Source organism: Tenacibaculum dicentrarchi (assembly GCF_964036635.1).
GTDB lineage: Bacteria > Bacteroidota > Bacteroidia > Flavobacteriales > Flavobacteriaceae > Polaribacter > Polaribacter dicentrarchi.
The window spans coordinates 765,858-823,528 of record NZ_OZ038524.1 but is presented as its reverse complement, the minus strand read 5'-3'; the positions used below and the strand labels follow the sequence as shown (position 1 = coordinate 823,528).

Annotated in this window: 52 protein-coding genes and 1 riboswitch (2 of these 53 cut by a window edge); of the genes, 20 read left to right on the top strand and 32 right to left on the bottom strand. The window is 29.9% G+C overall.

What is annotated here, in order from left to right; translation table 11 throughout:
- Window positions 1–776: the beginning of an ABC-F family ATP-binding cassette domain-containing protein gene (locus ABNT14_RS03705; protein WP_101903587.1), read on the bottom strand. 856 nt of this gene lie to the left of the window's left edge; 776 of the gene's 1,632 nt are visible here — the first part of the coding sequence; the start codon lies at window positions 774–776; its stop codon lies beyond the left edge, outside the window.
- Between the two features lie 80 nt (window positions 777–856).
- Entirely contained in the window at window positions 857–1,858 is a 1,002-nt protein-coding gene (gene holA, locus ABNT14_RS03700) for a DNA polymerase III subunit delta (protein ID WP_101903588.1), read from the bottom strand.
- Between the two features lie 17 nt (window positions 1,859–1,875).
- On the opposite strand from holA, the gene ABNT14_RS03695 reads away from it, so the two are divergent.
- The gene (locus ABNT14_RS03695; RefSeq protein WP_101903589.1) at window positions 1,876–2,319 is read left to right on the top strand and encodes a type I restriction enzyme HsdR N-terminal domain-containing protein; all 444 of its coding nucleotides are present in this window, start codon (window positions 1,876–1,878) and stop codon (window positions 2,317–2,319) included.
- 24 nt (window positions 2,320–2,343) lie between these two features.
- A complete protein-coding gene (locus tag ABNT14_RS03690) occupies window positions 2,344–3,342 on the top strand; it encodes a glycosyltransferase family 2 protein (RefSeq protein WP_101903590.1) in 999 nt (332 codons plus the stop codon).
- Between the two features lie 8 nt (window positions 3,343–3,350).
- Here the strand turns inward: ABNT14_RS03690 and ABNT14_RS03685 are convergent, their stop codons facing one another.
- Complete coding sequence (locus tag ABNT14_RS03685; RefSeq protein WP_101903591.1) at window positions 3,351–3,971, bottom strand: L-threonylcarbamoyladenylate synthase; 621 nt, start codon at window positions 3,969–3,971, stop codon at window positions 3,351–3,353.
- A gap of 155 nt (window positions 3,972–4,126) precedes the next feature.
- Window positions 4,127–4,639, bottom strand: coding sequence for an IS1096 element passenger TnpR family protein (locus tag ABNT14_RS03680; RefSeq protein ID WP_101903675.1), 513 nt, complete (start codon window positions 4,637–4,639; stop codon window positions 4,127–4,129).
- Window positions 4,640–4,696: 57 nt separating this feature from the next.
- Here ABNT14_RS03680 and ABNT14_RS03675 point away from each other — a divergent pair, with 57 nt between their 5' ends.
- Both ABNT14_RS03675 and ABNT14_RS03670 read left to right on the top strand, forming a co-directional pair.
- Window positions 4,697–5,113, top strand: a complete 417-nt coding sequence (locus ABNT14_RS03675; protein WP_101903592.1) for a PaaI family thioesterase — start codon at window positions 4,697–4,699, stop codon at window positions 5,111–5,113.
- A gap of 32 nt (window positions 5,114–5,145) precedes the next feature.
- Complete coding sequence (locus tag ABNT14_RS03670; RefSeq protein ID WP_101903593.1) at window positions 5,146–6,207, top strand: isochorismate synthase; 1,062 nt, start codon at window positions 5,146–5,148, stop codon at window positions 6,205–6,207.
- 107 nt (window positions 6,208–6,314) lie between these two features.
- Here the strand turns inward: ABNT14_RS03670 and ABNT14_RS03665 are convergent, their stop codons facing one another.
- Both ABNT14_RS03665 and ABNT14_RS03660 read right to left on the bottom strand, forming a co-directional pair.
- Window positions 6,315–6,689 (bottom strand): PUR family DNA/RNA-binding protein, encoded by a 375-nt coding sequence (locus ABNT14_RS03665; RefSeq protein WP_101903594.1) that lies wholly within the window; start codon window positions 6,687–6,689, stop codon window positions 6,315–6,317.
- Between the two features lie 81 nt (window positions 6,690–6,770).
- Window positions 6,771–8,525 (bottom strand): ABC transporter ATP-binding protein, encoded by a 1,755-nt coding sequence (locus tag ABNT14_RS03660; protein WP_101903595.1) that lies wholly within the window; start codon window positions 8,523–8,525, stop codon window positions 6,771–6,773.
- A 163-nt stretch (window positions 8,526–8,688) separates the two neighbouring features.
- Between ABNT14_RS03660 and ABNT14_RS03655 the strand changes: the two genes are divergently transcribed.
- The 8 genes from ABNT14_RS03655 (at window position 8,689) to ABNT14_RS03620 (ending at window position 15,629) form a co-directional block, all read left to right on the top strand.
- Window positions 8,689–9,789 (top strand): Glu/Leu/Phe/Val family dehydrogenase, encoded by a 1,101-nt coding sequence (locus ABNT14_RS03655; RefSeq protein WP_101903596.1) that lies wholly within the window; start codon window positions 8,689–8,691, stop codon window positions 9,787–9,789.
- An 88-nt stretch (window positions 9,790–9,877) separates the two neighbouring features.
- Window positions 9,878–10,816 carry a transcription antitermination protein NusB gene (locus ABNT14_RS03650; RefSeq protein ID WP_101903597.1) on the top strand — a complete coding sequence of 313 codons (939 nt, stop codon included), beginning with the start codon at window positions 9,878–9,880 and terminating at the stop codon, window positions 10,814–10,816.
- Window positions 10,817–10,856: 40 nt separating this feature from the next.
- A complete protein-coding gene (locus ABNT14_RS03645) occupies window positions 10,857–11,324 on the top strand; it encodes a DUF1573 domain-containing protein (protein ID WP_101903676.1) in 468 nt (155 codons plus the stop codon).
- A complete protein-coding gene (gene yajC, locus ABNT14_RS03640; protein ID WP_101903598.1) occupies window positions 11,324–11,641 on the top strand; it encodes a preprotein translocase subunit YajC in 318 nt (105 codons plus the stop codon). Before ABNT14_RS03645 ends, yajC begins: the two co-directional genes overlap by 1 nt.
- An 82-nt stretch (window positions 11,642–11,723) precedes the next feature.
- Window positions 11,724–12,659, top strand: coding sequence for a hypothetical protein (locus ABNT14_RS03635; protein WP_101903599.1), 936 nt, complete (start codon window positions 11,724–11,726; stop codon window positions 12,657–12,659).
- Window positions 12,659–13,252 carry a dephospho-CoA kinase gene (gene coaE, locus ABNT14_RS03630; RefSeq protein ID WP_251007414.1) on the top strand — a complete coding sequence of 198 codons (594 nt, stop codon included), beginning with the start codon at window positions 12,659–12,661 and terminating at the stop codon, window positions 13,250–13,252. Before ABNT14_RS03635 ends, coaE begins: the two co-directional genes overlap by 1 nt.
- A gap of 105 nt (window positions 13,253–13,357) precedes the next feature.
- Window positions 13,358–14,920, top strand: a complete 1,563-nt coding sequence (locus ABNT14_RS03625; RefSeq protein ID WP_101903601.1) for a sensor histidine kinase — start codon at window positions 13,358–13,360, stop codon at window positions 14,918–14,920.
- Window positions 14,921–14,930: 10 nt separating this feature from the next.
- Entirely contained in the window at window positions 14,931–15,629 is a 699-nt protein-coding gene (locus ABNT14_RS03620; RefSeq protein ID WP_101903602.1) for a response regulator transcription factor, read from the top strand.
- A 100-nt stretch (window positions 15,630–15,729) separates the two neighbouring features.
- Here the strand turns inward: ABNT14_RS03620 and ABNT14_RS03615 are convergent, their stop codons facing one another.
- From ABNT14_RS03615 to nadC, 8 genes are all read right to left on the bottom strand, one after another.
- Complete coding sequence (locus ABNT14_RS03615) at window positions 15,730–16,890, bottom strand: alkaline phosphatase family protein (RefSeq protein WP_101903677.1); 1,161 nt, start codon at window positions 16,888–16,890, stop codon at window positions 15,730–15,732.
- 105 nt (window positions 16,891–16,995) lie between these two features.
- A complete protein-coding gene (locus tag ABNT14_RS03610) occupies window positions 16,996–18,381 on the bottom strand; it encodes a SusD/RagB family nutrient-binding outer membrane lipoprotein (protein ID WP_101903603.1) in 1,386 nt (461 codons plus the stop codon).
- Between the two features lie 28 nt (window positions 18,382–18,409).
- Window positions 18,410–21,679, bottom strand: a complete 3,270-nt coding sequence (locus tag ABNT14_RS03605) for a SusC/RagA family TonB-linked outer membrane protein (protein WP_101903604.1) — start codon at window positions 21,677–21,679, stop codon at window positions 18,410–18,412.
- Window positions 21,680–21,985: 306 nt separating this feature from the next.
- On the bottom strand, window positions 21,986–22,678 hold the full coding sequence (gene folE, locus ABNT14_RS03600) for a GTP cyclohydrolase I FolE (protein WP_101903605.1): 693 nt from the start codon (window positions 22,676–22,678) through the stop codon (window positions 21,986–21,988).
- A 44-nt stretch (window positions 22,679–22,722) separates the two neighbouring features.
- Entirely contained in the window at window positions 22,723–24,087 is a 1,365-nt protein-coding gene (hisS, locus tag ABNT14_RS03595) for a histidine--tRNA ligase (protein ID WP_101903606.1), read from the bottom strand.
- A 75-nt stretch (window positions 24,088–24,162) separates the two neighbouring features.
- Complete coding sequence (locus tag ABNT14_RS03590; RefSeq protein WP_101903607.1) at window positions 24,163–25,092, bottom strand: YihY/virulence factor BrkB family protein; 930 nt, start codon at window positions 25,090–25,092, stop codon at window positions 24,163–24,165.
- Window positions 25,093–25,312: 220 nt separating this feature from the next.
- Complete coding sequence (locus ABNT14_RS03585) at window positions 25,313–27,457, bottom strand: M3 family metallopeptidase (RefSeq protein ID WP_101903608.1); 2,145 nt, start codon at window positions 27,455–27,457, stop codon at window positions 25,313–25,315.
- A 76-nt stretch (window positions 27,458–27,533) separates the two neighbouring features.
- Window positions 27,534–28,394, bottom strand: coding sequence for a carboxylating nicotinate-nucleotide diphosphorylase (gene nadC, locus ABNT14_RS03580; RefSeq protein ID WP_101903609.1), 861 nt, complete (start codon window positions 28,392–28,394; stop codon window positions 27,534–27,536).
- 156 nt (window positions 28,395–28,550) lie between these two features.
- Here nadC and rlmH point away from each other — a divergent pair, with 156 nt between their 5' ends.
- The 8 genes from rlmH to ABNT14_RS03540 all read left to right on the top strand — a co-directional run bounded on the left by rlmH (window position 28,551) and on the right by ABNT14_RS03540 (window position 35,590).
- Window positions 28,551–29,024 carry a 23S rRNA (pseudouridine(1915)-N(3))-methyltransferase RlmH gene (gene rlmH, locus ABNT14_RS03575; RefSeq protein WP_058884700.1) on the top strand — a complete coding sequence of 158 codons (474 nt, stop codon included), beginning with the start codon at window positions 28,551–28,553 and terminating at the stop codon, window positions 29,022–29,024.
- A gap of 129 nt (window positions 29,025–29,153) precedes the next feature.
- The gene (locus ABNT14_RS03570; protein ID WP_101903610.1) at window positions 29,154–30,020 is read left to right on the top strand and encodes a hypothetical protein; all 867 of its coding nucleotides are present in this window, start codon (window positions 29,154–29,156) and stop codon (window positions 30,018–30,020) included.
- 105 nt (window positions 30,021–30,125) lie between these two features.
- A complete protein-coding gene (locus ABNT14_RS03565) occupies window positions 30,126–30,704 on the top strand; it encodes a non-canonical purine NTP diphosphatase (RefSeq protein ID WP_101903611.1) in 579 nt (192 codons plus the stop codon).
- A 19-nt stretch (window positions 30,705–30,723) separates the two neighbouring features.
- Complete coding sequence (locus tag ABNT14_RS03560) at window positions 30,724–31,755, top strand: FecCD family ABC transporter permease (protein WP_101903612.1); 1,032 nt, start codon at window positions 30,724–30,726, stop codon at window positions 31,753–31,755.
- Between the two features lie 2 nt (window positions 31,756–31,757).
- A complete protein-coding gene (locus ABNT14_RS03555; protein WP_101903613.1) occupies window positions 31,758–32,555 on the top strand; it encodes an ABC transporter ATP-binding protein in 798 nt (265 codons plus the stop codon).
- Between the two features lie 63 nt (window positions 32,556–32,618).
- Window positions 32,619–33,659: a M28 family metallopeptidase gene (locus ABNT14_RS03550; RefSeq protein ID WP_200809389.1), complete on the top strand. Its 1,041-nt coding sequence runs from the start codon at window positions 32,619–32,621 to the stop codon at window positions 33,657–33,659.
- Between the two features lie 155 nt (window positions 33,660–33,814).
- Entirely contained in the window at window positions 33,815–34,726 is a 912-nt protein-coding gene (locus ABNT14_RS03545) for an EamA family transporter (RefSeq protein WP_101903615.1), read from the top strand.
- A gap of 147 nt (window positions 34,727–34,873) precedes the next feature.
- On the top strand, window positions 34,874–35,590 hold the full coding sequence (locus ABNT14_RS03540) for a 3-ketoacyl-ACP reductase (protein ID WP_101903616.1): 717 nt from the start codon (window positions 34,874–34,876) through the stop codon (window positions 35,588–35,590).
- 273 nt (window positions 35,591–35,863) lie between these two features.
- Here the strand turns inward: ABNT14_RS03540 and ABNT14_RS03535 are convergent, their stop codons facing one another.
- The 18 genes from ABNT14_RS03535 to rpsD all read right to left on the bottom strand — a co-directional run.
- Entirely contained in the window at window positions 35,864–37,315 is a 1,452-nt protein-coding gene (locus ABNT14_RS03535) for a reverse transcriptase family protein (protein WP_101903617.1), read from the bottom strand.
- A gap of 247 nt (window positions 37,316–37,562) precedes the next feature.
- Window positions 37,563–39,194: an SWIM zinc finger family protein gene (locus ABNT14_RS03530; RefSeq protein WP_101903618.1), complete on the bottom strand. Its 1,632-nt coding sequence runs from the start codon at window positions 39,192–39,194 to the stop codon at window positions 37,563–37,565.
- Between the two features lie 14 nt (window positions 39,195–39,208).
- Window positions 39,209–42,247, bottom strand: coding sequence for a WGR domain-containing protein (locus ABNT14_RS03525; protein ID WP_101903619.1), 3,039 nt, complete (start codon window positions 42,245–42,247; stop codon window positions 39,209–39,211).
- A 113-nt stretch (window positions 42,248–42,360) separates the two neighbouring features.
- Window positions 42,361–43,416 (bottom strand): molybdopterin-synthase adenylyltransferase MoeB, encoded by a 1,056-nt coding sequence (gene moeB, locus ABNT14_RS03520; protein ID WP_101903678.1) that lies wholly within the window; start codon window positions 43,414–43,416, stop codon window positions 42,361–42,363.
- 4 nt (window positions 43,417–43,420) lie between these two features.
- The gene (gene thiH, locus ABNT14_RS03515; RefSeq protein ID WP_101903620.1) at window positions 43,421–44,536 is read right to left on the bottom strand and encodes a 2-iminoacetate synthase ThiH; all 1,116 of its coding nucleotides are present in this window, start codon (window positions 44,534–44,536) and stop codon (window positions 43,421–43,423) included.
- Window positions 44,537–44,539: 3 nt separating this feature from the next.
- On the bottom strand, window positions 44,540–45,310 hold the full coding sequence (locus tag ABNT14_RS03510) for a thiazole synthase (protein ID WP_101903621.1): 771 nt from the start codon (window positions 45,308–45,310) through the stop codon (window positions 44,540–44,542).
- 16 nt (window positions 45,311–45,326) lie between these two features.
- Window positions 45,327–45,974 carry a thiamine phosphate synthase gene (gene thiE / locus ABNT14_RS03505; protein WP_101903622.1) on the bottom strand — a complete coding sequence of 216 codons (648 nt, stop codon included), beginning with the start codon at window positions 45,972–45,974 and terminating at the stop codon, window positions 45,327–45,329.
- A 1-nt stretch (window position 45,975) separates the two neighbouring features.
- Window positions 45,976–46,731, bottom strand: coding sequence for a bifunctional hydroxymethylpyrimidine kinase/phosphomethylpyrimidine kinase (locus tag ABNT14_RS03500; protein WP_101903679.1), 756 nt, complete (start codon window positions 46,729–46,731; stop codon window positions 45,976–45,978).
- Between the two features lie 10 nt (window positions 46,732–46,741).
- Complete coding sequence (locus ABNT14_RS03495) at window positions 46,742–47,338, bottom strand: thiamine phosphate synthase (protein WP_101903623.1); 597 nt, start codon at window positions 47,336–47,338, stop codon at window positions 46,742–46,744.
- A gap of 222 nt (window positions 47,339–47,560) precedes the next feature.
- A complete protein-coding gene (thiC, locus tag ABNT14_RS03490) occupies window positions 47,561–49,423 on the bottom strand; it encodes a phosphomethylpyrimidine synthase ThiC (protein ID WP_101903624.1) in 1,863 nt (620 codons plus the stop codon).
- 50 nt (window positions 49,424–49,473) lie between these two features.
- On the bottom strand, window positions 49,474–49,677 hold the full coding sequence (gene thiS / locus ABNT14_RS03485; protein ID WP_101903625.1) for a sulfur carrier protein ThiS: 204 nt from the start codon (window positions 49,675–49,677) through the stop codon (window positions 49,474–49,476).
- A gap of 47 nt (window positions 49,678–49,724) precedes the next feature.
- A riboswitch (TPP riboswitch) is annotated at window positions 49,725–49,819 on the bottom strand.
- 131 nt (window positions 49,820–49,950) lie between these two features.
- Window positions 49,951–50,904, bottom strand: a complete 954-nt coding sequence (locus tag ABNT14_RS03480) for an arginase (protein WP_101903626.1) — start codon at window positions 50,902–50,904, stop codon at window positions 49,951–49,953.
- Between the two features lie 110 nt (window positions 50,905–51,014).
- Entirely contained in the window at window positions 51,015–52,301 is a 1,287-nt protein-coding gene (locus ABNT14_RS03475; protein ID WP_101903627.1) for a citrate synthase, read from the bottom strand.
- Between the two features lie 918 nt (window positions 52,302–53,219).
- Window positions 53,220–54,509, bottom strand: a complete 1,290-nt coding sequence (gene eno, locus ABNT14_RS03470; RefSeq protein ID WP_101903680.1) for a phosphopyruvate hydratase — start codon at window positions 54,507–54,509, stop codon at window positions 53,220–53,222.
- 121 nt (window positions 54,510–54,630) lie between these two features.
- On the bottom strand, window positions 54,631–55,746 hold the full coding sequence (gene carA, locus ABNT14_RS03465) for a glutamine-hydrolyzing carbamoyl-phosphate synthase small subunit (protein ID WP_101903628.1): 1,116 nt from the start codon (window positions 55,744–55,746) through the stop codon (window positions 54,631–54,633).
- A gap of 101 nt (window positions 55,747–55,847) precedes the next feature.
- Window positions 55,848–56,315, bottom strand: coding sequence for a 50S ribosomal protein L17 (rplQ, locus tag ABNT14_RS03460; RefSeq protein WP_101903629.1), 468 nt, complete (start codon window positions 56,313–56,315; stop codon window positions 55,848–55,850).
- 60 nt (window positions 56,316–56,375) lie between these two features.
- On the bottom strand, window positions 56,376–57,368 hold the full coding sequence (locus tag ABNT14_RS03455; RefSeq protein ID WP_058884674.1) for a DNA-directed RNA polymerase subunit alpha: 993 nt from the start codon (window positions 57,366–57,368) through the stop codon (window positions 56,376–56,378).
- Window positions 57,369–57,462: 94 nt separating this feature from the next.
- Window positions 57,463–57,671, bottom strand: partial view of a 30S ribosomal protein S4 gene (gene rpsD / locus ABNT14_RS03450; protein ID WP_058884673.1) — the end only. The gene runs 397 nt beyond the window's last position; the window shows 209 of its 606 coding nt (coding positions 398–606); the start codon falls outside the window, past its right edge; its stop codon occupies window positions 57,463–57,465.

Sequence of the window (57,671 nt, the reverse complement as noted above, 5' to 3'; positions counted from 1 at the left end):
TGATGCGAACGACGCTCTTTTCGTAATTCTAAATAATGAGAATACTTAGCTTTATAATCGTGAATTGTTCCCATAGTAACCTCAATAGTTCTATTGGTTATGTTATCGATAAAAGCTTTATCATGCGATATTACCACTACCGCCTTGGCTTTGTTTAGCAAGAAATTTTCTAACCAAATTACCGATTCTATATCTACGTGATTTGTTGGCTCATCTAATAAAATTAAATCGGGTTTTTGCAGTAAAATTTTAGCCAATTCGATACGCATACGCCAACCACCACTAAATTCTGATGTCAATCTATCAAAATCTTCTTGTTTAAAACCTAAACCTTTTAAGGCTTTTTCTACTTCTGCTTGGTAATTTATATCTTCTAAAGCATAAAAAGTTTCTCCTAAATCGGTGACACGTTCAATAATTTTCATGTACGCTTCCGACTCATAATCTGTACGAGTTTCTAACTCTTTATTTAAGTGTTCCATTTCGGATTTCATCTTAAAAACAGCGTCGAATGCTTTGGATGCTTCTTCTCTTACCGTACAATTATCCTCCATTAATAAATGCTGTGGTAAATAAGCAATTACAGTATCTTTCGGACTTCTAACACCTCCTTTAGTAGCTTTTGAAACTCCTGCCATAATTTTCATCATGGTCGATTTTCCTGCGCCATTTTTACCCATTAAGGCTATTTTATCGTTTTCATTTATTACAAACGATACGTCTTTAAACAACGTTTTTCCACTAAATTCAACCGTTAATTGATCTACAGTAATCATGTATATATATTTTGAATTGCGAAAATACTAATTTTGTTAATTACAGATTTTCTTTTTGATACAAATCAAAATCAATTTAATTAATGAAGTATTTTAAACAACAATTCTTTTAAGATATCTGAAGATGATTGATTTGCTCCTACTCCTTTACTTTTGATATCTGCTTCTCGTAAAAAACCGATTACTTGCGATACTTTTCGCATCGGATATTTTTTTCCAGCTGAACTATAATCATCCACAAAATAAGGATTTACACCCAAAACTTTAGCTACATTACCTTTCGATTTATCTTTTAAACCGTGATACATTAATAATTGTGTAAAAAAACTATTTAATAATGAAATAGTCATTACTAACGGATTATTTTTAGGATTTTGAGTAAAATAATTGATTATCCTATTCGCTTTTACAATATCTTTTTGACCGATTGCTTTTCGCAATTCAAAATTGTTAAAATCTTTTGAAATACCAATATTTTCTTCAATATGTTTATCTGTAATAATGATATTTTTAGGTAAAACAGACATCAACTTTTCTAATTCATTGGATATTTTACTCAAATCTGTTCCTAAAAACTCTACTAGCATTTGAGATGCTTTTGGCTCAATATTATATTTTCTTCCGCCTAAAACTTTACGAATCCAATCGGCAACCTGATTCTCATATAATTTTTTACTCTCGTAAATTAAGCCATTTTTAGCAATCGCTTTATAGGTTTTTTTACGCTTATCTAACTTCTTATATTTATAATTAAAAACTAATACGGTACTTAATTGCGGATTTTCAGCATAAGCTTCAATTCTATCTATTGTACGAACTAAATCTTGCGCTTCTTTTACAATAATTACCTGCTTTTCTGCCATCATAGGATAGCGTTTTGCTGATGCTATAATTTCGTCAATAGTAACATCTCTTCCGTACATTACCACTTGATTAAAGCCTTTTTCAGATTCGTCAAGTACGTTTTTTTCAATATATTCAGAGATTTTATCAATATAATAAGGTTCATCACCCATTAAAAAATATATAGGTTTTATATTGCCCTTTTTTATATCGGATACGATAGTTTTAATTTCGTTCATTTTCTTATTTTTGAAGCATGCAAAAATTGAATCTTCCTACCTACAAATTCAGGCTCAAAAGTAACGAAAATAAGACGCTTATTTTTGATAATTTAAGAAAAAAATACTTAGTATTAACTCCTGAAGAATGGGTTCGTCAACATTTTGTGCAGTTTTTAATTGAAGAAAAAAAATATCCTGTTACTTTAATTGCTCTTGAAAAACAATTGACTATAAACAACCTAAAAAAACGAACAGATATTGTTATTTTTTCTTCAGATGGAACGCCGAATATTATAGTAGAATGTAAAGCTCCAAAAATTAAAATTGCTCAAGATACTTTTGACCAAATTGCACGTTATAACTTAAAATTAAATGCTAATTATCTAATTGTTACCAACGGATTAGAGCATTATTTTTGTCAGCTTGATAAAGAAAATGAAACCTATGTTTTTTTAAAAGATATTCCTGATTATAAATAATAAATAATTGATAAATTCGCAATTATGAAAACAGCAGTCGTTATATTAAATTGGAATGGTAAACAATTATTAGAACAATTTTTACCAAGTATTGTAAATTTTAGTGTAAATCAGGCTGAAATTTATGTTGCTGATAATGCTTCTTCTGATGATTCTATCGCTTTTATCAAACAAAATTTTCCGACCGTTAAAATAGTAGAAAATAGTACTAATGGTGGATATGCGAAAGGATATAATGATGCTTTACAACATATTAATGCTGATGTTTATTGTTTAGTAAATTCTGATATTGAGGTTACTAAAAACTGGCTTACTCCTATTTTAGACACTTTTAAAAAAGAAAAAAATACAGCTATTATTCAGCCAAAAATTTTAGACTTTAAAGATAAAACAAAATTTGAATATGCAGGTGCTGGCGGTGGATTTGTCGATTTATATGGTTATCCGTATTGCCGTGGACGAATTTTCAATCATTTAGAAATCGACAACGGACAGTTTAACGATACTACTGAAATTTTTTGGGCTTCTGGAGCTTGTTTTTTTATTCGCTCAAAAGTGTATCATAAGCTAAATGGTTTTGATGAAGATTATTTTGCACATCAAGAAGAAATAGATTTATGTTGGCGAGCAAAAAACGAAAATTTCACAATTAAATATGTAGGAAATTCAACTGTTTATCATGTTGGCGGTGCAACTTTACAAGCAATAAATCCGCAGAAAACCTTTTTAAACTTCAGAAATAGCTTATTAAATATCGTTAAAAATGTACCTACCAAATTGGTCTTCTTTGTGATTTTTTCTCGCTTAGTCTTAGATGGAATTGCAGGACTTAAATTCTTAGCTGAACTTAAACCCAAGCATACTATTGCTATTTTAAAAGCTCATTTTAGTTTTTACGCTAACTTTATTAAGTTTTTAGGAAAAAGAAAAAAACTTAATAAAGAAAATAACTATAATAAACATAGTTCTATCGTTTGGCAATATTATGCTTTAGGTAGAAAAAATTTTAATCAATTAAAATAATTACTTTATTACAAAATATCTAAACTTCCTTTACCTTCTCTTATTACTTCTGGAGAATCGGTAGTTAAATCTATTACTGTTGATGCATAGTTATCACCATAACCACCATCAATAACAATATCAACAATATTTTGCCATTTTTCAAAAATTAATTCAGGGTCTGTGGTGTATTCTATTACCTCATCTTCATCATGAATAGAAGTAGAAACTATTGGATTTCCTAAAGCCTCTACAATAGTTTGTGCTATTATATTGTCAGGAATACGAATACCTATTGTTTTACGCTTTTTAAATACTTTTGGTAATGAATTACTTCCTGGTAAAATAAAAGTATAAGGACCTGGTAAAGCTCTTTTTAATATTTTAAAAGTTGCAGAATCTATCTGTTTAACGTAATCTGATAAATGACTTAAATTATTACAGATAAATGAAAAATTCGATTTTTCTAGCTTCACTCCTTTTATTTTAGCAATTTTTTCTAATGCTTTTGTATTGGTAATATCACAACCTAATCCGTAAACAGTATCTGTTGGATAAATTATTAACCCGCCATTTTGTAAAACTTTTACAATTTTAGCAATTTCTTTCGGATTCGGATTATCGTTATATAGTTTTATAAATTGTGCCATATCTTAAAGATAGTATTTTATCTTCAAAATTAACTATTTTCTTTTAAATAATACGTTATTGATTATCATCAATAAAAAGAAATATTATTATTAAATTTAATATAGAAGAAATAAAAAAGGCAATTTATTTAAAAATAAATTGCCTTTTTTTGATATTAAAAATTATCAAAGTCAAAATCATCAATATTTTCAAAACTTGTAAATCCATCGTTAAATTCATCATCAAAATCATCTTCTAAATCATTTGGTATTTTTGATGTTTTAAATTCTTTTTCTGGTGCTTCATCAGGAATTTCTCCAACAGTTAAAATTATTTTAGTATCAGTAACAACTTCATCTGATTGTTCTACAACCTCAACATAAAATGTCCACATTTGTAAAAAATCATATACATAAATCAATTTATCATTTATATTCGGTAAAGTTTCTTTTATAACACAGGTTGCCATTGATGGTGCTTCGCCATCTTCCGACATATCAAATAAAGGGATTTCTTCTCCTTGATTCCAATCTTCATCTGTTCGGTAAAAAGAAGCCATTTCTTGTCCATTAAAACCAAATGATTTAGCAATATCTGAATGCAAATCTTCTAGTGATTTTGCCTGATTAACAACCAAGGTTCTTATTACATCTTTTTTTGTATCTAAAATTACACGTACTTTATACATTCTATCATTTTTTGTCGCTACAAAAATACGTATTTTTGAATGATAATTTTTAACAAAATGGATAGACAACAATCACTCGAAATACTTAATAGTTATAATAAAAACACCTTAATGGAAACACTTCAAATTGAGTTTGTTGACGTTGGTAAAGATTTTATTACCGCCAAAATGCCTGTAAATTCAAAAGTACATCAGCCTCACGGAATTTTACACGGTGGCGCTACAGCTGCTTTAGCAGAAACGGTTGGTAGCTGTGCTTCGGGATTTTTTTTAAATGATAACAGCAAAATTGTAAAAGGAATTGAGCTTAGTATTAATCATGTAAAAAGTAAAAAAGACGGTACTGTTTTCGCTACTGCAAAAGCCGTTCACCAAGGAAGAACAACGCATTTATGGGAGGTTAAAATTGTTGATGAACAAAAAAAATTAATTTCTTTATGTAAAATAACCAATATTGTTTTAGATAAAAAATAAGCTTATTAGCATAATTATAAAATAAATTTAGTTTGAAAATATTTTCAAAAATAGAAGAATCGCTCAAAAACAAACTACCTTTTGTTGTTTATAGAAAACCAAACTCAACTTTGTTAACTGGTTTTTTTCAAAATAACGACTGCTTATACACCTCTACAAGCTATGCTGAAAGTGGATTTATATTTGCTCCTTTCGATGATAAAAACCCTGCTGTTTTAATTCCTAAAAATAACGCATGTTTTTTAAAAGAAAATTTCTTAGAAGATATTAATTCTGATGATACTTACCTAAAGAGTCAAGAGAAAAACAATACGAAAAACTTCCAAGAAAAAGCACATATCAAGCTAGTTCAAAAAGGAATTGATGCTATTAATTCAGGACTTTTTAAAAAAGTTATTTTATCGAGAAAAGAACTTATAAAACTTACCGATTTTAATATAGTTACTATTTTCAAAAAACTACTTGTAAATTACAACACCGCATTTACCTATGTTTGGTATCATCCGAAGGTAGGAATGTGGCTTGGTGCTACACCTGAAACTTTAGTGAAAATTAAAAAACAGCATTTTGAAACAATGTCTTTGGCAGGAACTCAAGTTTTTAACAATACAACAAACGTTATTTGGCAACCTAAAGAAATCGAAGAACAGCAATTTGTTACCGATTATATAACAGATAAACTTTCTGAAATTTGTAATTCGCTAAAAAAAGGCGGAGTAAAAACAGCGAAAGCAGGAAATTTACTACATTTAAAAACACTTATTTCTGGAGAAATAAACACTAAAAATGCTGTTTTAATAAAAAAACTACACCCAACTCCTGCCGTTTGTGGCTTACCTTTAGAGGCATCTAAAGCATTTATCTTAAAAAACGAAAACTATAATAGAGCATATTATACAGGTTTTTTAGGCGAATTAAACTTAAACGAAACAAGTGAAAACACTTCGGAACTTTTTGTAAATTTACGATGTATGGAAATTAGAAATAATTCGGCAGTTCTTTTTATTGGTGGCGGAATTACCAAAGAAAGTAACCCTGAAAGTGAATGGCTAGAAACGGTTTCAAAATCAGAAACTATGAAAAAAGTATTGTAAATTACATCTTATTAAGTAAAAAGCACCAACTGTTAAAAGTTAGGTGCTTTTAATGTAAATTGAATTTAAAATACTATTTTTTTATCAAAAAATTATTAATTTTCTACTTAAATATCATCAAAAGAAACATTGGTAAAACTTTCTGTCGATGCAGTTATAACCTCATTACTTTCTTCTTCTTCTTTTTTGTAATCTTTTTGATGACGCTCACTAATTACTTCTGAACCTTTTTCATTAACAATAAAATCTGTTGCCTTGTTTAGCATTTCTTTAAAGTCTAAAAAATCTTCTTTATATAAATAAATTTTATGTTTTTGATAATGAAAAGAGCCATCATCGTGCGTAAATTTTTTACTTTCAGTGACTGTTAAATAGTAGTCATCTGCTTTTGTAGACCTTACATCAAAAAAGTAGGTTCTTCTTCCTGCTCTTAAAACTTGTGAAAAAATCTCTTCTTGTTCTACTCTCTCTCGCTCACTCATAGTTCGTTTCTTAAATAATAATTATTTACTTAAAATTGCTCAACAAATCTAATAAAATAATTGATTTGGCAATACGAAACATTACATTTCTTTTTCTAAAAGTTGTTGTTCATATAACTCTTTATAATAACCCGTCACTTTTATTAATTGATTATGAACACCTTGCTGAATAACTTTACCTGCATCTAAAACTATTATTTTATCAGCATTTTTAACAGACGAAATACTGTGACTAATTATGATACTTGTTTTATCTTTAGAAATACGGCCTAAATTTGAGAGAATTTGTTGCTCTGTTTCAGTATCAACTGCCGATAAACAATCATCAAAAATTAATACCTTCGGATTCTTAATAATAGCTCTAGCAATAGCGGTTCGTTGTTTTTGTCCGCCCGATAAAGTAACGCCTCTTTCACCTAAAACAGTTTGATATCCATTTTTAAAATTGATAATATTATCATGAATTACCGCATTTTTAGCAGCTTCAATAATTTGTTGTTTCGTAGCATTTTCTTTCCCAAATTTAATATTATTCTCAAGACTATCAGAAAACAAGAATGGATCTTGCGGTACAAAACCAATTTGATTTCTAACATCATATAAATTACAGTCTTTTATATTTTTTCCATCTATTAAAACTTCACCTTCAGTAGCATCATATAATCGAGAAATTAAATTTATAATAGTTGATTTACCACTTCCTGTAGTTCCTAAAATTGCCAAGGTTTCACCCTTTTCAATAATTAAATTAACTTTCTTTAATGCAGTTATATTAGTATCATCATAAGTTAAAGAAACATCTTTAAATTCAATTTTACCTTGTATTTTAGTATGTGTATTTGTATTGTTTCTAATTTCTGGAATTTGCTCTAAAAACTCATTAATTCGTTCTTGCGATGCTGCTGCCTGTTGTACCGTTGAAGTTACCCACCCAACTACTGCAACTGGCCAAGTAAGTATATTTACATACATAACAAACGAAGCAATAGCACCTAATTGAATTTCGCCAGCAATATATTGTTGCCCTCCAATATATAAAACGATAATATTACTAACTCCTATTAATAAAATCATCAATGGAAAAAATAACGCTTGTACTTTATGTAATTCAATATTTTTCTCTTTGCTTTTATCGGCAATTTCATCAAAAGAAGCAATTACAGCTGGTTCTATTGCATACGATTTAACTACGTTAATTCCTGAAAAAAACTCTTGATTAAATGTTGTTAATTTTGATAAATATTCTTGAACAATTGTACTGCGTTTATTAATTTGTTTACTTAATATAAAAATAGATACCGACAAAATAGGAAACGGAATCATAGTGTATAAAGTTAATTTTGGCGAAATTGCATACATTTGACTAAAACCAATAATTAATGATATTATCATATTTAAAGTATACATAATTGCTGGACCAAAATACATACGCACTTTAGAAACGTCTTCACTTATACGATTCATTAAATCACCTGTTCTATTTTTTTTATAAAAATTAGTAGATAATCGTTGATATTGCTGATAAATTTCATTTTTTAAATCAAACTCAATCATTCTAGACATTACAATAATGGTTTGTCTCATAAAAAAAGTAAAAAAACCTCCCAATAAAGTAACCCCTATAATCAGCATTATATTATCAAACAAAACAGCTTTTACTTCGGATAAATCTGTTATTTTTCCTAATTGATAATCCTCAACAACATTTAATGAATTACCTACAAAATCAGGAATTTTAAGAGTTAAAATTTTCGCTAAAACCGTAATTACAGTTCCTAATAATAAACGCCATTTATATTTAAAAAAATATTTATTAAGATATTTTAATGATTTCAAGATAAAAAATGTTTTTAAGTTAAAAAAACAACTCGACAAAGTGACACTGTTAAAGATACTGTAATTAAGACTTCTTTTTTTGCTTATGTTTTAACGATTTCTTATTTTTGTCTTCAAATTTTTTTAGATTACTAAATCAATCTCTAAATTAAAACCAAAACAAATGAAATCAGAAATCGTTGATATTAAAGACCTTAAGAATGACCCAGTATTTGGTCAATTATCTTTTGACAATCACGAACAAATCGTTTTTTGTAATGACGAAGATACAGGTTTAAAAGCAATAATTGGTATTCATAATACAACATTAGGTCCTGCCTTAGGAGGTACTAGAATGTGGCAATATAATAGTGAATGGGAAGCTCTTAATGATGTATTACGTTTATCACGTGGAATGACTTATAAATCAGCAATTACAGGATTAAATCTTGGTGGTGGTAAAGCTGTTATTATAGGTGATGCTAAAACTCAAAAAAACGATGCTTTAATGCGTAAGTTTGGAGAATATGTAAATTCATTAAGTGGAAAATACCTTACCGCAGAAGATATTGGTATGGAAACTCGTGATATGGATATTATTCGTGAAGTAACTCCACATGTAACAGGTGTATCTGAAGCAATTGGTGGGTCAGGAAATCCATCACCTGTAACTGCTTATGGAGTTTATATGGGTATGAAAGCTGCTTCTAAATATCGTTTTGGCTCAGATAACTTAGCTGGTAAAAAAGTATTAGTTCAAGGAGTTGGGCATGTTGGTGAAACTCTAGTTAAGCATATTACCGATGAAGGTGCACAAGTAATTTTAAACGATATTAACGAAGCTCGTTTAGAGGAATTAAGTAAAAAATACGGAGCTAATGTTGTTTTAGGAAATGACATTTACGGCTTAGATATCGATATTTATGCGCCATGTGCATTAGGTGCTACCTTAAATGACAAAAGTATTGCTCAATTAAATGCTAAAGTTGTTGCTGGAGCTGCTAATAATCAATTAGCAAATGAGTTAAAGCACGGACAATTATTAAGAGAAAAAGGAATTGCATATGCTCCTGATTTTTTAATTAATGCTGGTGGAATTATTAACGTATATGCTGAAGTTGCAGGTTACGACAAAGCGGAAAGCCTTAAAAGAACTGAAAATATTTACAATACAACATTAGATATTTTTAACTTAGCAGATAAAGAAAACATTACAACACACCAAGCGGCTTTTAATATTGCACAAGCTAGAATTGATGCTCGTAAAAAAGAACAAAATAGCTAGCTAAAAAATAAAAAAGTTTTACTTTTGCAGAGCGTTAGAAATACTTTCTATCGCTCTTTTTTTTTTAAAGTTTTAAAAGTTCTTTCAAATGATTAACAGAAGACATATTCGAGTTAAAGTAATGCAGTCGGTTTACGCAATGCAACAATCGCACAGTGATGACATCCTAAAAGAAGAAAAGTTCTTAAAAGACAGCATTGATAAAATGTATGACTTATATGTTCTAAACCTTCAATTATTAATTCAAGTTCAAAAATTAGCAAATAAGAGAATAGCCCTTTCTAAAAAGAAAATACTTGCTACTAAAGAAGAATTAAATCCTAACACTAAATTTATTGACAATCGAGTAATCAATAAATTAAATGAAAGCACAAGCTTAAGTGCTTATGTTGAACTTCATGAGCTTAACTATTGGGAACTTGATAGTGAATATGTACGAATTATTTTAGATGAATTATTAAACAGTGAGCTATATGAAAACTACATAAACAATCCTAATGATTCATATCATATTGATAGTGCTTTTGTAGTTGCTTTTTTCAAAGAAATTATAGCGCCTAACGAAAAATTAGCCGATTATTTTGAAGATAAAATGATTTCTTGGGTTGATGATATTCCTTTTATAAACACTTGGGTTGTTAAATCATTAAACAAACAAAAAGCTCAGAATCCTTTTATCCTTGGAAACCTTTATAAAGATAGTGAAGACAAGCAATTTGTATCTAAATTATTTCAAAAAACAGTATTAAATCAACATACCTACGAAGACGATATTATTGAAAAAACACCTAACTGGGAAGCTGATAGAATCGCCGATATTGACATGATTATTATCAAAATGTCGATTACTGAATTTTTACATTTCCCATCAATTCCTAGTAGCGTAAGTATTAATGAATATATTGAGGTAGCAAAAGATTATTCAACTAATAAAAGTAGCTATTTTATTAATGGTGTTTTAGATAAATTGTCAAAAGATTATTTAGCATCTAATAAGATGGTTAAAATTGGTAGAGGTTTATTATAAAAAATTATTATTTTTACAAAAACAAATTAAAATATTTAACATGAAGAAAATAGCAGTAGCAATTGCAGTTATTCTATCAACAGGATTTTTTATTTCTTGTGGAAAAAGCGATGCCTCATCTAAAGTAAAAAAAGAGAATGTAGAAAACGCTGAAAAAAGAGATGTTTCTATTAGTAAAGGAACAGCTTCTATTTCTTTTGATAAAGAAGAGCATAATTTTGGAACTGTAAACGAAGGTGAAGTTGTTAAAACTACCTTTACGGTAACAAACAGCGGTAAAACCGACTTGGTAATTACAAATGCACAAGCAAGTTGTGGATGTACAGTGCCTGTATGGCCTAAAGGCGCTATTGCACCTGGAGAAACTGGAGAAATTCAAGTAAGTTTTAATACTAGTGGGAAACCAAATAAGCAATCTAAATCTATTACATTAACAACCAATACCGTAAAAGGTAAAGAAGTTATTAAGATTACTGGTATGGTAACTCCTAAAAAGAAAACAGTATAATGTTTATAACTATTTTTTTACAAGCAAGTACCCAAGAAAGTATTATGAATATGCTTCCTTTTTTAGCAATGATAGGTGTTTTTTATTTTTTAATTATTCGTCCACAGATGAAACGTCAAAAAGATGAAAAAAAATTTCAAGCTACTGTTGTCAAAGGAATTAAAGTAATTACCTCTAGTGGTATTCATGGTAAAATTGTTGAAATTAACGATACCGACAATACTGTTACTATTGAAACAGGTGCTGGTAAAATTAAATTTGAACGCTCTGCTATTTCAATGGAATTAAGCAAGAAATACACAGCCGTTAAAAAATAACAACAGCTACTTTTTTATAAAAAAGAGCGCTAATTAGCGCTCTTTTTTTGTTTTTTATGTAGATTGCAGTATATTCTAAACTTTGAAAAAAAACTTTAACATACCTAAAACCTTTTTTGGATTTTTATCAGCTTCCGTTCTTTTTTGGTTGCTCATAAATTTATCAAAAAAATATACTACCGAAATAGAAATAGCGGTAACTTATAGCAATATTACTATACAAAAAACAATTATTAATACACCAATCAAAAAAATATCGCTTATAGTAAAAGGAAGTGGGTTTAAATTAATTTCTCAAAATTTTACAAATTCTACTGTAAAACTAGATTTAGAAAAAGCTCATAAGAAAAAAAATAATAACTATTATTTTTTAACTAAAAACAGCTACTCAGAAGTACAACGGCAGCTAAATTCAGGAATTGAATTAATTAAATTTCAAAGAGATAGTATTCCTTTAGAAATGGGGAATTTAGCTTCAAAAAAAGTACCCTTAAAAACAAACTTAGAACTCAATTTTCAACTAGGATATGATTTAGCTAGCCCTATAAAAATAACACCTAGCCATGTGTTAATTTCAGGAGAAACTTCTTTAATCGATAAAATTAACTTTTTAAATTTATCAAAAGAAACATTAAAAAATATTTCTGAAAGTACTACTCTTAAAAGTACTATTGAAACTCCAAAACAAGTGAAAAAGGAGGTTAGTTTTGCTAAAATAAGTATCATTGTCGATAAATTTACAGAGGGAGATATAGAAGTTCCTATCACCATTAAAAACGCCCCAAAAAACATCAATATATTCCCTAAAAAAGTAAAGGTAATTTACAAGGTAGGTTTAAAAAATTTTAATAAAATAAATGCTAATCTGTTTAAAGTATCCTGTGATTATAAGCAGATAACAAGTAACGAAACGTCTTATTTAACGCCTAAATTAATACAGTTTCCTGATTCTATTACAATACAGCGAATAGTTCCTAAAAAAATAGATTTTTTAATACATAAAAAAACAAAAAAATAATGGTTATAGGTTTAACAGGTGGCATTGGTAGCGGAAAATCTACAGTAGTAAAAATGTTTGCTGAATATAAAAATAGCGCTATTTATATTGCAGATAATGAAGCTAAAAAATTAATGAATTCTTCAGATGAAATTAAAACCAAATTAATCGCTGAATTTGGTGAAAATGTTTACAAAAACAAGCTATTAAACAAGCCTTTTTTAGCCGATATTGTTTTTAATGATAAAGATAAATTAGCTACTTTAAACTCTATTGTACATCCTGTGGTAAACAATCATTTTCAAGTTTTTATCCGTAAAAATGCCGATAAAAACTATATTTTATATGAAAATGCCATTCTTTTTGAAAACGGTAGTAATATTTTTTGTGATAAAATAATTACCGTAACAGCTCCTGAAAACATCAGGATTGAACGTGTTTTAAAAAGAGATAACACTACAACTGATGCTATTAAAAACCGTATTAATAATCAATGGAGTCAAATAAAAAAAACACTGCAATCTCATTATATTATTGAAAATATTACTCGTAAAAACACACAGTATCAGGTTGATATAATTCATGCTATTTTAACTAAAAAAGTGATAAATTAACGTTTTACAATACTTTTTTGTTAATTTTTTCTTAATTTAATAAAAACTTAGTTAATATACGTTAAAAGCAATGTGCTGTTCATTTTATTAATTTATTTTTGGATAATGGGTAAAAAAATATTTATTCTTATTGTTGTTTTAATGAGTATTTCCTTAATTGGAATTATCTCAGTTCAAGTGTATTGGATTAAAGACGCTGTAAAAAACAAGCAACAACAATTTGACAACAACATCAAAATTGCATTAGCTAGAACTTCTGAAAGGATTAAAGAAAGAGAGTACGCTGATTTTTTCCAAAACAATCAAGAATTTCTTAAAGATAAAAAATTTGTTTCTAAAGCAAAAATAACTACCTATTTATTTCAACAAATAGACACTACTAATAAAAGAAAATTCACCTTCGGAACAACTGTTTTAGGAGAAAGCATTAAAATGCCTGCTGATTTTATTGATAATGATTCTATTGTTATTAAACGGTATTCAGGGAAACAAGATTTTTATTTTTCGCAAATAATGAAATCAAATAATGATTTTACACCCTTTGTTAAAGAAAGTCGAGTTTCACAATTTAAAACATATCCTAAATTCAATAAACAATTAATTGAAGATATGTTGCAGGAAAGAAAAAAAATATTCCCTATAAATCAACGAATTAGCAATAAAGAACTGAATTTAACTATCAAAGAAGAATTGGCTAAAATGAATATCACCCAAAAATTTAAATACGGGGTATATGAAGACGGATTAGCCACACAATTAAAATCGGGTTATTTTAATATACAACCAAACGATGCAAATTATCCTTTATTAGCCGATGATAATGGCATTAGTAAATATAAATTATATATAAAATTCCCTAATGAACGCAAAAAATTATTATCAGAAATATTTAACATTTTAGGGCTTTCTTTATTATTTATAATTATCATTATTGTTGCTTTTACTACATCACTATATCAATTAATTCGTCAAAAGAAAATATCAGCAATAAAAACAGATTTTATCAATAATATGACCCATGAGTTTAAAACACCTATTGCAACTATAAATTTAGCTTTAGATGCCATTAAAAACCCAAAAATAATATCAGAACCTGAAAAAATAAAACGCTATGTAAAAATGATTCGTGAAGAAAATAAACGAATGCACGGACAGGTTGAAAATGTTTTACGAATTTCTAGGTTAGAAAAAAATCAGATTGAAATTACTAAAGATGCCACCGATATGCACGATACTATTGAAGAGGCTATTGAGCATATTCAATTATTAGTCGATGATAAAAAAGGAACAGTAACCCCACATTATCAGGCAATATCTACCGAGGTTCTTGGTAATCAATTTCACCTAACAAATATAATTGTAAATATCTTAGAAAATGCTTTAAAATATTCAGAAGGCGCTCCTAAAATTGATATTTATACAGAAAACACCAATAAATACTTTATTTTTAAAGTAAAAGACCAAGGAATTGGAATGAGTCGAAATGCTCAAAAATATATTTTTGATAAATTTTACAGAGAACACAACGGAAATATACACAATGTAAAAGGGCACGGTTTAGGATTGGCTTATGTAAAAGAAATTATTGACAGCCATCAAGGGTCTGTTTACGTTGAAAGTGAAAAAGGTAAAGGAAGCTTATTTACAGTGAAATTACCATTAATATAAAATTAAATACATGGGAAGTAAAAAAATATTATTAGTAGAAGACGATCCTAATTTCGGAACAGTTCTTAAAGATTATTTAGCCTTAAACGATTATAACATTACACTTGCTAAAGATGGTATTGACGGACTAATCATGTTTAAGAATGGTGAATATGATTTATGTATTTTAGATGTAATGATGCCTCGTAAAGATGGATTTTCATTAGCCCAAGATATCCGAGCAACAAACAAAGAAGTACCTATTATATTTTTAACTGCTAAAACATTAAAAGAAGATGTTTTAAGAGGATATCAGGTTGGTGCAGATGATTATTTAAATAAACCTTTTGATTCTGAAGTTTTATTACACAAAATCAAAGCGATTTTACAACGTAAAGAAAACGAAAAATCGAGCGATTCTGATGAATTTGAATTTAAAATTGGTAACTTCGAATTTAACTCAAAATTACGTCACCTTTCACTAAATGGCACGGAGCCTCAAAAACTTTCGCCAAAAGAAAGTAAATTATTAAGAATGTTAGCAGTGCATAAAAATGATTTAATGCCACGTGAATTAGCCTTAACAAAAATTTGGAGAGATGATAATTATTTCACTTCTAGAAGTATGGATGTATATATAGCCAAACTTCGAAAATATTTAAAAGGTGATGAAAATGTTGAAATCATCAATATTCATGGGGAAGGTTTTCGATTGTTAGAAAAAGTATAAAACACTAGTTTATCAATCATTTTTTATCAAAAAACACACAATAAAAAGACTTCCTTTTCCCAGGAAGTCTTTTTATTTTTGTATCAGGGTATAAAATAATTTAATCAATAAATGGTAGCTTTTCTTTGCTTGCTTTACCTATTAAAACATCGACTTTTAAAATTTTTTCAATCGTCGTAGCAATCTGATTTGTATATAATTGGCTTGATGTTTTTACCTCTCCTTGCTTAGTAACACCTTTTCCAAAAGCAGCAATCCAAACCTGATCTGATCCTTTTATAGTATATGTTTTTCCATGGTCTTTTAAGTTATTTCCGTGATGTTTCCATGTTTCTAAAGGCGCTGTTCCCCTTCCGTGATCTGTGGTTATAATAAAAGTAGTGTTGTTTTTGTAATAAGTATCATTTTGGATAAAATTCCACAAATCTTTAATAAAAGTATCCGATCTTTTTATAGCGTTTAAATACTGATCGTACTTACCATCGTGGGCAAAATCATCGGTTTCTCCGTAGGCTATATAAACCAAATCAGGATGTTTTTCTTTCATATAATTAAGAGCGTAATTATGTGTAAAAACGTCTAATCGCACATTGTGCCAAGGGCTTGGTGTTTGTTTTTCTACCGCTGAAATACCTGTTGTTCTATCGGCAGATTCAAAACCTGCATTTATTAGTAATTTACTTCTTGTTCTATTAATAATACTCGGAAAAACATCCCAACTAGCAAAAGCAGCTACCTTATTTTTATAGGCTTCTGAATTATTTACTAATTCTAAAATTGTTTTATTAGGATTATCAATTTTAGCATTGCTTTTTATCCTTTTATCATCTGATAATCCACATAAAATTTCACTATAACCAGGATATGAAAACCAACGGTTATTGGTTAAATTTACTTTATTACCTTCCTTTCTGTTTCCATAAATAACACCATTTTTAGCGATATAACTCCACATAAAAGGAAACAAAACTTCCCTTCTTTTACTTGGTTTTTTTGCCCAAAAATGCGATGCTAATACTGCAGTGTCTTTTACATATTTATCATTAGAAATTAACAGAGAATCTGCTCCTGAAAATAATTCTTGCCAACGAACACCATCTAACGTTATTAAAACAACTTTTGGAGTAGCTGGTTTCTTTTGGGCTTGTTTATTTTCTTCTTGCTGATTATTTTTATTGCTTTTATCCTTATTATTTACTTGTTTATTACAAGCGGTTAAGGCTATTAAAAACAAGATAAAAAACACTTTTATTTTTATCATAATTACTTTATTTGAAGTACTAATATTAAAAAAACCTGCTGTAATTGCTTTGCAAAACAATAATCACAACAGGTTTGGTTTGTCTTTAAAATTTATTTTATTCTTTTATTTATCCCACCAAGATTTAGCGTTATAATTATTTTCTCCTAACCAAGAAAGCGCTGCTATATTATTTACTTTATTGGTAAAAGTTTCTTCCGATGGATATTTAAATCGCACTGGTATTTTATCTGAATTTGTATTATTAAGCGCTGCTGTTAAAACAGGAAGCCCTGTTCTTCGATAATCAAACCAAGATTCATAACCCGACATAATATTTGCCAAGTATTTTTGTGTTATAATATTTTCTACGGTTCCTTTAAAGGCTCCTTTTGATGTTGCAGTTAAATAATCCGAAGGAATTTCGATATTTCTATATTCAAAATTTGCTTTTACCGCATTTTCATAATGTAACTTCGCTTTTGAGCTATCGATAAAACCTTTGCTTGCTGCTTCGGATAAAATAAACTCCTGCTCAAAATAGCTTGCAAAAACCATATCTAATACATTGCTAGCTCTTAAATTATCCGATAAACCAGTATAATTACCCGATCTATCATTTGAACCTGGTGTTATTCCGACATAGGAATTTGACGCGTTTGGCTTATAATAAAAAGAAATTCGAGGGTCTTCTCTGTCGGTTAACATTTTTAAAATAGTCGTTGTAATGTTTAAAATTTTAAAATCGCCTTCTCTTGCTGTTGATAAATACCAATTATTTGGTGCTGAAGTAAATGGTAAAATAGCATTATCGGCATTCGATTTAAAAATATCTCCTGAGGCTACAATCTGATTTATTTGAGCAGCCGCATTGGGGTATTTATCACTAATCCTAAGCAAATAACGCAATCTTAAAACATTTGCAAATTTTATCCAAGCATTTTTATTTCCCGCAAACATTACATCTCCTGTTATTGATGATTTATCTTTTGATAAAGTACTCACAGCCTGAGAAAGTAATTGCAAAACACCATTTGAAGCCGTGTAAATATCCTTTTGTTTATCGTATTTTGGTGTTAAATTATTTTTATCACCTGCTTCAAAAAAAGGAATCGGACCATATAAATCGGTTAATTGCGCGCCAATAAAAGCCTTCATTATTTTGGCAACAGCCTTCATTGAGGCATTCGTTTTTTGCTCATTTAAAACGTCATTCATATCTCCTAAAAGCCTGTTATCGGTAATCCAAAGTGAATTATTGGCATCAATTTTATATTGATCTATTACATTAAAGTCAGACTTACCTTGCTCTTGCATTAAAATACTTGCGTAGGTAAAACCACCGCTAGTCGTTTGATTTCCTACCGTATAAATTGCATTGGTTAGTAAATAAGTTGCCTGGGCAGTAGTTGGTTCATTTGGGTTTATATTAATATCGCCAAAATCATCACAAGAAATAAAGGTTGCAACTGCAAGGACTATGAATCCTTTAAATATTTTAGTAACTTTCATATTTTCTAAGTTTTCTAAGTTTCTTTAATTAAAATTTGAATAAAAAATTGATTCCGTAACTTTTTGATGATGGATACGATACATCCTCGATTCCTGGAACAACATTTGCGCCTTGCATTGCTAAAGTTTCTGGATCAAAATGAGGGTTTGACGATGGTGTCCATAATCCTAAATTTCTACCTACTATAGATACTTTTAAAGATTCCATTCCTAATTTTTTAATCAAATAAGCAGGAACATTATAGCCAAATTTTATTTCTCTTAATTTTACATAAGTGGCATCTACAATCCCTGTTTCTTGTTGATTTTTTCTATTGTACAACGGTTTGTAATAACTCCACCAACCTATTGCATCGGCATCGGTTAAAGCAACATACTCACCCCCTACTTTCTTTACGCCATCAGGTACAATATCTTGATAATTATTTCTATTTTCAGAAACATCTAAATTTCCAGCATACGCCGCTATTTGTTTTGTTCTTGAAATAATTGTTCCACCTTGTTTCCAATCCATTAAAACAGATAAATCAAAGTTTTTATATTTGAAACTATTTTTAAATCCTAAAGAAAAATCTGGATTATAGTTTCCTAGTAATTGTAACTTATCATTTACAACTGGCTTACCGTCTTTGTAAACTATTTTTCCGTTATGGCGTTCGAATTTTCTTCCGTACATATTTCCTAACTTCTCTCCTTTTCTTGCCTGTATAAAAACTTTTGAAGTTTCCGCACCATATACCGAAGCATATGCCATGGTTAAAACGTCCATATTTTCTGTTAACTCAACGACTGTTCCTTGGTTTTTAGAAAAGTTTAAACTGGTTGTCCAAGCAAAATTTTCATTGCGGATAGGTTTTATCGTTAACAAAGCCTCAATTCCTTTATTTTCAATTTTACCCGCATTGATTATTTGTGCGCTATACCCTACTGTATTGGTAATTGGAACCGACATAATTTGATCTTCAGAAGTAGATTTATAATAGGTAAAATCGACTCCTACAGCTCCATTAAACATTCTTAAATCTGTTCCAAACTCATAAGAAGTACTCATTTCTGGCTTTAAATTTTCATTTAATAATACCGAACTTCTACTTAATGTTTTATTTCCTGCATAGGGTGTTTGGTATGAATATGGTGTTTTTAAATTATACGCAGACGTATCATTACCAACCTGGGCGAAAGAACCTCTAATTTTAAAGAAACTAAAAGCTTCAGGCATTTCAAAAATTTTATCAATCAATAAACTTACAGATGCCGATGGATAAAAATATGAATTGTTTTTTGCTGGTAATGTAGAAGACCAATCGTTTCTTGCTGTTACATCTACAAAAACTTTATTTTTATACCCAATACCTAGCGTACCGTATAAACTATTAATTTCTTTTTCTTCTTTATATTGCGTTGTTACTACGTCCGATATAGAATTTTGAAGATTATAAAGCCCTGGAATAACCAAACCATTTGCCATGCTCGATAAAAAGTTAATTTCTTGCTTCATTTGATTTCCTCCAAAATTTACATCAACATTCCAAGCATCATTTATTTTTTTATCATAAGAAAATAAAAAATCGGTATTTACCTCTGTAAAATCAACTCTTTCATCTTTATAAGCTCCTTTTAAAAACCGTTGCGTACTATAAGCTCTTTTTGAGGCTCTTTTATCGGCATAATAATCCATTCCCGTTTTTGCTTGAAACTTCAAATTTTTCAATAATTGATACTCTAATTGGATATTTCCTAAAAGCCTGTGCTTATTAAAAGCATTGGTATTTTCATTGAGCATAAAATAAGGATTATCGTGCCAAGCATAATTATAGTTGTACTGCTCTAAACCTTCATAGCCTTTTTGCCAATAATTTTTTAAAGCCGATGTATTTACTGTTCGTCCGTACCAGGTAAACATATACATTGCCGATTCTGAACCATATCCTGAACTTGGGCGATTATCACTACTTGATTTTATATAGTTTGATTTTAACGAAATTTTTAACTTATCGGTTAGATTAACACTTCCATTTATTCGGTATGATTTTCTTTTTAAGCCTGTATTAGGAATAATTCCTTGATTGTCTAAAGAACCAAAACTAAATAAAAAGTCTGATTTATCTGCTCCAAACCCTATTGCGGTACTAAAAGTAGTTGTAAACCCTGTTTTATAAAAATTTTCTACATTATTTGGTCTTGCTACAAATGGTGTTGCAATAATATCGTTCGGCATTGTTGTTGGCGATATAATTTTTCCATTAGCATCCCTAACCCAGCCTCTTACGAATATATCTCCAGCTCTTACTCCCGATGTTGTTGGGCTGTCAAACTGAGTAACTAATTGACCATTTGCCTCTGGCCCCCAAGAAACATCTTCCTGATCATTTATACCTAAATCATTCGCTAATCCATCGGCATATTTAAACTTTCCTGCCCATCCTTGCCCGTATTTATTTTGATATTTTGGCAACCTCAACGCTTTTTCGATTGTTGTACCAGTATTTACCGTAACGGTTAAACCTTTATTTCGTCTTGCTGTTTTAGTGGTTATTAATATGACTCCGTTAGAACCACGAGAACCGTATAAAGCTGCCGCATTTGCACCTTTTAACACACTAATATTCGCTACATTATCAGGGTCAATTTCAGAAGCACCATTACCATAATCGACCTCTTGCATTTCATTTCCACCCGTATTTTGACCTGTACCAAAAATAGTATTGTTATGAATTGGGATTCCATCAACCACAAATAAAGGACCATTAGCTGTTGATGTTAAAGAGGCTTCTCCACGTATTACAACTCTTGATGTTGAACCTACACCTGTAGATCCGTTGGTAATTTGAACACCTGCAATTTTACCATTTAAAGCATTTACTAAATTTGTTTCCTTTGCCTGATTCAGTTCTGCTGCTTTTAAATTTGATACAGAATATCCTAAAGCCTTTTCTTCTTTTTTAATTCCTAAAGCCGTAATTACAACCTCATCTAATTGCTGTTCTAACTGTTTTAAAACAATTGTTCCTAGCTTTTTATGCGCTCCTTTACTTAAAGAGACCTGTACTCTTTTTTCTTGATATCCTATAAAAGATATTTTTAAAGTTACTTTTTCAAAACTTACTTTATTCAGTTCAAATTTACCATCAAAATCGGTATCTGCTCCAGTAGTAGTTCCTTCTAACACTACACTTGCACCTGGTAACGGATAGCTACCATCGCTAATTACTCCTGAAATAGTAGAAGATTGTGCTAAAATTGTGCTACTAATAAAAACACCTAGCAATATGCTTACAAAAAGCTTAAAATTATTCATTTACTTACGTTTTACAATTGTTAAAAATTACAATTCAAATTAAATTATAATTTGACCATATGTACAATTATGAACGTTAAGAAAACACCTATTAAAAGATACGCTAGCGTAATGCCACTGTAAAATAAGAATATATCAAATTAAACTAAATGTTAACAATCTTGATTATCAGGTAATTGAAAAATTCAATTGTTAATTTAAAGCTTTGTCTTTATTCTTTATTTAGAGTAACCTACCCTTTTTTACACGAAAAAACGGACAACTTTAAAGTTGTCCGTTTTATAAAATATATAATTAATAGTACTATTAATTAAAATCAGTATTCATTTTTAAATAATCTAAAAACTCACGCTTTGTTTCTTTATTTTTAAACTTACCGCCAAACTCAGCAGTAACCGTTGAGCTTTCAATATCTTTTATTCCTCTTGAATTTACACACAAATGCTTTGCATCAATAACACAGGCTACGTCTTGCGTTCCTAAAGCTTCTTGCATTGCTTGTACAATTTGCATGGTTAAACGCTCTTGTACTTGTGGTCTTTTTGAAAAATATTCAACAAGACGATTCATTTTTGATAAACCTATAACTCTTCCGCCAGAAATATACGCCACATGCGCACGTCCTATAATTGGCAATAAGTGATGCTCGCAAGTAGAATATACAACGATATTCTTCTCCACCAACATTTCGCCATAATTATAATTATTTTCGAAAGTAGATGCTTTTGGCATATTTGCAGGATTCAATCCCATAAAAATTTCATTCACAAATGATTTTGCAACACGTTTTGGCGTTCCTTGCATGCTATCATCGGTTAAATCCATTCCTAAGGTTTCCAAAATATCTTTAACACTTTCTTGGATTTTAGCTATTTTTTCTTGGTCAGATAAATCAAAAGCATCATCTCTTAAAGGATTTTTAGCCGAGGTTCCTACATGATTATCTCCTATATCATCGATTCTATCTTCATTCATTTCGTTGCTGTTCACTTCAAACATTTCTTTCTTTTATTAGGCTGTAAATTTACAACATTGTAATTAATTTACTGTATTATTTTTTTCAATTCATCTAAAGAACAAGTAGTTTGCTCTCCGTTTGTCATATTTTTTAAGACAAATACATCTTTCTCAACATCAGTAACTACAAATTCTATGCCTCTACTTCCAACATATTTCCATTGTTTCTTTTGTTGTTTATTACTCGTTGCGGTATCAGGATATAATTCTGATTTTATATTATTTTCTCTTAAATTTTTAATCGCTTTTATTTTTGATAAATTATCCGATTCATTAAAATTTAAAAATAATACTCTTGGTTTTGGTAATTCAACTGCTTCAAACAAGTTTAATTCTTCCATCACCAAGTAAATTCTGTCTAATCCGAAAGAAATTCCAACTCCAGAAACATCTTTTAAACCAAAAATCCCTGTTAAATCATCGTAACGACCTCCACCACCGATAGAGCCCATTTTTACTTCCTTAGGTGCAGCAACTTCATAAATTGCACCCGTATAATAATTTAAACCACGTGCTAAAGTTACGTCCAACTCTAAACTTGCTGATGATAAACCAATTTCTTCAATCATATTTGCAACAGTACGCAATTCTTCTACCCCTGCTAAACCTTCTTCGGATGCTTCTAACATCGCACTTAAAGAACTTAATTTATCTTGATTAGTTCCTGAAAAACTAAATAACGGCGCTACTTTTTCAATGGCATCTTGTGAAATTTCTTTTTCAAGCATTTCTTTTACAACACCTTCTTTTCCTATTTTATCTAACTTATCTAAAGCTACTGTAAAATCTATTAATTTATCTTTTGCACCAATAACTTCAGCAATTCCAGATAATATTTTACGATTATTAATTTTGATAGTCGCACCGTTTAAACCTAACTTACTAAAAACAGTATCGTATAATTGAATAAATTCAACTTCTTGTAATAATGATTTACTTCCTACAACATCGGCATCACATTGATAAAACTCTCTGAAACGTCCTTTTTGCGGACGGTCAGCTCTCCAAACAGGTTGAATTTGATATCTTTTAAAAGGAAACGTAATATCATTTTGATGCTGTACTACATAACGTGCAAATGGCACTGTTAAATCGTAACGTAAAGCTTTTTCTGATATTTGAGCTGTTATTTTTTGGCTATTTTTTTCAGACAATAATTTTTCATCAGCCTTTTTTAGATAATCGCCAGAATTTAAAATTTTAAAAATTAAGCGATCTCCTTCTTCGCCATATTTCCCCATTAAGGTTGATGAGTTTTCAAAACTTGGCGTTTCAATAGGTTGAAATCCGAAGTTTTCAAACGAATGTTTTATGGTATTAAATATATAATTTCTTTTCGCAACTTCTGTTGATGAAAAATCTCTTGTTCCTTTTGGAATTGATGGTTTCATAATTGATGATAAAATTAAGGATTAAAAAAATACTAAAATCCACTTTAAATGCAAATATCTGAATTTATAGCTAATTTACGAAGTTTTATGGCTGCGTTTTAATCGGTAAATTGATGCGTTTAATTCAAAACCTAACAATAAAATAATGGCATTTATCCAAATAAAAAGCATTAAAATTAAGAGTGCTCCAATGGAGCCATATAACTGATTATAAGTAGAAAACTCTACCACATAAATTCCGAAAGCATAAAATGAAAGAAGCGACAAAACAGTTGTTAATATTGCACCTGGTGAAAAGAATTTAATTTCCTTTCCTTGAGTTGTACCAAAACGAAATAATAAGGAAACAATAGTAAAAATCATAATTAAAAAGAATAAGCCCCTACCCCAATAAAACAAATCTAAATCATCAGGATGAAACCAACCATTTTGGTCTATTCTAGCTAAAGCAACTTGATATAAAATAATTAATACAACCGTTATAATTAAAAAAAATGACATCAATAATGAAACACCTAATGAAATAAAATATGCTTTAAAAACACTTCTCATTTCTTTTACATGATATGAATATTCAAAGCCACCAAAAATAGCATTTACACCATTTGTCATTAAAAAAATAGAAGCCAAAAAACCAAAAGATAACAAACCTCCATATTGATTATTAATAATATCTTTTAGTACCATATCTACGGCATCAAAAGTTTTTGGAGGTAACATTTCTTGAATTAACCCGAAGAGATTTTCTTGAAATCCATCAATAGGAATATACGGAATAAGCGATAATATAAAAAGCATAAACGGAAAAACAGCCATAAAAAAACTAAATGCAATTCCTCCAGCTCTTGTTGTTAATGCACCTTTTACAATACCAATAACGTACATTTCAAACAAATCGTACAAAGACATCCCTTGTAATCCTGGAATTTTAATTTCCTTAAAAAAAAGAACCAATAAATTAATTATAGGTATTTTTTTTAGCTTAGTTTCTATTGATTTTGTCATTATTTAAAATCTAATTATAACAATTTTTATAATAACAAAGATACAATCGTTTTAAGAGATAAAAGCATTAAAAAACTAAAGGAACTCATAAATTATAGCCCTTAAAATAGTAGTATTATTAAAAATAAAATGTTGTGTATATAGCGAACTATAAACACAACATTTTTATATATTAGAGTACAAACCTAAACTAAATTTAGATTCAAAATTCGGTTTTTTACTACTTTAAACCTCTTGCTTTTAACATTGGTGTAGCCTCTGGGTTTCTTCCTGCAAAATTTTGATACATTTTTGCATAATCCATCGTGTTTCCTTTTGATAAAACTTGCTCACGGAATTTTTGCCCGTTTTCACGTGTTAATAATCCATTGTCTTTAAACCAAGCGTAGGCATCGTGGCTTAGCATTTCTGTCCATAAATATGAATAATATCCAGCGCCATATCCGCCGCTAAAAATATGTGCAAAATAGGTAGAGCGGTATCTTGGTGGAATTTCGGCAAGTTTTAATTTCATTTCAGTTAAGGCAGCTTCTTCAAAATTTGCTACATCTTCAATTTTAGTACTTGCAGAAACCGTGTGCCATTTCATATCTAAGCTCGACGATGCTAAATTTTCAATCATTGAATATCCTTGATTAAAAGTTCCTGCATCTTTAATTTTTTTCAATAACTCAGCAGGAATTACTTTTCCTGTTTTATAATGTACTGCATAATTATTTAAAATAGCTGGATGTGTAGACCAGTTTTCATTAAATTGAGAAGGAAATTCTACAAAATCTCTAGCGGTACTTGTACCTGAAATAGAAGCATATTTTTGATTTCCGAATAATCCGTGTAATGCGTGTCCAAATTCATGAAACATTGTTTCAACCTCATCAAAACTAATTAAAGCAGGTTCTCCTTTGGCTGGTTTTGGTGAATTACATACGTTATAAATTACAGGTTTTTGATTACGTAATTTTGATTGTTTTACAAAAGAACTCATCCACGCACCACCACGTTTACTATCTCTGGCAAAGAAATCACCATAAAATAAACCTAACTTGCTTCCGTCTTCTTCAAAAACTTCATACACAACAACATCTTTATGATAAACTGGTAAATCGGTACGTTTTTTAAAGGTAATTCCGTATAATTTTGTAGCGGCATAAAACACTCCTTTTTCTAAAACGGTGGTCATTTCGAAATAGGGTTTTATTTCATCTTCATTTAAATTATATTTTGATTTGCGTACTTTTTCGGCATAATGATTCCAATCATAAGCTGCTAAAGTTGCTCCTTTAACTTGCTTGTTCATTTCAGCCTGAATTTCTTTTTTTTCTTCGGATGCTTTTTCTAAAGATTCTGGAATTAAACCTTCAAACATTTCAAAAACCTTAGCGGGTGTTTTTGCCATCGTTCCTTGCAAACTCCAACTTGCATAATTTTCAAAACCTAAAATTTGCGCTTTTTTAGCTCTTAAAGAAACCATTTTTTGTACTAATTCACTGGTATCGTAAGTACCTGAATCGGCTCTGTGAATAGATTTTTCATATAATTCTTTACGAACTTCTCTGTTTTCTAAACTTTGTAATGATGACTGCTGTGTAGTATTTACCAGCTGAATTTCATAAGTTTTAGTATTATCAGATTTTTTTTCTAATGATTTTATTTTATCCGAAGAAAAACCTTTTAATTTTTTAACATCAGTAATTATAACACCGCCTTTTTTACTTGCGTCTAATAATTTTTTACCAAAATCGTTCGATAAAGTTGCTATTTCAGAATTTATATCCTTTAAAACTGCTTTTTTATCTTCGGATAAATTAGCACCTGCTTTTACAAAATTCTTATAATACTCTTTTACTAAATGTGTGCTTTCAGCATCTAAATTAGTAGTTTCTAAAGTATTGTACACTGTTTTAATTTTAGCAAACAATGGGGTATTTAATAAAATATCATCGGAATGTTTAGAAAATTTTGGTGCTAATTCTTTTTGAATACTTTTAAGCGTATCGTTTGTATGTGCGCCTGTTAATCCGTAAAAAACAGCGGTAACGTTGTCTAAAGTTGCGCTACTTTGCTCTAAAGCTAAAACGGTGTTTTTAAAGTTTGCCGCTTCTTTATTGGCAATTATTTGTTGAATCGCTTGGTTCTGTAATTTCATACCCTCTAAAATAGCAGGCATAAAATGCTCGTTCTTAATTTTAGTAAAATCAGGCGCTCCGTACGCTAAAGTGCTTTTAACCAACAAAGGATTATTTGCAATATTTATGGTATTTTCTGTTTTCACGGTGTTTGTATCTTTTTTAGCTTTTTCGCTTGGGTTTGTAGTACAAGATACTGCCAAAGCAATTGTTGTTGCTACGATGATCTGTTTTTTCATTGTTTTACTTATTTTATCATTGAAACAAATTCAAACAAAAAGATTACTGCTTTTGCTTCAATGACATTTTATTAAATTAATCTACTGCTTTTAAACTTAAATCTAAATTATAAACCGAATGCGTTAAAGCACCTGATGAAATAAAATCGACACCACAATCGGCATATTTACGGATGGTTTCTTCGTTAATTCCTCCTGATGATTCTGTTAAACAAATATCGCCAATTAAAGCAACTGCCTTGCGAGTATCTTCATAATTAAAATTATCGATTAAAATTCTGTACACGCCTTTATTTGATAAAATTTCTTTGATTTCTTCTAAACTTCGTGCTTCTACAATAATTTTAATATCTAATTTTTTATCAGCTAAATATTCTTTAGTTTTAGTAATTGCCTGTGTAATTCCGCCCGCAAAATCAATATGATTGTCTTTAATCATCACCATGTCGTACAAAGCAAATCGATGGTTTTCGCCGCCACCAATTTTTACCGCCCATTTTTCAATAGCACGAATTCCAGGCGTTGTTTTACGCGTATCTAATACTTTGGTGTTTGTTCCTTTTAATAAATCAGCAAAAAAAGCAGTTTTCGTAGCAATAGCACTCATACGTTGCATGGCATTTAAAACCACACGCTCTGCCATTAATATAGATTGCGATTTTCCTGTTACATAAAAAACAATGTCGCCATATTTTACAGAATCACCATCGTTAATAAAAGTTTCTACTTTCAAATCGGCATCAACATAGTTAAAAACCATTTTAGCAAATTCAACTCCTGCAATAATCCCCTGATCTTTTACCAATAATTTTGCTTTACCCATAGCATCTGCAGGAATACATGATAATGAGGTGTGATCGCCATCGCCAATATCTTCACGAATCGCATTTGTTATTATTAAATTTAGCTCTTTGTTAAATTGTTCTTTTGATATCATGCTTTTCTGTCTTCTTTAATTATCCTGTAAAAATACGGATTGATTTTATCCTACGGAATTAAATTATTCTTTCTGATGAATTTTATGAGTTTAAATAAATAAATTTGCAGCAAAAATTAATTCAAATTAACAGCTCTTTATACCCTTTTACAACTTATGAAAATAAAACTAATCGCTATTGGTAAAACCGATGATAAAAATTTAATGCAACTCATTGATAATTATCAAAACAGGTTAAAACATTACGTAAAATTTGAATTGGAAATTATTGCCGATATCAAAAATGTAAAAAATTTAAGTGAATCGCAACAAAAGGAAAAAGAAGGTGAATTAATTTTAGCCAAGTTACAAGCAACCGATCAATTGGTGTTGTTAGACGATAAAGGAAAAGACTTTACCTCTATTGGATTTTCGCAATATTTACAGAAAAAAATGAATTCGGGCATCAAACAATTGGTCTTGGTTATTGGCGGTCCTTATGGCTTTTCTGATGCTATTTACAAAAAATCGACAGGAAAAATATCGCTATCAAAAATGACTTTTTCACATCAAATGATTCGCTTATTTATTGTAGAACAAATTTACCGTGGTTTTACTATTTTACGTAATGAGCCGTATCATCATGAATAATAGGTAAGTGGCTTTTTATTAGATTTTTACTTATTTAAATTATATTTTTTTTAACACTTTTTAAACTATTTTTAGGCTTCAAAATCCGTAATTTTGCCGTCCTCCAAAATAACAACAATAAATATCGTTATGAATACATTCAAAATTATTTTAACTACTCTATTTTTCACTTTTATTATAGGAACACAACAAACAAGTGCTCAAAGTGATATAAAAATATTAAAAGAAAAAATTAAAAGTCAAAAAAATAAAATTAGCGCAAATGAATCTGTTTTAATGAGTGGTATTAAAGCTCTAAAACGTGTAAATAGCAATTTAGATAACTTTAAAAAAAGTAAAAAAGCTACCAAAGAAAATATCCGAAGAAAAGAAAATATTGTTAATAACATAGAAAATAAATTAACAAAATTAAATGCTCAAATTAATAATCAGAAAGAAGTATTAACAACTCTTGAAACAAAACTAGCTAAAAAGAAAGATAAAGAAGCAAGTAAAAAAAATAACAAAGCTGAAAAAAAATTAAAATCAGCACAAGTTCAAGAGCCAAAACCAATTCAAAATACAAACAATACACTTTCTAAATTAGCATTACGAAAACAACAATTAGAAAAAGCTCGTATAAAATTAGAAGAAGATCGTAAAGCTAAAGAAATTGCCTATTTAAAAGAACAAGAAGCTTTACATTTACAAGCCGAAAAATTAAAACAATTAGACAATGAAATTAAAGCTGAGGAAAAATCTATCGTTAAAGAAAAAGGTACTTTAATTAGCGATTATGAAGATGATATTAGTATTAATCAAGAAATTTTAATTAGTGCTAAAGAAGGTTTAGAGAGAATGAAATCTAAATTAAATAAAGCACAATTAGACCCTACAACATCAAAAGAAAGCATTGCACGTAAAAAAGCAATTATTATTAAAATTGAAGAGCGTTTAAATAAAATACAAGCTGAAATAACAGCAAAAAAAGTAGAATTAAATAAATTAAAAGGATAATTTTATTATACTTTTTTATTAAAAATAACGAAATATAACAAGGGTTGTATTTCGTTATTTTTGCTTAAAAAACAATACATTTGTGTACTTAAAATTTTAACTTATATGAAACTTGTTTTCGCTACCAACAACTTAAATAAACTCGCGGAAGTACAAAAAATGCTTCCAAAAAGCATTGAGTTACTTTCTTTAAAAGATATTAATTGTTTTGATGATATTGAAGAAACAGCAGCGACTTTAGAAGGAAATGCTAAGATAAAAGCAGACCATATTACCGATAATTTCAAATTAAATTGTTTTGCTGACGATACCGGTTTAGAAGTTGAAAGCTTAAACGGACAACCAGGAGTTTATTCGGCACGTTATGCGGGTGAACCTTCTAATTCGGAAAATAATATGGAGAAAATATTAACTGAATTAAATAAAACTGAAAACAGAAAATCACAATTTAGAACTTCTATTTGTTTAAATTTAAACGGACAGCAATTTTTATTTGACGGAATTTGTAAAGGCGATATTTTAACCGAAAAACAAGGAGAAAAAGGCTTTGGATACGATCCTATTTTTAAGCCTCAAGGTTTTAACAAATCGTTTGCACAAATGACATCCGAAGAAAAAAATGCCATTAGCCACCGCGGATTAGCTATTCAAAAATTAGTGGAATTTTTAAAATCAAACGCTTAAATTAAACTTCTATTCACTATTGAATACTTCAAAAAAATACAACAAACATTTTGTCATCTTAGCGATTTTATTAGTTGTCGTTTTTTTTATAAATATTAGTTTAGGCTCGGTTTCCATTCCTTTTAAAGATATTTTTAACGCATTAACAGGCGGAACTGCAACGAAAGAAAGTTGGCAAACCATTATTGTAAATTTCCGATTACCAAAAGCAATTACGGCAATTATGGTAGGTTCGGGCTTGTCAATTTGTGGGTTATTAATGCAAACTTTATTCAGAAATCCGTTAGCTGGTCCTTTTGTTTTAGGAATTTCATCGGGTGCAAGTTTGGGGGTTGCCTTGCTTATTTTAGGCTCAGGGGTATTTGGTGCTGCGCTGTTTTCAATAACAACTTCTAATTGGACGCTGGCTATTGGCGCTAGTTTAGGTGCTTTTTTGGTTTTATCTGCCGTAATTATAGCGGCTAATAAAGTGCGAAATACCATGGCTATTTTAGTTATAGGTTTAATGTTTGGCTCGTTAACTTCTGCAGTAATTAGCGTGTTATCTTATTTTAGTGAAGCTTCTCAAATTCAACAATATTTATTTTGGAACTTTGGAAGTTTAGGGAATTTATCATGGCAAGAATTGGCTGTTTTTACTAGTATTTATAGCATTGGAATTATAGCTAGTTTTAGTATTATAAAACCTTTAAATAGCTTTTTATTAGGCGAAAATTACGCTAAAAGCTTAGGTATTAATATTAAAAAAAGCAGAACTACTATTTTGCTAATCACTAGTTTATTAACAGGTGTAATTACGGCTTTTTCAGGACCTATCGCCTTTATTGGTATTGCAATTCCTCATATTGCTAAAATAATTTTTACTACCTCAAATCATAAAATATTATTACCAGCAGCAGCTCTTATTGGTGCTATTATTTTATTAATTTGCGATGCAATTGCACAATTACCAACAAGCCAATTTACCTTGCCTATTAATTCCATCACCTCGCTATTTGGCGCACCTGTAGTAATTTGGTTATTAATTCGTAAGAAAAAAATACATGTATAATTTTGATAAATTCTAAAAAAAATACGGTGCTTACGACTGAGAATTTAGCCATCGGTTATCAATCAAAAAAGGAACAAAATATTGTTCTTTCAGGCATTGATTTAACAATAGAACAAGGAAAATTTGTAGCGCTTTTAGGTAAAAATGGCGCAGGAAAATCAACCTTATTACGTACGCTTTCTAATGTTCAAAAACCGCTAAAAGGAAACGTTAAAATTAATCAGAAAAACATTTTAGATTATTCATTTCAAGAATTAGCAACAACATTAAGTTTGGTTTTAACTGAGCGTTTACCCGAAAGCCAACTAACTGTATTTGAATTAATAGCATTAGGAAGACAGCCTTATACTAATTGGATTGACAGCTTGACACATAACGATATTGACAAAATTAATTGGGCAATTGATAAAACTGATATTACCCATTTAAAAGACAAGTATTTTTACCAATTAAGCGACGGGCAATTACAACGCCTTCTTATTGCACGTGCCTTAGCACAAGATACCGACCTTATTATTTTAGATGAGCCAACTGCTCATTTAGACATTCATCACACCTTTAAAGTGTTTTCGTTGTTAAAAAAATTAGTCAAACAAACAGGTAAAACTATTATTATTTCTACCCATCAAGTAAATATTGCCATTCAACTTGCCGACGAATTTATTTTACTTGCCGATACACAAATTTATTGCGGAAATTCGCAAGAGTTAATCAAAAAAAATGCTTTTGATTCACTATTTCCTAAAGAACTTATCAGTTTTAACAAAACGTTAAAACAATTCATTATAAAGAATAATTAAATTTGACATTTGGTAGCAATTTTTTGTTATCGAAAAAACCATATAAAAACCTTTTATTTATTGATGAAAAAATTACTTTACATAGCAAGTGCAATTGTGTTTACAGCCTGTGGAAGCACAAAAGAAACAGCAAGTATCGAAATTGGTAAAACTATAGATCATGCTGATAAATTTGCAAAAACAATTACTGCAAAAGATTTAGCAAAGCATTTATTTATCTATGCTTCGGATGAATTTGAAGGACGAAATACCGGAGAACCTGGGCAAAAGAAAGCTGTAAAATATTTAAAAGATTTTTATATAAACCAACAAATTAAATCACCTTTAGGTGGTACCAATTATTTTCAAGAAGTGCCTAGTGCTTTTTTAAGTAAAAATAGGTATGACCTGGTATTAAAAGATTCTGAAAACGTGCTTGCCTTTATTAAAGGTTCTGAAAAGCCTGATGAAATTATTATTATTTCGGCACATTTAGACCACGAAGGTATTAAAGACGGACAAATTTACAACGGTGCTGATGATGACGGTTCGGGTACAGTAGCAATATTAGAAATTGCAGAAGCCTTTAAAAAAGCAGCCGATGCTGGTAAAGGACCTAAACGTTCTGTTTTATTTTTACATGTAACAGGTGAAGAAAAAGGTTTATTAGGGTCAAAATATTATAGCGAAAATCCTATTTTCCCTTTAAAAAATACCGTTACCGATTTAAATATTGATATGATTGGGCGTGTTGACAAAGCACACAAAGAAACACCTAATTACCTTTATTTAATTGGTGCCGATAAATTGAGTACAGAGTTGCACAACATCTCTGAGGCTATGAATAAAAAATACACCAATATTACCTTAGATTATACGTATAATGATGAAAATGACCCAAATCGTTTTTACTATCGTTCAGATCATTATAATTTTGCAAAGCATAATATTCCTGTTATTTTTTACTTTAACGGAACCCATGAAGACTACCACAAACCAACCGATACTGCCGATAAAATTAACTACGAACTATTAGAAAACAGAACGCGTTTGGTTTTTTATACAGCTTGGGAAATTGCCAATCGTGAAAACCGCTTAACTGTCAATAAATTAGCTAAAAAATAAACAACATCTATTTTTTTACCTAAAAAAACGCATCAAATTGATGCGTTTTTACTTTTTTAATAAAACCATAATTTTTTCAATTCGCTTTTTTAAGCCTACTAAAAAATACGTTTTATACAAATTTATTACTTCAAATTACACCTAAAATAAAAAAAATGAACAAACTAAAAGGAATGATATTCGTTTCTATAGGAGCAGCTAGTTATGGTATTTTAGCAACTATTATTAAATTAGCCAATCATAATAATTTTGGTACAGCAGGACTTACTTTTTTACAATATCTTTTTGGCGTACTTTTTTTAAGTATCGCTACTTTTCTTATTAAGGTAACATCAAAAAAAACTATTTCAACAAAAAATACAGTAAACAAAACAGTAATATCAACAGCAAAATACCCTAAGTTAAAATTAATATTTTTCGGTACTTTTTTAGGGCTTACCAGTAGTTTTTATTATTTATCAATACAATATGTTCCTGTTTCTGTGGGGATTATTCTGTTAATGCAAACAGTTTGGATGGGCATCCTTTTAGAGTTTTTTATCGATAGAAAACTTGTTTCAAAAGCAAAAATAATAGGTTCAATAATGGTATTACTAGGGACTTTATTAGCTTCAAAAGTTTTTGAAAGTGATTTCAATTTAAATTTATTAGGCGTTATATATGGTTTATTTGCGGCTATATTTTATACCGCTTCAATGTATGCTTCCAATAAAATTTCGTTAGAATTACCTAGTTTAACTAGAAGTAAGTATTTAGTATATGGCGGTTTTTTAGCAATCCTTATTTTTTGGAATTTTCAAATTATTGAAGAAGTAAATTCCGTAGAAATACTAAAATGGGGAATGGTTTTAGGGTTGTTTGGTACTGTATTACCTCCTATATTATTTAGCAAAGGTGTACCCGTAATTGGTAACGGATTAACCAGTATTATTGCTGCTTTAGAAATACCTATTTCTGTTTTAAGTGCTTTTTTAATACTAAATGAACAGGTTAATGTATTACAAGCTATTGGAATTTTTATTATACTAATTACCATCGTATTAATTAATGTTAAAAATAAAGTATGAAAAAATGAAGCTTTGTAACGATGCCTAGCCCCGATTGAAGCATTTGTTTGAGCTCCTTTTTTGACTTTTTTCAAAAAAGAGCGAGTGCGGAAAGCGGGAAATAGCTCCAAAAAACAATACCTTTACCTATACAAACAGTTTATAAAAATGGAAAAATTAACAAATAAAAAAGCCATCATTACTGGTGGAAGTAGAGGATTAGGAAAGGCAACTGCCATCGCTTTTGCTCAAAAAGGAATACACGTTGCCATTACTGGTAGAAATGAAAAACGATTACAAGAAACCGTTGCCGAATTAAAATCATACAATATCGAGGCAACTTATGCCATTTTTGATGTCGGAAATTATGAGCAAGTTCAACAAGGAATCAAAGAAATTATTGCCACTTTTGGAACAGTTGATATTTTAGTAAATAACGCTGGAATCGCTTCTTTTGGAACTTTTAACGATATGAAAGTTGAAGATTGGACACAAATTATACAAACCAATTTAATGGGAATGTATTATGTAACCAAAGAAGTTTTACCGTATTTAATCGAAAAAAACCAAGGTGATATTATTAATATTTCATCGACTGCTGGTTTGAGTGGAAATGCGACAACCTCAGCCTATTCAGCCTCTAAATTTGCGGTTATTGGAATGTCAGAATCGTTAATGAAAGAGGTGCGTAAAAATAATATTCGTGTTTGCACGCTTACGCCAAGTACAATTGCTTCGGATATGTCGTTAGAATTAGGAATTACTGACGGAAATATTGAAAAAGTGTTACAACCTGAAGATTTTGCAGAATTAATTGTCGCTGGTTTAATGTTACCTAGAAGAGCCATGCTAAAAGGTGCTTCTTTATGGTCAACAAATCCATAATTTAGATAATTTTTAATAGGCGTTTTCTTATTAATCTTAAGAGCTTGTTTAAACTTCATCTAAAAAACGTTTTATAGTTTATACAGAAAAACAGAAAATCGAATCCGTCAACCTGAATTTATTTCAGGTTCGCATTCTGATTTGCCCTAGTTCTACTGTTGATGCAATGCTGAAATAAATTCAGCATGACGAAAATTTGATTTTTAAACAGGCTCTAAATAAAGATTAAAAAAGAAAACGCTTTTTTGGTAAATTTAGATTTTTTTTAAACTATTATCTTTTGAACAACGAATTTATTTTATTAAAAATTCCTTTACTTTCTTTATAAGAATGCGCTTTTAAAATATCTGCTACTTGACTTTTATACTTAACACCTTTTTCTTTATCTACTTGATAAATATAATTTGCATATCCATCAATTTCTGCTAAAACATTCAATCCGCCGTTCCATGTTTTCCCTGCGATACCTTCTTTTTCAATTTGATATAACAATGCTCTAAAACGTTTTAATGATTTTTTATCAATATTCAATTTTTCATTCACTACAATACCTGTTACTTCCTGTCGTTGATTTCGCTTCATTATTTTAAGCTTATCAGGATGTAAATTAAAATTTTCTTCGGATATGATTTTTTTAGAATATTTTAATATTGCTGTAATGTGTTTAAATTGTTCATGATTTCCTGAAAAAGTAGTATCATCAACATATCTAGAATAATCAAAACCATATTTTTTAGCTAAACCATCTAATCGATAATCCATTTTACGACATAAAATATTAGTTATCGCAGGGCTACAAGGCGAGCCTTGTGGTAGAAAACGTTCTCCTCTTTTTGAAAAGTAATTTTCACCTAATAACGAAATATCTAAAATTTTAGATTCTGAACATAATAATGAAAAAATAACTGCTAATTGTTCTGAATATCCTAAAGATTTAAAAACGCCTTTTATTCTTTTATAAGTAACTGATGGAAAAAAGTTTTTCAAATCTTGATTAATAACAACCGCTTTATTTAAATGAGGCATTGCATTACTAATAATTGACCTTTCTTTTACACAACCATGAGCTTTATCATGAACAATTACTTTATTTAAAATATTTTCTAAAATAAAGTGTTGCGCTCTTTTCAATCGAGGCATTGGCGCAGAAATTAAACGATATCCGCCTGATTTTTTAGCAACTTTAAAACGTTTGTAGTGTTCAATTTGTGAGTTTTTTCTTGAAAAAGCTAAAAACCGAAGTTCATTTACCGTAATTTTCATAGCCTCAGCTAAATCTTTTACCGAATGATAAATTGGTAAACCAGCTTCTTTGAGTCTTACCTCATCTATTTGAGTATCGTTTAACTGATGAGAATAACCAGCACCTAAATAAGTAATATCTTCTTTTTTGGTCTGCTGCCATTTTTCCGCTTTTTCCTTACGGATTTGTTCTCTTTTAAGCTTAGTTTCTTTTTGTTTTTCTTTTGATAACTTCTTTCGCTCTTTGTGTTTATTGGCGATAAAAGCATCAGTATCTTTTATTAGTCTTTCCTTTTTTAAAAGTTTTGATAAATCTCCTGATAGAGCATTTTCTTCTTTTAAAAAATCGTTTACTTTATCGAAATTCACGTTATCATCACCCCAAAAACCTAATCGTTTCATTTCTGAAAGAATAAATTCATGTTTTGATGATTCTTTAATTTTGTCGTAAATCTCTTGTTTTCTCGTAGCTGAATTATCCATAAAACAAAAAAAGGTAGCAATAAGATATATCTTCGTACAATTCTAAAGACTGAATTGAACAACTCCAGTGAAATAGGTACTATAGTGCTATTTCACTTCGAAGAAGTATAACAGGAAATGGCACTATAGTACCTATTTCACAAGTTAAGTTCGAGTCAGTGACGCGTTCGGTGTCTGTAAGCTAGATTGGTGATACACCAATCAAATTGCAAGGTCGTTATCTTATTACTACCAGGGTTTAAATATATTAATTTTTTTTATCAAAAGCAATTCTTGTGGCTAAAATATGTTCACAAGGTCCTTTTGTCATTTTATTTTGATGATAATAACTACAAACACACTTAGCATCAACAATTTGTAGGTCGTTGTTAATAAGTACATTTGTTTTATAATTATTACTTACTGTTGCATTTATGTTTATATTACTACCATCTATAGCTGTTTTTAAATTTGAAACAGCTCCTGACTCCATCAGTTCATAGGCTTTTTTATCAATTTCATTAGAAAAACGTAAGCTATCTAAATCAATTCCATCTTTTTTTAATTCTCTAATTCGATATACATTATTCTTTAAATCGTACACTACTTTTCCTGCTTGTGTAAAAGTTTGTAATGATTGTGTTACAATTGTTTTATCTAATCCTAAATCTTTAGCTAAATTACTCGGAGTATTTAACCAATCCTTTCGCAATGCTAAATAAATAGTTTGCATGGTAGTAGCAGGAACTTGTCCTCTAGGTGAAAGTAAATCTAAATTAGTTGTTTGCGTCCAATCATTAGCTGTCCAACCAGATAATCCTAATGTAAAATACATATCATTTGCCAAATGTGCGATATAAAATGACGGCATACCGCTACCCAATAAATGAACAGTGAATTTAGTCGTAATTGGCAATAATCGTTCTAAAAGCGTTATTCTTCTTCTTCCCCAAACTCTTATTTCTTTTTCTTCATCACCTTTATATATAGATTGTAAACAAGCCACTTCAATATTCCAAGGTTCAAAAACAGCAATAATAGGTTTACCAGGTTTCAATATATATTTTATCGCCCTTGGACCTTTCTTTTCTTTGTGTCTTTTTAATACTGCTATAAAATTAGCAATATCCACAGGATGCAAATCAAAAGATACTTTATCACTTGTCATGGCACTACTTACTTGTAAAAAACCACGAACCCAACTATCTGGTAAATCAATTTTTACTTCTCTATAAGTATCTTCTCCTGTTGTTTTTACATCAAAACCCGTTGGATCTACTTTAAACTCTGTTTCTTTATAAGTTCTTATTTTCTGAAACTCATTATATAATTCTTTCGAATAATCAATATTTGTAGTTCCACATTTAAACTCATTTATATTTTTAAAAACATCATAACCACAAGATAATTTTCCATAAACAGATTCATCTTGACTAAAACACTCAAAAAACACTTGGTCTGGGTGTACTGTAATTACGGGGTCTAAAACAAACCAAGCAGCATAATCTCGTTTATATAGATAATTAAAATATTTTCGTTGCGCATCATAAAAAGGCTTTGTAATTTCTTCTCTTTTTAGGCGTAATTTTTTTAATTTTTCTTGAAGATGATTAATATCTTCTTTTAACCCTGATAATTGAGCTGTTGCTTCGGCAATCCATACCTCTTCCTGACCTTTTAACCAAGCTAAGTATTCTGTATTATCTTTTGGTTGAAAATTAAAATCGGCAATTACTACATGATGTAAAGCTGAAATAGCCTCTCTAAAAGGAATTTTTTTATCTAGGCTTCCTACAAAATATGTAGGCTCTCTTAATGTATCAGGAGCAAAACTTACTCCTGTAGATGCCATGGTATTACTAACACTACTATTACCACTATATTTAAAATTAAACTTCATTCTTTTTCTTATTCTTATTTAATTAATAATGGCACTTCTACATCTGTATGTATTTCAGATATAGTAATTAAAATCTCTATAACTTTATTTTTATCAATGGCAGTTTTTGTATCTAAAATAGCTGTTAAAACTCTTACGGTCATCTCAGCAATTTCTTTATATTTTTTAGATTGATTTTCTAAAAAAGAATATACTCTTGTTTTTGTTGCTCTATTGGTATTTATATAAAATAAGGTTGTTTTAAAATAATCTTCTAATTGTAAGATAACTTTAATATTATCTGATGCATATCCTTCTAAATAATTGGTTACAAAAAACTGCATATTTTTTGTTGGATGCTCTTGTAAACTAACAAGTAATGGTAATCCTTTTTCTTCTGAAAAATGAGTTGTTATTAGGCTTCTACCTAATAGTTGTACTTGTTCTTTTACATGGTCACACACATATAATAGTAATGGTACTGTCCAATTTTTAGCTTCAATAGATGTTTTAAAGTAAGCATCCGCCCAATCAATAACATCTTGCCAATTTGTATTAAAAATAGGCAATGCTTCTTCTAATTCGTAATTTACTCTGGCTACGTTATTTTTAAAATAATTATGTAATTGTGTTCTTACAGAAAATACATCACTATGTGCTAAACGAACTAATTTAGACATTTTTAAATTATTCATATCCACATTTTTTTCAAAAAGTGGCGTTCCTAATTTCTGTGCAAATTCATGTTTTGATAAAATTAATGCTATTATTTCTTCTTCAGATACTGCATTTATTTGAGTTCCATAAAATTGTATTAAAGTTTTATAACAATTTTGATGTAAACCTTCATACGTTTCATCTTCTACTAAATAAGCTAATAATTTTTTACGTAAATACTCTTTAAATTCTTCATCTAAATGAATTAATTTACGAATTGTCGGTTGTATTGCTTTTCTAACGGTTTCATGTTCTGAAAAACAAAATTTAATTATATCTTGTTTATTTTCCAATAAAAATTCATCAGGAAAATATGCTAAAATTTCAATTCCTGCACTTCTTAAAATCGCTTCATCTGAGGCAATATATTCTTTATAATTCTCTTTAAAAAGTTCATAAACCGATGTAGTATTATGTTTTGCTAAATTAATTGCAAATAATTGATTTGTTATAGAACTTGAAGCCGATAAACTGATAATATATTGAGCAGATATTTCACTTAATAATTTTCCAAAAAATGTATTTCCGATTAAATAATTAACCGCTATTAAAAATTCAGAAGTATATGTAGAAGGCTCATCAAACAATGTTATTAAATCATCTATAAAAATCGGCATATTATATGCTACATTATTTTTATATAAATTACTTAAATAATCGATGATTAAAACCTCATCAGTAAGCAATAATTTTGTTACTAAAGAAGGATTTGATAAATACGAATTTTCATATTTATCTAACCATTTTAATCCTAATTCAACAACTTTTTTATATCTTGAAGATACTAAAATCAATAGAATTTCTTCAGGAGCTTGGGCTATCGCATATTTTTGTTCTAAAACCTCAGCTATTAAATTTAATACCTTCGGATGATAATGTCGTATTAATTTCGCTAGTATTTCTTCGGATAAATTTTCTAAAAAATGTGGATTTTCTTTTATAATTTTCAATGAAAAATCAACTGCAATACTACTTTTTGCATTGGCTAGAATAGACAATACTTCGGATGGTTTTTTATTCCAAACAGCAGGTAAAATATCTTCTCTTATACTGTTATCAGTAAGTTCATCAATATAAAACCATTTATTACCGATACATTTAAACCTTGTTGAATTTCCATACAAGATATACATTAAAGCTAAAAATTGATGATATTTAGGGTAACATCTAAATTCTGGTTCATATCCTGTTTCTCGATTATAAACCCATTCGGTAGTTCTATTTTCAGGAGCAGTATCTTCTTTATCATTTAAGGAACATAATAATTCTTTAGCATATTCAATATATGCTTCTTGATTATCTGTACTTAAAGTATATACTTTCTGATAGGTATTTTTATTAAAATAGTTTTTGGTTTTTCCTGAAAAAGCAATTCTCGGATTTGGTTTTTTCTTTTCTTCGGATGCTTCTACCCAATCATATTCATCATTTATATATGGGAAATCAGAACTGTAAGTTCCGTTACTAATAGCAATTCGTTTAGATACTAAAGCAAAAAATTGAGTGTCATTTGTTGCATAAGCTGTTCGATAAATATAGCGTACAGATTTAAAAGTATCTACTTTTAACGGAATTTCTTCTATTACTTCCAATAACTCCAATCTTAATTTTTCGTTATTAAAGGAATAAATATAAACATAAAATAATAGCATCGGATTTTTCGGGTTCTCTCCTAAAATTTCTGCTAAAAGTCGTGTTTTTAAAGAATCTAATTTTACTTTTGTAATATATTTTCTAGCTTCATTTTGTACCGTTTCTATATCCGAAGTATTTCCATATTTCAAAATATAAGCTACGGAAACTCTTCCTCCAATTGTATTAAAAGTATCTTTTTTGAAGATTTTAATTGCATCTTCAACATAATTTGATTCATTAAAATCAATTAATACTGATAACGCGTTATACTGTTCAAACTTATCTGATGAATGAATAAATTGAGCGATTAATGGTATTGCTTCTTTTATTTTTAAAACACCTACTCTATTTATAATTCTAGCTACTTTCCAATTTCTGGTATAAGTTCCTTTTAAAGCTTGATTTAGATACTTTAAAATAGTATCTTTTCGTGTAGTACTTTTTTCTTCTTTCTTCGGATTTTCAACTTGTTTTTTTTCTGATAAATTTGCTTCTGAATACCCTTTCTTTTCTTTACTTCCGACTAATTTATTAAAGATTTTCTCAGCTTCTTCATAAGATACAGGAAAAACAGTTTTAGTGCCTTCTCTTAAACTCGCACCTCTTTTTCCATATCTAAAGTTTACTATAAATAAATCTTGACTTTCACATAAGTCAACTTCATAAACTTTGTCTGATTTTTCATCTGAAAAATATAATTTCTTTTGTTTGATTAATTTCAAGGCGTAGATTTTTTTAAGACCTTAAATATATAAATTTTATTAGAAAATAATCACCTATTTGTTGTTTTTAACACGTATTTATATTTTTCATAAAGTAAATACGTGTTAATTTTTTAATTCAAACCATTTTTAAGATTTATTAAAATAGCTTCTTTTAATGAATCTTCTAAGAAAGAGATAGCTCTTTTACTTCGAATACCCGATTTACAATACACAATTACAGGTTTCGTGGTATCAATTTCATTTAATCGCTCTGGTAAATCTACTAAACGAATATGCTGTCCTCCAATATGGTGTTGCTCTCTTTCCCAATCTTCACGAACATCTAAAAGATTATATTTTAATAAATCAGCTTGTAATTCTTCTAATGTTATTTCGTTATCAGCTTCAATAATTCCACAGAAAAAATCATAATTTTCTTCTAATTTTGTAATTGATTTTTCTGGAGTTTTTTCAAAATTCAATAGCATTTGACGCATTGTTAAGGTATCATACATCAATAATTTATTGGCTAAAACATCGCCTATTTCACAAATTATTTTAATCGCTTCATTAGCTTGTAAACTACCTATAATACCAGGTAAAACACCTAAAACACCTATTTGCGAACAATTTGGTGATTCATCTGGTTTTGGTGGCGTAGGATATAAACAGCGATAACTCGCACTTCCTTTGTAATTAAATACGCTTACTTGTCCTTCAAACTTAAAAATTGCACCATATACTAACGGTTTGTTTGTTATTACCGCAGCATCATTTGTTAAATAACGAGTTGAAAAATTATCACTTCCATCTACAATAACATCATATTCTTCAAATAATGAAATAGCATTTAATCGTGTTAATTGTTCTTTATAAACATTAAACTTAACAAACGGGTTTAACTTTGATAATCGATTTTTAGCAGTTTCTGCTTTTGAAAATCCAACATCATCAACAGTATATAAAATTTGACGTTGTAAATTACTTTGCGAAACTTTATCATCATCAATAATACCAATTGTACCAACTCCTGCAGCTGTTAAGTATTGTAATACAGGACAGCCTAATCCGCCAGCACCTATTACCAAAACTTTAGCATTTTTTAATTTTAACTGCCCTGCTGAACCTATTTTTTCTAAAATAAGATGACGGTTATATTGTTTTTTTTCTTCTTCTGTTAAGCTCATTTTTTTATATTGATTCAAACTGTTCCCAATCTTTCCAAACCACTTCTAAACCTTTATTTTTTAACATTTTTACTACTTGTTCTGTGCTTCTTTCATCAGAAATTTCAAATTGTTCTAACGATTGTGGTTCAACCGTATAACCTCCTGGATTTGTTTTTGATTCTGCACTTATAGAAGTAGCCCCTAAATTTACAATATTATTTCTAAATACTTCACTTTCTCTGGTAGACATTGATAGCTCAATATCTTCGTCTAGCAAACGAAAAGCACAAATTAATTGCACTAAATCACTATCTGTCATTTCAACTTTTGGCTCTAATCCACCCGAATGTGGTCGTAACCTTGGAAATGAAATAGAATATTTTGTTTTCCAATATGTTTTTTGCAGATATTTTAAATGTAATGCTGTAAAAAAACTATCGGCACGCCAATCTTCTAATCCGAATAAAGCACCTAAACCTATTTTATGGATTCCTGCTTTTCCTAATCTATCGGGCGTATCTAAACGATAATCGAAATTCGATTTTTTTCCCTTCGGATGATGTTTCTTATACTCCTCTCTATGATATGTTTCTTGATAAACCAACACAGCATACAATCCAGCTTCAATTAACGATTCATATTCTTCTTTATCTAAAGGCTGAACTTCAATAGTAATATTTGAAAATTGAGAACGAATTAATTGAATAGCATTTTTTATATAATCTACACCAACTGTTTTGTTCGCTTCGCCTGTAACTAATAAAATATGGTCATATCCTTTACCTTTTAAAAAAGCGACTTCTTTTAAAATTTCGGCATCAGATAAAGTACGTCTAGGTATTTTATTGGTCATACTAAATCCGCAATACGTACAAATATTCTGACACTCATTACTTAAATACATCGGTGCATACATTTGTATGGTGTTTCCGAAGCGTTTTTTAGTAAGCAGACTACTTTTTTGAGCCATTTGCTCAATATACGGACGTGCAGCAGGCGATATTAATGCTTTAAAATCTTCTAAATCTAATTTTTCTTTTGATAAAGCATATTCTACCTCAACAGCTGTTTTATCGAAGATACTTTTTAAATTATCATCCCAATTATACGTATCAAAAAGTTCTTTAAAATTACTCATATTTTAATTTAAAAAACTAGTTAACGGACTACTTGCAACTGCTTGTTTTTGAACAGGTGCTAGTTTTGCTTCATATGCCATTCTTCCAGCTTCAACAGCCATTTTAAAGGATTTTGCCATTGCCACAGGATTTTGAGATACTGCAATTGCTGTATTTACTAAAACTGCATCAGCACCTAATTCCATTGCATATGCTGCGTGCGATGGTGCGCCAATACCTGCATCAACAATTACAGGAACGTTTGATTGTTCTATAATAATTTCTAAGAAATCTTGTGTTTTTAAACCTTTATTACTTCCTATTGGTGCGCCTAATGGCATTACACATTGTGTACCAACTTCTTCTAAACGTTTACATAAAACAGGGTCAGCATGAATATAAGGCATCACTACAAAACCTTTTTTAACCAATTCTTCGGCTGCTTTTAAAGTTTCAATAGGGTCTGGTAATAAATACCTAGGGTCAGGATGAATTTCTAATTTCACCCAATTTGTTTCTAATGCTTCTCTTGATAATTCAGCAGCAAATACGGCTTCTTTTGCGGTTCTAACGCCTGATGTATTTGGCAATAAACTTATATGAGGATGTACCAAATGTGTTAAAATATCATCTTCTTTATTTTGAACATCTACTCTTTTTAAAGCAACAGTTATCAATTCACTTTCAGAGGCTAACAATGCTTCTTTCATTAATTTTGATGAACTAAATTTACCTGTTCCTGTGAATAAACGTGATGTAAATTGTTTATCTGCTATTTTTAATATATCGTTCATTCGTTTGTTTTTAAAACTACTTGTCATCCATCTTATACACTTGTTCTTGTGTACTTGGAGCGCTTAAAATTTTATGAAAAACAGGAATACTTGTAAAGTCTTTAGTAATAGCTCCTGATGTAGCAATTCCATAAACACCTGTTTGTACAATTTCTGCAACATCATCTAAAGTAATACCTCCAATAGCAATTATTGGAGTTTCTGTTTGTAGCTCTTCTAGTAGTTTTTTATATCCTGATGTTCCTAAAACAGGGCTTAAATTCTTTTTAGTTTCTGTAAAACGAAAAGGACCTAAACCGATATAATCTACTTTTTTATCTAGTAAAACTTTACAATCTTCTAAGGTGTTTGCAGTTCCTCCAATGCTATAAAATTTCCCCAAATAAGCACGTACTTTTAACGGACAATCATCTTTTTTTCCTAAATGAACGCCATCTGCATTTACTTCTTTGGCTACTTTGTAGTAATCGTTTATAATTAATCTTGTTTGATAATGAGCCGTTAATTCTCTGGCTTTTTTTGCGGTTTCTAAAATTGTTTTAGGGTCAAAACCTTTTAATCGTAATTGTACCCATTCTGCTCCTGAAGAACAAGCTTTTTGAATATTATCTAAATGATCTTGTGCTGTTTTACCTTGTGTTATATACTGTAATTTACTAATCATTTTACTTGTAATTATGAGTTCCTAAAAGAGATTTGTTTGAATTTAAAAATTGTTCTGTAAACCTTTTTGTATTTATACAAGCATTTTCAAAAGGAACATTTAACGCTAAATTTGACGCTAATGCCGATGATAAAACACAACCGCTTCCATGTTTTTCGGAAATGGAATTTGCTATAGGCGGAATATTTAGTTCTACTATTTTATTATAATAAACGGTATCCCATCCTTTTTTATCTATTCTATGCCCTCCTTTTAAATAAATGTTTGTTTTTTTTGAGATAAAATCAATAGTTTCCATTATATTTTTATTTGGAAATAATGCTTTTATTTCATCAAAATTAGGTGTTACAATAGCACAATTATACAACACTTTTTCAAATACTTTTAAATTTTCTTTTTGATGGAAATTAAAACCAGCACTTGCTTTTAAAATAGGGTCTAAAACAATTTTAATTTTAGAATTTAATTTCTTTAATTTTAGAATAACATTTAGTAAAATTTCCCAAGATTGAATAATTCCTACTTTAACAACTGTAATTGTAAAACGTTCAAATAATGTTTCAATTTGATTTAATATTATTTGTTCTTCAATCCAAATACAATTTTTAAAAGCGATATCATTTTGAACAGTAACCGCTGTACATACTGATAATCCATACAAACCATGAGCTTCAAATGTTTTAATATCTGAAGTAATTCCTGCACCGCTCGACGGGTCTAGTCCTGCAATAGTAAGTATGTAATTTTGATTTTTCAAATTCAATGCTTTATTGTAATGAATCAAACTTTTTTTGAATATTATTAAAACTTTCTACAGGATTTTCAGAATTCCAAACACCTCCTAAAACACCAATTCCATTATAACCTAATTCAATGGTTGGCGCTATTGTTTTGGTTGTAATTCCACCCATTCCTACAATTTTTTTGTCGATATCATTGACATCAAAATTTCTTCCTTCGTATCCTTTTTTTGATATTGATGAAAAAACAGGACTTAATAAATGATAATCGAATTCAATATCACAATCAGCTAATTCTTCTGGCTCATGAAAAGAACTACTCATTGTTTTACCTAACATCTGTAATCCTATAAAATAACGACTGCCATTTTCTAAAGCGTCACGTCTTTTTTGTTCTTGAAAATGAATTCCCTTTAAAGAATATTGATTCACTAATTCATGAAAATAATGTGTTACAATTCTTTTATGATATTTTTCATCTATTTGATTTAAATACAAAACATGTGCTTCATAATTTTTAAAAGGTTTTCTTAGATGATAATATTGCAATCCTGCTTCAAATAATTGATGTACTATTTTTATTTCATTTTTTACATCATTTTCAGGGGCTATAAGTACAATCATATTCACTTTTTTTCTATTGATAAATACCTAACTTAAAAAAATAATAGTAATATCGGGGGACTTTTTTTTGGGTTAGGGATTGCAGTGGCATCCTTTTTTATTTTTTTTCAAAATAAAAAAGATATAACGGAAAGCCCGACTACGCCTTTTTTTTTAAGGCGTAGGAACCTCCTAATTCTTCTTCTTTTTTTACTTCCCCTTCTTCTTCTTTTTACTATATTTTTATAAATATACCTCTGAACCTTTTTCTACAAATTCTTTTGATTTCTCTTCAAAACCTTTTTTGATAATTTCATTATTTGTAGTTATTTCATTGACAGCGGAGAAATCACGAACTTCTTGCGATATTTTCATTGAACAGAATTTTGGTCCACACATAGAACAAAAATGTGCAATTTTAGCACCTGCTGCTGGTAAAGTTTCATCATGATATTCACGAGCTCTTTCAGGGTCTAATCCTAAATTAAATTGGTCTTCCCAACGAAATTCAAAACGTGCCATACTTAAAGCATCATCTCTATGCTGAGAACCTGGATGTCCTTTTGCCAAATCGGCAGCATGAGCCGCTAATTTATAAGTAATTACTCCTACTCGCACATCCTCTTTATTTGGTAAACCTAAATGTTCTTTTGGAGTTACATAACATAACATTGCACATCCATACCAACCAATCATAGCAGCTCCAATCCCTGAAGTAATGTGGTCATAACCTGGTGCAATATCCGTTGTTAAAGGTCCTAAAGTGTAAAAAGGAGCTTCATCACAAAGTTCAATTTGCTTCTCCATATTTTCTTTAATCATGTGCATTGGCACGTGACCTGGTCCTTCAATAAAACACTGAACTTCGTGCTTACGAGCTATTTGAGTTAACTCTCCTAAAGTTTCTAATTCAGCAAATTGTGCTTCATCATTGGCATCAGCTACCGAACCAGGGCGTAATCCATCACCTAAAGAAAAGGCAACATCGTACTGTTTTAATATTTCACAAATATCTTCGAAATGTGTGTATAAAAAGCTTTCTTTATGATGTGCTAAACACCATTTTGCCATAATTGACCCTCCACGAGATACAATTCCTGTAACACGTTTTGCTGTCATTGGTACGTAACGCAATAAAACTCCTGCATGAATCGTAAAATAATCTACTCCTTGTTCAGCTTGTTCGATTAATGTATCACGAAAAATTTCCCATGTTAAATCTTCAGCAACACCGTTTACTTTTTCTAATGCTTGATAAATTGGCACAGTTCCTACTGGTACTGGTGAGTTACGGATAATCCACTCACGAGTTTCGTGAATATTTTCTCCTGTAGATAAATCCATAATATTATCTGCTCCCCAACGACAAGCCCAAACTGCTTTTTCTACCTCTTCTTCAATAGAAGATGTTACGGCAGAATTACCAATATTTGCATTTATTTTCACTAAGAAGTTTCTACCTAAAATCATAGGTTCTGCTTCTGGATGATTTATGTTTGATGGAATAATTGCACGACCTCTTGCTACTTCAGACCTTACAAATTCTGGCGTAATTTTTTCTGGAATATTAGCACCAAAATGTTCACCTTTATGTTGTTTTCTAATTTCGGTCATTTCATCTATTCGTTGATTTTCACGAATAGCGATATATTCCATTTCTGGCGTAATAATTCCTTTTTTAGCGTAATGTAATTGTGTTACATTTTGCCCTTTTTTAGCACGTAAAGGATTTTTCAATAACTTAAAACGCATATGGTCTAAACTAGCATCATTTAAACGCTCGTTACAGTATTTTGAAGAAAACTGCGTTAATTGTTCTACATCACCACGTTCTTTAATCCAAGGTTCACGAATTCTTTCAATACCTGAATGTACATCAATTTCTTTATTAGGGTCAGTATATGGTCCTGAAGTATCGTAAACAGTTACAGGTTCGTTTGGCGTTTTCTTTTTGGTCATAGAATCCACCGTATCACTTAACGAAATTTCACGCATTGCTACTTTAATTTGCGGGTGAATTTTTCCGTTTACATAAATTTTTTGTGAATTAGGAAATGGACTTCTAGTAATTCCGTTTTGTTTTGGAGCAGTGTCTTTGTTCTTCATTTGATAATTTAGTTTTTCTTTTAATTTTTTAAATAAAATAACTTTCAGATTTAACCTCCTTGAGTTGATTTTATAATTAAAATATCATCATTATGTTGAAGTAACTTTAAAGACCAATCAGTTTTTTTAACCACACTACTATTTATAGCAATAGCAATTCCATTCGTTTGAATATTTAAGTATTCAACGAACTCTTGTAGTGTTAAGGTTTCTAAAATTTGATGTTCTTGTTGGTTTACTTGTATAGTAATCATATTTATAGATATTACTGTAAACCAAATGGTGGTAGTATTTCGATATATTATCGAACATAACTTTTTCCTACGCTGGTATTAACCAAATCAGGTTCTAAGGATGTTTCTCAAACTAATTTAATAGCTACTCCTAAAGTTTACGAGACAAATGTATTATTATTTTTGATAAAAAAAAGATTATAGCCTTTTATTTTATTAAAAAAACAAAAAGCACCAAACAGTAAAGTTTAGTGCTTTTTAAAATAATTTCAAAAAAGTTAAATAACTAATTTTCTATAATTTTTCAATGGTTTTTGTTACTTGTTGAAGTACATCAAAAGCGGTTTCGGCCATTTTGTTTCCTTTTAAATCTAATAAAGGATTTACCTCTACAAATTCAACACAAGCAACTTTTTTACTTGCTAATAATCCGTTAATAATTTTAATAATTTCTTTGTCATCAAAACCTTTAGCAACAGGTGTACCTGTACCATAAGAAATCATATCGCAATCCATTGCATCAACATCAAAAGACACATAAAGAATATCGCAATCAGCTAATTTATCAAGAGCTTCATTTACACAAACCTCTAAACCTCTATAACGAACCTCGGCAACCATATAATTTTTGATACCATACTTTTCCATTTGCTTTTCTTCAGGCTCTTCGGTATCTCTAACACCAAAAAACACGATATCTTCAGGCAATGCTTTCTGTCCTGAAACACCGATATTTTTCATTCTATTCCATAAATCAGTAGTTTCTCTATCTACATCATTTATTTGACAGTCTAAATTATCATCAGAAATTACAGCACCTAAAGGCATTCCGTGAATATTTCCTGAAGGAGATGTATATGGCGTGTGTAAATCACCATGAGCATCAATCCAAATAACACCAACTCTTTTTGTTGGGTTTGCTGCTTTAACACCACTAATTGTTCCTAATGCTGATGAGTGGTCGCCAGATAGAACGATTGGAAAATTACCTTCCTGTAAACTTACTTTTACATGATTACTAACTCTTTTGCATTGATTTAAAACACTGTTTATTTGTTTTCCGAAAGAGTTATTTTTTTTATCATAAACAGATTCATTTTCTGTTATTACATCTTCAAAATCATAGCGATTAAAGAAATCGTTATTTTGATTAATAGCCGCTATTTCAATGGCGTCAATTCCCATATCAGAACCACGTGTTCCTGCACCAATATCTGACCTGTTTTTTATAATTTTTATGGTATTCATTTTCTTTTGATCTTAAATTGTTAATGCTACTACTTCACATAAAAAAGTGTCATTAATACGTCATTTTTGAATGATGTTTTTTAATGACACTTTTTATATAATTTTATTGATTATCTTTCGCTTACTTCTTTGAAAGGTCTAATATTTTCTCCAACATATACTTGACGAGGGCGTCCAATTGGTTCTTTTCCTAAACGCATTTCTCTCCACTGAGCAATCCATCCTGGTAAACGACCTAAGGCGAACATTACGGTAAACATTTCAACAGGTACACCCATTGCACGGTAAATTATTCCTGAATAGAAATCTACGTTTGGATATAATTTTCTATCAACAAAATAAGGGTCGCTTAACGCTTCTTCAGCCAATCCTTTTGCGATATCTAAAATAGGATCTTGAATTCCTAAATCGTTTAAAACCTCTTCGGCAGCAACTTTAATAATTTTTGCTCTTGGATCAAAGTTTTTATAAACACGGTGTCCGAATCCCATTAAGCGGAACGGATCATTTTTATCTTTGGCTTTTGCCATGTATTTTTTAGTATCTCCTCCATCAGCTTTAATTGCTTCTAGCATTTCTAATACAGCTTGGTTTGCTCCACCGTGTAGTGGTCCCCAAAGTGCAGAAATTCCTGCTGAAAGTGATGCAAATAATCCTGCGTGAGAAGAACCTGTAATTCTTACAGTAGATGTTGAACAGTTTTGCTCGTGATCGGCATGTAAGATTAATAATTTATTTAAAGCACTTACAATAACATCATTTTTTACATAATCTTTATTTGGTTGCTTAAACATCATTTTATAGGTGTTTTCTACATACCCTAAACTACAATCACCGTAATCTAACGGAAGCCCTTGTTTTTTACGCATTGTCCAAGCTACTAATACTGGAAATTTACCTAAAATTTTAACAATTGCATTGTACATTTCTTCTTCTGAATCTACATTTACTGAAGAAGGATTAAATGCCGTTAATGCAGATGTTAATGATGAAATAACACCCATTGGATGTGCTGTTCTAGGAAATGCATCTACAATTTTTCTGATGTCTTCATCAACAATAGACTGCTCACAAATATCTTTTTTAAACTTCTCTAATTCTGTTTTTGTTGGTAATTCTCCAAAAATTAATAAGAAGGCAACTTCTAAGAAATCTGCTTTTTCAGCTAATTCTTCAATTGAATACCCTCTGTATCTTAAAATTCCTTTTTCACCATCTAAAAATGTAATTGCACTTAAACAAGAACCTGTATTTTTATATCCTGGATCAATTGTTATAACACCTTCAGATGCTCCTCTTAATGTTTTAATATCAATTGCAGTTTCGTTTTCTGTTCCTTTAATTAAGGGAAATTCATACGTGTTATCACCAATTTGTAGTTTTGCTATATCTGCCATTTTTATCTTTATTTTTAAGTTGAAGTGAATTACAAATATACCATTTTTAAAAGTATTTTAAAACTAGCATTCAGCGTTTTTTAATAATCGTAAACATCGTATTATTCAGGATTTTTAGCCTAAAAAAAATCATATTTTTACATTGATAAAATGCGTCCTATAAAACTAAAAAACAATTAAATAACTCTTTTTAAAAACACCATAAATAATTCTTTTTAGTTTAGTAAAACACTGAAATTAAATTTTAAAAAACACGGTTTTATTCTTTTACAACCAAAATACAGCCTAAAATAAAACGTCAGATTGTTTCTTTATTTTATTAATTATTCATTTTTTTATAAAATACACTGATAATATTGTAAAATAGATTCTTAGCAGTTCTTTTTTTAACAAACTGTTTTCACTTGTTTTTTACATCTTTTTTTTCAGATAAAACTTCTTTTTCTGAAGATACTAAAAACTTTATTTTAGTTTTTTTTAAAAAGAATTGATTAATTAAAAACAGTCTTTTTTGAGTTTATTTTAAAATGTCAAATAGGTTTTAAAGGGCTTTTTTTGAAATAGTTTACTAGGTTATTATTTTGTAAATATAAAAACACCGCTATTTTTTTAACTTATTTTAGCATCAAATGAATTAGAATCTATTAAAAATTAGACCTCACAGGTTTTAAAAACCTGTGAGGTCTGTTGTTATTGAAGTAGATATTAAATTTCTTTCTAAATTAATCTAAAATAGTACAAAACCCTAGCCCCGATTGTAGCAATTGTTTGAGCTCCTTTTTTGATTTTTTTCAAAAAAGAGCGAGTGCGGAAAGCGGGAAATTGCTTCAAATAATTTTTATATTTTTAAAACTATAGCATAAAAAAAACCCACACAAAAGTATGAGTTTTCTTATATTACAAATAAATAATATTTAATTATTTTATTTTAAAAGCCTTGTTTTGAGGAAAATAAGCTGTTCCATCTAGTTGCTCTTCAATACGCAATAATTGGTTGTACTTCGCCATTCTGTCTGAACGAGAAGCCGAACCAGTTTTAATTTGCCCACAGTTTAATGCAACGGCTAAATCGGCAATTGTATTATCTTCTGTTTCACCAGAACGATGACTCATTACAGAAGTATATCCTGCATTATGCGCCATATTTACTGCCGAAATTGTTTCGGTTAAAGTTCCTATTTGGTTTACTTTAATTAAAATTGAATTGGCAATTCCGTTTTCAATTCCTCTTGATAAACGCTCCACATTGGTTACAAATAAATCGTCACCAACTAACTGCACTTTATCGCCTGCAATTTCTGTTAAATATTTCCAACCTTCCCAATCGTTTTCATCCATTCCATCTTCGATAGAAATAATAGGGTATTTTTGAGCTAATTCAGCTAAATAATCGGCTTGTTCTTTACTTGTACGAATTTTTCCTTTTGCTCCTTCGAACTTGGTATAATCGTATTTTCCATCAACAAAAAATTCAGCAGCAGCACAATCTAAAGCGATCATTACTTCTTCTCCGAATTTATACCCTGCATTTTTAGTTGCCAAAGCGATAGTTTCAATAGCATCTTCTGTTCCGTTTAAAGTTGGTGCAAAACCTCCTTCATCTCCAACAGCTGTTGATAAATTTCTGTCGTGTAAAACCTTCTTTAAATGGTGAAAAATTTCAGAACCAATTTTCATTGCTTCCGTAAAATTTTTAGCTTTTACAGGCATTATCATAAATTCTTGAAACGCAATTGGCGCATCAGAATGTGATCCTCCATTAATAATATTCATCATCGGAACAGGCAATGTATTGGCTGAAACACCACCTACATACCTATATAAAGGCAAGCCTAACTCGATTGCAGCAGCTTTTGCAGCAGCCAAAGAAACACCTAAAATAGCATTGGCTCCTAAAACCGATTTGTTTGGAGTTCCGTCTAAATCAATCATTAGCTGATCAATCATGTTTTGTTCAAAAACAGAAACGCCTAATAGTTCTTGGGCAATTAAAGTGTTTACGTTTTTCACCGCATTTAACACGCCCTTACCCATATAATCTTTTCCTCCATCACGTAATTCAACAGCTTCATGTTCTCCCGTTGATGCTCCTGAAGGAACTGCAGCGCTACCAATAACACCGTTTTCTGTAGTAACATCTACTTCTACAGTTGGATTACCTCTTGAATCAAAAATTTGACGTGCGTGAATGTTGATTATAATACTCATAGTTTTTATTTTTAATATAGCTTCCTGTGAATTAATATTCACAGGAAGGCTATTTTTACAATTTCTAATTTATAAATTGAAACTCATTTTAATTAATTATTACAACTAATTGATAAAATGATTATGCTTCGGTTTTTGCCTTTTTAATATTTTCAATAAATTCATCAAATAAATATTCTGCATCGTGTGGTCCTGGGCTTGCCTCTGGATGATATTGTACAGAAAATACATTTTTAGATTTCATTCTAATACCAGCAACGGTATGATCGTTTAAATGTACATGTGATATTTCAACATCAGGATGTGCTTCTGTTTCTTCTCTATTAATAGCAAAACCATGATTTTGAGAAGTTATTTCACCTTTTCCTGTTACTAGATTTTTTACAGGATGATTAATTCCTCTATGCCCATTGTGCATTTTGTAGGTAGAAATTCCGTTTGCCAAAGCAATTACTTGGTGTCCTAAACAGATACCAAATAACGGTAAATTTCTTTTGATAATTTCTTTTGCCGTATTTTGAGCAGCGACTAAAGGCTCAGGATCTCCAGGGCCGTTTGAAATAAAATATCCATCAGGATTAAAATCACTCATTTGCTCGAACGTAGCATTGTAAGGATACACTTTAATATAAGCGTCTCTTTTAACTAGGTTTCTTAAAATGTTCTTTTTAATTCCGATATCTAAAGCCGATATTTTAAGTGATGCGTTTTGATCTCCAATAAAATAAGGTTCTTTAGTTGATACTTTTGAGGCAAGTTCTAAACCTTCCATATTAGGAGTTGCTGCTAACTGCTCTTTTAAAGCTTCAATATTCTCTACATCAGTAGAAATAATAGCGTTCATAGCCCCATTATCTCTTATGTAAGCTACCAATGCTCTGGTATCTACATCAGAAATAGCTACTACATTATGCTCTTTAAACCAGTCAAACAAATTTCCATCAGAATCTACACGAGAATGTGTAAAACTAAAATTACGGCAAATTAATCCTGAAATTTTAATTCCTTCCGACTCTACCTCTTCTTTGTTAACGCCATAATTACCAATATGTGCATTAGTGGTAACCATTAATTGTCCAAAATAAGAAGGGTCAGTAAAAATTTCTTGATAACCAGTCATACCTGTATTAAAACAAATTTCTCCTGTTGAAGTGCCTTCTATTCCAATAGACTTTCCATAGAAAATAGTTCCGTCTGCTAACAAAACTAGTGCTTTTTTACGTTGTTGATATTTCATTTAGTGTGTGTTGTGTAATTTTGTTTGCAAAAATAAATAAAAAAAAAGGGATAAACATTAAATGTTTATCCCTTTGATATAAATTATAAAAATTTTCATTTTTATTCTTCTTCTTGTGAAGTTTCAGCAGCTGCATCAGCAGTTTTAGATCCACCACGACGGCTACGACGTGTGTTTTTCTTAGCTTTGTTTCCTTTAGGATTGTATAATTCGTTGTAATCAACTAATTCTACCATTGCCATAGGAGCATTATCTCCCTGACGGTTTCCTAACTTGATGATACGTACATATCCTCCTGGTCTATCTCCAATCTTTACAGAAACTTCTTTAAATAATTCCGTTACAGCTTCTTTGCTACGTAAATAGCTAAATACTGTACGACGATTATGAGTTGTATCTTTTTTAGATTTTGTAATAATAGGTTCGATAAACGTACGAAAAGCTTTCGCTTTAGCTACTGTTGTGTTAATACGTTTGTGCTCTATTAAAGAACATCCCATATTAGCTAACATTGCCTTTCTGTGCGCCGTTTGTCTTCCTAAATGATTAAATTTCTTTCCGTGTCTCATGACTTTGGTTTTTAGCTTTCATCTTGCTACAACCCTTTTTGGGGAGCAAAATATGAAAGGTTAATCTCTATCTAATTTGTATTTGCTTAAATCCATTCCAAAATTAAGGCTTTTATTAGCCACTAACTCATCTAATTCAGTTAATGATTTTTTACCAAAGTTTCTAAACTTCATTAAGTCACTTTTATTGAATGATACTAAGTCTCCTAAAGTATCTACTTCAGCCGCTTTTAAACAGTTTAAAGCACGAACAGATAAATCCATATCTACTAATTTCGTCTTTAATAACTGACGCATATGTAATGATTCCTCATCGTATGTTTCAGTTTGTGCAATTTCATCTGCCTCTAAAGTGATACGCTCATCAGAGAATAACATAAAGTGGTGGATTAAAATTTTTGCAGCCTCTGTTAAAGCATCCTTAGGGTTAATAGAACCATCAGTATCAATATCGAAAACTAATTTTTCGAAATCGGTCTTTTGCTCTACACGAAAATTTTCAACAGCATACTTTACATTCTTTATAGGAGTGTAAATAGAATCTGTAAAAATTGTTCCTAAAGGCGCACCTGGTCTTTTGTTCTCTTCTGCTGGCACAAAACCTCTACCTTTTTCGATAGTGATTTCAGCGTTAAAACTTACAGATTTATCTAAGTTAAATAATACTAAATCTGAATTTAGTACTTGAAAACCTGACATAAATTTCTGTAAATCTCCTGCAGTAAATTGCTCTTGCCCAGATACAGCTATTGATACTGTTTCTCTATCAGTATCTTCAATTTGTTTCTTAAAACGAACTTGTTTTAAATTTAAGATGATTTCAGTAACATCTTCTACAACTCCTTGAATTGTTGAAAATTCATGATCAACACCGTCAACACGTAATGATGTAATAGCAAAACCTTCTAATGAAGATAATAATACTCTTCTTAAAGCGTTACCAACTGTTAATCCAAAACCTGGTTCAAGAGGTCTGAATTCAAATCTTCCTGAAAAATCAGTAGATTCAATCATTATTACTTTATCAGGCTTTTGAAAATTTAAAATTGCCATTTTTCTTCGTTTTAATTGTTATTTAGTTGCGCGGTTTATTAGTTTGAAGAAACACAGATAAACCCTTTGGCTAAATACCAAAATGATTATTTTATTATTTAGAATATAATTCTACGATTAATTGTTCCTTGATATTTTCAGGAATCTGTAATCTCTCTGGTGCTTTAATAAAAGTACCAGACTTTAAATCAGAATTCCAGCTTAACCATTCGTAAACATTACTGTTAGCAGCTAAAGCATTTTCAATTGCTAATAATGATTTAGATTTCTCTCTTACAGCAATAACATCACCTGCTTGTACAT

Coding starts and splice junctions, on each gene's coding strand:
- thiE (WP_101903622.1), bottom strand. CDS start 45,974: ATGATTAGTAAATTACAGTATATAACACAAGGTAAAACAGCACAAGAT.
- ABNT14_RS03675 (WP_101903592.1), top strand. CDS start 4,697: ATGGATAGACAACAATCACTCGAAATACTTAATAGTTATAATAAAAAC.
- thiC (WP_101903624.1), bottom strand. CDS start 49,423: ATGAAGAACAAAGACACTGCTCCAAAACAAAACGGAATTACTAGAAGT.
- ABNT14_RS03615 (WP_101903677.1), bottom strand. CDS start 16,890: ATGATAAAAATAAAAGTGTTTTTTATCTTGTTTTTAATAGCCTTAACC.
- thiH (WP_101903620.1), bottom strand. CDS start 44,536: ATGAGTAATTTTAAAGAACTTTTTGATACGTATAATTGGGATGATAAT.
- ABNT14_RS03680 (WP_101903675.1), bottom strand. CDS start 4,639: ATGTATAAAGTACGTGTAATTTTAGATACAAAAAAAGATGTAATAAGA.
- ABNT14_RS03625 (WP_101903601.1), top strand. CDS start 13,358: ATGGGTAAAAAAATATTTATTCTTATTGTTGTTTTAATGAGTATTTCC.
- ABNT14_RS03545 (WP_101903615.1), top strand. CDS start 33,815: ATGAACAAACTAAAAGGAATGATATTCGTTTCTATAGGAGCAGCTAGT.
- coaE (WP_251007414.1), top strand. CDS start 12,659: ATGGTTATAGGTTTAACAGGTGGCATTGGTAGCGGAAAATCTACAGTA.
- folE (WP_101903605.1), bottom strand. CDS start 22,678: ATGTTTGAAGTGAACAGCAACGAAATGAATGAAGATAGAATCGATGAT.
- ABNT14_RS03455 (WP_058884674.1), bottom strand. CDS start 57,368: ATGGCAATTTTAAATTTTCAAAAGCCTGATAAAGTAATAATGATTGAA.
- nadC (WP_101903609.1), bottom strand. CDS start 28,394: ATGATATCAAAAGAACAATTTAACAAAGAGCTAAATTTAATAATAACA.
- rplQ (WP_101903629.1), bottom strand. CDS start 56,315: ATGAGACACGGAAAGAAATTTAATCATTTAGGAAGACAAACGGCGCAC.
- ABNT14_RS03655 (WP_101903596.1), top strand. CDS start 8,689: ATGAAATCAGAAATCGTTGATATTAAAGACCTTAAGAATGACCCAGTA.
- ABNT14_RS03605 (WP_101903604.1), bottom strand. CDS start 21,679: ATGAATAATTTTAAGCTTTTTGTAAGCATATTGCTAGGTGTTTTTATT.
- ABNT14_RS03565 (WP_101903611.1), top strand. CDS start 30,126: ATGAAACTTGTTTTCGCTACCAACAACTTAAATAAACTCGCGGAAGTA.
- ABNT14_RS03495 (WP_101903623.1), bottom strand. CDS start 47,338: ATGATTGTACTTATAGCCCCTGAAAATGATGTAAAAAATGAAATAAAA.
- ABNT14_RS03685 (WP_101903591.1), bottom strand. CDS start 3,971: ATGGCACAATTTATAAAACTATATAACGATAATCCGAATCCGAAAGAA.
- hisS (WP_101903606.1), bottom strand. CDS start 24,087: ATGAAACCATCAATTCCAAAAGGAACAAGAGATTTTTCATCAACAGAA.
- eno (WP_101903680.1), bottom strand. CDS start 54,509: ATGAGTATTATAATCAACATTCACGCACGTCAAATTTTTGATTCAAGA.
- ABNT14_RS03695 (WP_101903589.1), top strand. CDS start 1,876: ATGCAAAAATTGAATCTTCCTACCTACAAATTCAGGCTCAAAAGTAAC.
- ABNT14_RS03610 (WP_101903603.1), bottom strand. CDS start 18,381: ATGAAAGTTACTAAAATATTTAAAGGATTCATAGTCCTTGCAGTTGCA.
- moeB (WP_101903678.1), bottom strand. CDS start 43,416: ATGAGCTTAACAGAAGAAGAAAAAAAACAATATAACCGTCATCTTATT.
- ABNT14_RS03645 (WP_101903676.1), top strand. CDS start 10,857: ATGAAGAAAATAGCAGTAGCAATTGCAGTTATTCTATCAACAGGATTT.
- ABNT14_RS03650 (WP_101903597.1), top strand. CDS start 9,878: ATGATTAACAGAAGACATATTCGAGTTAAAGTAATGCAGTCGGTTTAC.
- ABNT14_RS03550 (WP_200809389.1), top strand. CDS start 32,619: ATGAAAAAATTACTTTACATAGCAAGTGCAATTGTGTTTACAGCCTGT.
- ABNT14_RS03540 (WP_101903616.1), top strand. CDS start 34,874: ATGGAAAAATTAACAAATAAAAAAGCCATCATTACTGGTGGAAGTAGA.
- ABNT14_RS03530 (WP_101903618.1), bottom strand. CDS start 39,194: ATGAAGTTTAATTTTAAATATAGTGGTAATAGTAGTGTTAGTAATACC.
- holA (WP_101903588.1), bottom strand. CDS start 1,858: ATGAACGAAATTAAAACTATCGTATCCGATATAAAAAAGGGCAATATA.
- ABNT14_RS03570 (WP_101903610.1), top strand. CDS start 29,154: ATGAATACATTCAAAATTATTTTAACTACTCTATTTTTCACTTTTATT.
- ABNT14_RS03590 (WP_101903607.1), bottom strand. CDS start 25,092: ATGACAAAATCAATAGAAACTAAGCTAAAAAAAATACCTATAATTAAT.
- ABNT14_RS03620 (WP_101903602.1), top strand. CDS start 14,931: ATGGGAAGTAAAAAAATATTATTAGTAGAAGACGATCCTAATTTCGGA.
- ABNT14_RS03475 (WP_101903627.1), bottom strand. CDS start 52,301: ATGGCAGATATAGCAAAACTACAAATTGGTGATAACACGTATGAATTT.
- ABNT14_RS03535 (WP_101903617.1), bottom strand. CDS start 37,315: ATGGATAATTCAGCTACGAGAAAACAAGAGATTTACGACAAAATTAAA.
- thiS (WP_101903625.1), bottom strand. CDS start 49,677: ATGATTACTATACAAGTAAACCAACAAGAACATCAAATTTTAGAAACC.
- ABNT14_RS03585 (WP_101903608.1), bottom strand. CDS start 27,457: ATGAAAAAACAGATCATCGTAGCAACAACAATTGCTTTGGCAGTATCT.
- carA (WP_101903628.1), bottom strand. CDS start 55,746: ATGAAATATCAACAACGTAAAAAAGCACTAGTTTTGTTAGCAGACGGA.
- ABNT14_RS03510 (WP_101903621.1), bottom strand. CDS start 45,310: ATGAACGATATATTAAAAATAGCAGATAAACAATTTACATCACGTTTA.
- rlmH (WP_058884700.1), top strand. CDS start 28,551: ATGAAAATAAAACTAATCGCTATTGGTAAAACCGATGATAAAAATTTA.
- yajC (WP_101903598.1), top strand. CDS start 11,324: ATGTTTATAACTATTTTTTTACAAGCAAGTACCCAAGAAAGTATTATG.
- ABNT14_RS03480 (WP_101903626.1), bottom strand. CDS start 50,904: ATGAATACCATAAAAATTATAAAAAACAGGTCAGATATTGGTGCAGGA.
- ABNT14_RS03690 (WP_101903590.1), top strand. CDS start 2,344: ATGAAAACAGCAGTCGTTATATTAAATTGGAATGGTAAACAATTATTA.
- ABNT14_RS03665 (WP_101903594.1), bottom strand. CDS start 6,689: ATGAGTGAGCGAGAGAGAGTAGAACAAGAAGAGATTTTTTCACAAGTT.